Annotated in this window: 54 protein-coding genes and 1 pseudogene (1 of these 55 running past the window's edge); 22 read left to right on the top strand and 33 right to left on the bottom strand. The window is 71.3% G+C overall.

Annotated elements, in window-relative coordinates; genetic code table 11:
• Positions 1-96 precede the first annotated feature (96 nt).
• On the top strand, positions 97-450 hold the full coding sequence (locus Acy02nite_RS37435) for a BlaI/MecI/CopY family transcriptional regulator (protein ID WP_239175547.1): 354 nt from the start codon (positions 97-99) through the stop codon (positions 448-450).
• On the opposite strand, the gene Acy02nite_RS37440 is transcribed toward Acy02nite_RS37435, so the two are convergent.
• Complete coding sequence (locus Acy02nite_RS37440) at positions 440-1,000, bottom strand: DUF1707 SHOCT-like domain-containing protein (protein WP_239175548.1); 561 nt, start codon at positions 998-1,000, stop codon at positions 440-442. The genes Acy02nite_RS37435 and Acy02nite_RS37440 overlap by 11 nt on opposite strands.
• 192 nt (positions 1,001-1,192) lie before the next feature.
• Here Acy02nite_RS37440 and Acy02nite_RS37445 point away from each other — a divergent pair, with 192 nt between their 5' ends.
• Positions 1,193-3,679, top strand: coding sequence for a DEAD/DEAH box helicase (locus Acy02nite_RS37445; protein ID WP_203752392.1), 2,487 nt, complete (start codon positions 1,193-1,195; stop codon positions 3,677-3,679).
• A 55-nt stretch (positions 3,680-3,734) separates the two neighbouring features.
• Positions 3,735-4,955: a helix-turn-helix domain-containing protein gene (locus Acy02nite_RS37450; RefSeq protein ID WP_203752394.1), complete on the top strand. Its 1,221-nt coding sequence runs from the start codon at positions 3,735-3,737 to the stop codon at positions 4,953-4,955.
• A gap of 276 nt (positions 4,956-5,231) precedes the next feature.
• Here Acy02nite_RS37450 and Acy02nite_RS37455 read toward each other — a convergent pair whose 3' ends face one another.
• A complete protein-coding gene (locus tag Acy02nite_RS37455; protein ID WP_203752396.1) occupies positions 5,232-6,185 on the bottom strand; it encodes an S-4TM family putative pore-forming effector in 954 nt (317 codons plus the stop codon).
• Positions 6,186-6,381: 196 nt separating this feature from the next.
• On the bottom strand, positions 6,382-6,927 hold the full coding sequence (locus Acy02nite_RS37460; protein WP_203752399.1) for a hypothetical protein: 546 nt from the start codon (positions 6,925-6,927) through the stop codon (positions 6,382-6,384).
• A gap of 362 nt (positions 6,928-7,289) precedes the next feature.
• On the opposite strand from Acy02nite_RS37460, the gene Acy02nite_RS37465 reads away from it, so the two are divergent.
• The 3 genes from Acy02nite_RS37465 (at position 7,290) to Acy02nite_RS37475 (ending at position 11,051) form a co-directional block, all read left to right on the top strand.
• Positions 7,290-8,813: a DUF6461 domain-containing protein gene (locus Acy02nite_RS37465; RefSeq protein ID WP_203752402.1), complete on the top strand. Its 1,524-nt coding sequence runs from the start codon at positions 7,290-7,292 to the stop codon at positions 8,811-8,813.
• A gap of 302 nt (positions 8,814-9,115) precedes the next feature.
• On the top strand, positions 9,116-9,937 hold the full coding sequence (locus Acy02nite_RS37470) for an SAM-dependent methyltransferase (RefSeq protein WP_203752405.1): 822 nt from the start codon (positions 9,116-9,118) through the stop codon (positions 9,935-9,937).
• 73 nt (positions 9,938-10,010) lie between these two features.
• Positions 10,011-11,051, top strand: coding sequence for a TOBE domain-containing protein (locus Acy02nite_RS37475; RefSeq protein ID WP_203752408.1), 1,041 nt, complete (start codon positions 10,011-10,013; stop codon positions 11,049-11,051).
• 58 nt (positions 11,052-11,109) lie between these two features.
• Here the strand turns inward: Acy02nite_RS37475 and Acy02nite_RS37480 are convergent, their stop codons facing one another.
• On the bottom strand, positions 11,110-12,585 hold the full coding sequence (locus Acy02nite_RS37480; RefSeq protein WP_203752411.1) for a tetratricopeptide repeat protein: 1,476 nt from the start codon (positions 12,583-12,585) through the stop codon (positions 11,110-11,112).
• A 323-nt stretch (positions 12,586-12,908) separates the two neighbouring features.
• Here Acy02nite_RS37480 and Acy02nite_RS37485 point away from each other — a divergent pair, with 323 nt between their 5' ends.
• Positions 12,909-14,156 carry a prolyl oligopeptidase family serine peptidase gene (locus Acy02nite_RS37485; protein ID WP_203752414.1) on the top strand — a complete coding sequence of 416 codons (1,248 nt, stop codon included), beginning with the start codon at positions 12,909-12,911 and terminating at the stop codon, positions 14,154-14,156.
• Here the strand turns inward: Acy02nite_RS37485 and Acy02nite_RS37490 are convergent.
• The gene (locus tag Acy02nite_RS37490) at positions 14,151-14,534 is read right to left on the bottom strand and encodes a winged helix-turn-helix transcriptional regulator (RefSeq protein ID WP_203752417.1); all 384 of its coding nucleotides are present in this window, start codon (positions 14,532-14,534) and stop codon (positions 14,151-14,153) included. The two genes, Acy02nite_RS37485 and Acy02nite_RS37490, sit on opposite strands and share 6 nt — an antisense overlap.
• Positions 14,535-14,644: 110 nt before the next feature.
• Between Acy02nite_RS37490 and Acy02nite_RS37495 the strand changes: the two genes are divergently transcribed.
• Complete coding sequence (locus Acy02nite_RS37495; RefSeq protein ID WP_203752420.1) at positions 14,645-15,256, top strand: NAD(P)-dependent oxidoreductase; 612 nt, start codon at positions 14,645-14,647, stop codon at positions 15,254-15,256.
• A 1-nt stretch (position 15,257) separates the two neighbouring features.
• Here Acy02nite_RS37495 and Acy02nite_RS37500 read toward each other — a convergent pair whose 3' ends face one another.
• Together Acy02nite_RS37500 and Acy02nite_RS37505 are read right to left on the bottom strand one after the other, a co-directional pair.
• On the bottom strand, positions 15,258-15,752 hold the full coding sequence (locus Acy02nite_RS37500) for a hypothetical protein (RefSeq protein ID WP_203752423.1): 495 nt from the start codon (positions 15,750-15,752) through the stop codon (positions 15,258-15,260).
• 24 nt (positions 15,753-15,776) lie between these two features.
• Positions 15,777-16,778, bottom strand: a complete 1,002-nt coding sequence (locus Acy02nite_RS37505) for an alcohol dehydrogenase catalytic domain-containing protein (RefSeq protein WP_203752426.1) — start codon at positions 16,776-16,778, stop codon at positions 15,777-15,779.
• A 114-nt stretch (positions 16,779-16,892) separates the two neighbouring features.
• Between Acy02nite_RS37505 and Acy02nite_RS37510 the strand changes: the two genes are divergently transcribed.
• Positions 16,893-17,723 (top strand): alpha/beta fold hydrolase, encoded by an 831-nt coding sequence (locus Acy02nite_RS37510; protein WP_203752429.1) that lies wholly within the window; start codon positions 16,893-16,895, stop codon positions 17,721-17,723.
• A gap of 30 nt (positions 17,724-17,753) precedes the next feature.
• On the opposite strand, the gene Acy02nite_RS37515 is transcribed toward Acy02nite_RS37510, so the two are convergent.
• Positions 17,754-18,134, bottom strand: a complete 381-nt coding sequence (locus tag Acy02nite_RS37515; protein ID WP_203752432.1) for a hypothetical protein — start codon at positions 18,132-18,134, stop codon at positions 17,754-17,756.
• Between the two features lie 189 nt (positions 18,135-18,323).
• Positions 18,324-18,680: a VOC family protein gene (locus Acy02nite_RS37520; protein WP_203752435.1), complete on the bottom strand. Its 357-nt coding sequence runs from the start codon at positions 18,678-18,680 to the stop codon at positions 18,324-18,326.
• A 54-nt stretch (positions 18,681-18,734) separates the two neighbouring features.
• Between Acy02nite_RS37520 and Acy02nite_RS37525 the strand changes: the two genes are divergently transcribed.
• On the top strand, positions 18,735-19,646 hold the full coding sequence (locus Acy02nite_RS37525; protein WP_203752438.1) for a helix-turn-helix transcriptional regulator: 912 nt from the start codon (positions 18,735-18,737) through the stop codon (positions 19,644-19,646).
• 130 nt (positions 19,647-19,776) lie between these two features.
• On the top strand, positions 19,777-20,652 hold the full coding sequence (locus tag Acy02nite_RS37530; protein ID WP_203752441.1) for a hypothetical protein: 876 nt from the start codon (positions 19,777-19,779) through the stop codon (positions 20,650-20,652).
• Here Acy02nite_RS37530 and Acy02nite_RS37535 read toward each other — a convergent pair.
• A complete protein-coding gene (locus tag Acy02nite_RS37535; protein WP_203752444.1) occupies positions 20,627-21,514 on the bottom strand; it encodes a LysR family transcriptional regulator in 888 nt (295 codons plus the stop codon). The genes Acy02nite_RS37530 and Acy02nite_RS37535 overlap by 26 nt on opposite strands.
• A 72-nt stretch (positions 21,515-21,586) precedes the next feature.
• Here Acy02nite_RS37535 and Acy02nite_RS37540 point away from each other — a divergent pair, with 72 nt between their 5' ends.
• Entirely contained in the window at positions 21,587-22,501 is a 915-nt protein-coding gene (locus Acy02nite_RS37540) for a DMT family transporter (protein ID WP_239175550.1), read from the top strand.
• Positions 22,502-22,570: 69 nt separating this feature from the next.
• On the opposite strand, the gene Acy02nite_RS47340 is transcribed toward Acy02nite_RS37540, so the two are convergent.
• From Acy02nite_RS47340 to Acy02nite_RS37555, 3 genes and pseudogenes are all read right to left on the bottom strand, one after another.
• Positions 22,571-23,053 (bottom strand): poly-gamma-glutamate hydrolase family protein, encoded by a 483-nt coding sequence (locus Acy02nite_RS47340; RefSeq protein ID WP_264653413.1) that lies wholly within the window; start codon positions 23,051-23,053, stop codon positions 22,571-22,573.
• Positions 22,953-23,375, bottom strand: a pseudogene (locus Acy02nite_RS47650) (poly-gamma-glutamate hydrolase family protein); the annotation flags it as partial. The pseudogene Acy02nite_RS47650 and the gene Acy02nite_RS47340, both read right to left, overlap by 101 nt.
• 66 nt (positions 23,376-23,441) lie before the next feature.
• Positions 23,442-23,816, bottom strand: coding sequence for a MarR family winged helix-turn-helix transcriptional regulator (locus Acy02nite_RS37555; RefSeq protein WP_203752450.1), 375 nt, complete (start codon positions 23,814-23,816; stop codon positions 23,442-23,444).
• A gap of 122 nt (positions 23,817-23,938) precedes the next feature.
• Between Acy02nite_RS37555 and Acy02nite_RS37560 the strand changes: the two genes are divergently transcribed.
• Complete coding sequence (locus Acy02nite_RS37560) at positions 23,939-24,349, top strand: ester cyclase (protein ID WP_203752453.1); 411 nt, start codon at positions 23,939-23,941, stop codon at positions 24,347-24,349.
• 24 nt (positions 24,350-24,373) lie between these two features.
• On the opposite strand, the gene Acy02nite_RS37565 is transcribed toward Acy02nite_RS37560, so the two are convergent.
• Positions 24,374-24,913: an RNA ligase 1 family protein gene (locus Acy02nite_RS37565; protein ID WP_203752456.1), complete on the bottom strand. Its 540-nt coding sequence runs from the start codon at positions 24,911-24,913 to the stop codon at positions 24,374-24,376.
• A gap of 128 nt (positions 24,914-25,041) precedes the next feature.
• Positions 25,042-25,311: a flagellar biosynthesis protein FliQ gene (fliQ, locus tag Acy02nite_RS37570; RefSeq protein WP_203752459.1), complete on the bottom strand. Its 270-nt coding sequence runs from the start codon at positions 25,309-25,311 to the stop codon at positions 25,042-25,044.
• Between the two features lie 144 nt (positions 25,312-25,455).
• Here fliQ and Acy02nite_RS37575 point away from each other — a divergent pair, with 144 nt between their 5' ends.
• Positions 25,456-25,875 carry a nitroreductase family deazaflavin-dependent oxidoreductase gene (locus Acy02nite_RS37575; RefSeq protein WP_203752462.1) on the top strand — a complete coding sequence of 140 codons (420 nt, stop codon included), beginning with the start codon at positions 25,456-25,458 and terminating at the stop codon, positions 25,873-25,875.
• Between the two features lie 54 nt (positions 25,876-25,929).
• Positions 25,930-26,868, top strand: coding sequence for a TIGR03557 family F420-dependent LLM class oxidoreductase (locus Acy02nite_RS37580; RefSeq protein ID WP_203752465.1), 939 nt, complete (start codon positions 25,930-25,932; stop codon positions 26,866-26,868).
• On the opposite strand, the gene Acy02nite_RS37585 is transcribed toward Acy02nite_RS37580, so the two are convergent.
• The gene (locus Acy02nite_RS37585; RefSeq protein WP_203752468.1) at positions 26,869-28,065 is read right to left on the bottom strand and encodes a cytochrome P450; all 1,197 of its coding nucleotides are present in this window, start codon (positions 28,063-28,065) and stop codon (positions 26,869-26,871) included.
• A gap of 102 nt (positions 28,066-28,167) precedes the next feature.
• Here Acy02nite_RS37585 and Acy02nite_RS37590 point away from each other — a divergent pair, with 102 nt between their 5' ends.
• A complete protein-coding gene (locus Acy02nite_RS37590) occupies positions 28,168-29,334 on the top strand; it encodes an FIST signal transduction protein (protein WP_203752471.1) in 1,167 nt (388 codons plus the stop codon).
• 4 nt (positions 29,335-29,338) lie between these two features.
• Positions 29,339-30,757, top strand: coding sequence for a GGDEF domain-containing protein (locus tag Acy02nite_RS37595; RefSeq protein WP_203752474.1), 1,419 nt, complete (start codon positions 29,339-29,341; stop codon positions 30,755-30,757).
• Positions 30,758-30,763: 6 nt separating this feature from the next.
• Here Acy02nite_RS37595 and Acy02nite_RS37600 read toward each other — a convergent pair whose 3' ends face one another.
• Positions 30,764-31,153, bottom strand: coding sequence for a hypothetical protein (locus Acy02nite_RS37600; RefSeq protein ID WP_203752477.1), 390 nt, complete (start codon positions 31,151-31,153; stop codon positions 30,764-30,766).
• Positions 31,154-31,201: 48 nt separating this feature from the next.
• Positions 31,202-32,020, bottom strand: a complete 819-nt coding sequence (locus Acy02nite_RS37605) for an NADP-dependent oxidoreductase (RefSeq protein ID WP_203752667.1) — start codon at positions 32,018-32,020, stop codon at positions 31,202-31,204.
• An 84-nt stretch (positions 32,021-32,104) separates the two neighbouring features.
• On the opposite strand from Acy02nite_RS37605, the gene Acy02nite_RS37610 reads away from it, so the two are divergent.
• Positions 32,105-33,025: an AraC family transcriptional regulator gene (locus tag Acy02nite_RS37610; RefSeq protein ID WP_203752480.1), complete on the top strand. Its 921-nt coding sequence runs from the start codon at positions 32,105-32,107 to the stop codon at positions 33,023-33,025.
• Between the two features lie 55 nt (positions 33,026-33,080).
• Positions 33,081-33,611, top strand: coding sequence for an NADAR family protein (locus Acy02nite_RS37615; RefSeq protein ID WP_203752483.1), 531 nt, complete (start codon positions 33,081-33,083; stop codon positions 33,609-33,611).
• A gap of 46 nt (positions 33,612-33,657) precedes the next feature.
• Here Acy02nite_RS37615 and Acy02nite_RS37620 read toward each other — a convergent pair whose 3' ends face one another.
• From Acy02nite_RS37620 to Acy02nite_RS37640, 5 genes are all read right to left on the bottom strand, one after another.
• Positions 33,658-33,840: a DUF6966 domain-containing protein gene (locus tag Acy02nite_RS37620; RefSeq protein ID WP_203752486.1), complete on the bottom strand. Its 183-nt coding sequence runs from the start codon at positions 33,838-33,840 to the stop codon at positions 33,658-33,660.
• A gap of 499 nt (positions 33,841-34,339) precedes the next feature.
• The gene (locus Acy02nite_RS37625) at positions 34,340-34,888 is read right to left on the bottom strand and encodes an SMI1/KNR4 family protein (RefSeq protein WP_203752489.1); all 549 of its coding nucleotides are present in this window, start codon (positions 34,886-34,888) and stop codon (positions 34,340-34,342) included.
• 318 nt (positions 34,889-35,206) lie between these two features.
• Positions 35,207-35,809, bottom strand: a complete 603-nt coding sequence (locus Acy02nite_RS37630; RefSeq protein WP_203752491.1) for a hypothetical protein — start codon at positions 35,807-35,809, stop codon at positions 35,207-35,209.
• Positions 35,806-36,555, bottom strand: a complete 750-nt coding sequence (locus Acy02nite_RS37635) for a class I SAM-dependent methyltransferase (RefSeq protein ID WP_239175552.1) — start codon at positions 36,553-36,555, stop codon at positions 35,806-35,808. The genes Acy02nite_RS37630 and Acy02nite_RS37635 overlap by 4 nt, the downstream gene beginning before the upstream one ends.
• A gap of 37 nt (positions 36,556-36,592) precedes the next feature.
• The gene (locus Acy02nite_RS37640) at positions 36,593-37,858 is read right to left on the bottom strand and encodes a DUF1996 domain-containing protein (protein WP_239175554.1); all 1,266 of its coding nucleotides are present in this window, start codon (positions 37,856-37,858) and stop codon (positions 36,593-36,595) included.
• 233 nt (positions 37,859-38,091) lie between these two features.
• Here Acy02nite_RS37640 and Acy02nite_RS37645 point away from each other — a divergent pair, with 233 nt between their 5' ends.
• The gene (locus tag Acy02nite_RS37645) at positions 38,092-39,630 is read left to right on the top strand and encodes a sensor histidine kinase (RefSeq protein ID WP_203752496.1); all 1,539 of its coding nucleotides are present in this window, start codon (positions 38,092-38,094) and stop codon (positions 39,628-39,630) included.
• Between the two features lie 10 nt (positions 39,631-39,640).
• Here Acy02nite_RS37645 and Acy02nite_RS37650 read toward each other — a convergent pair whose 3' ends face one another.
• The 3 genes from Acy02nite_RS37650 to Acy02nite_RS37660 form a co-directional block, all read right to left on the bottom strand.
• Complete coding sequence (locus tag Acy02nite_RS37650; protein ID WP_203752498.1) at positions 39,641-40,849, bottom strand: hypothetical protein; 1,209 nt, start codon at positions 40,847-40,849, stop codon at positions 39,641-39,643.
• 99 nt (positions 40,850-40,948) lie between these two features.
• Positions 40,949-41,530, bottom strand: a complete 582-nt coding sequence (locus tag Acy02nite_RS37655) for a TetR/AcrR family transcriptional regulator (RefSeq protein WP_239175556.1) — start codon at positions 41,528-41,530, stop codon at positions 40,949-40,951.
• 263 nt (positions 41,531-41,793) lie between these two features.
• On the bottom strand, positions 41,794-42,717 hold the full coding sequence (locus Acy02nite_RS37660) for a LysR family transcriptional regulator (protein WP_203752500.1): 924 nt from the start codon (positions 42,715-42,717) through the stop codon (positions 41,794-41,796).
• A gap of 107 nt (positions 42,718-42,824) precedes the next feature.
• Here Acy02nite_RS37660 and Acy02nite_RS37665 point away from each other — a divergent pair, with 107 nt between their 5' ends.
• Complete coding sequence (locus Acy02nite_RS37665) at positions 42,825-43,985, top strand: outer membrane protein assembly factor BamB family protein (protein ID WP_203752502.1); 1,161 nt, start codon at positions 42,825-42,827, stop codon at positions 43,983-43,985.
• 54 nt (positions 43,986-44,039) lie between these two features.
• Here Acy02nite_RS37665 and Acy02nite_RS37670 read toward each other — a convergent pair whose 3' ends face one another.
• Together Acy02nite_RS37670 and Acy02nite_RS37675 are read right to left on the bottom strand one after the other, a co-directional pair.
• On the bottom strand, positions 44,040-45,227 hold the full coding sequence (locus tag Acy02nite_RS37670) for a fascin domain-containing protein (protein WP_203752504.1): 1,188 nt from the start codon (positions 45,225-45,227) through the stop codon (positions 44,040-44,042).
• Positions 45,228-45,369: 142 nt separating this feature from the next.
• A complete protein-coding gene (locus Acy02nite_RS37675) occupies positions 45,370-45,918 on the bottom strand; it encodes a GGDEF domain-containing protein (protein WP_203752506.1) in 549 nt (182 codons plus the stop codon).
• Between the two features lie 224 nt (positions 45,919-46,142).
• On the opposite strand from Acy02nite_RS37675, the gene Acy02nite_RS37680 reads away from it, so the two are divergent.
• The gene (locus Acy02nite_RS37680; RefSeq protein ID WP_203752508.1) at positions 46,143-46,877 is read left to right on the top strand and encodes a maleylpyruvate isomerase family mycothiol-dependent enzyme; all 735 of its coding nucleotides are present in this window, start codon (positions 46,143-46,145) and stop codon (positions 46,875-46,877) included.
• 13 nt (positions 46,878-46,890) lie between these two features.
• Here the strand turns inward: Acy02nite_RS37680 and Acy02nite_RS37685 are convergent, their stop codons facing one another.
• The 5 genes from Acy02nite_RS37685 to Acy02nite_RS37705 form a co-directional block, all read right to left on the bottom strand.
• Positions 46,891-48,291 (bottom strand): chitinase, encoded by a 1,401-nt coding sequence (locus tag Acy02nite_RS37685; protein WP_203752511.1) that lies wholly within the window; start codon positions 48,289-48,291, stop codon positions 46,891-46,893.
• Between the two features lie 80 nt (positions 48,292-48,371).
• On the bottom strand, positions 48,372-49,154 hold the full coding sequence (locus Acy02nite_RS37690) for a cyclase family protein (RefSeq protein ID WP_203752515.1): 783 nt from the start codon (positions 49,152-49,154) through the stop codon (positions 48,372-48,374).
• A gap of 584 nt (positions 49,155-49,738) precedes the next feature.
• Positions 49,739-51,373, bottom strand: a complete 1,635-nt coding sequence (atzF, locus tag Acy02nite_RS37695) for an allophanate hydrolase (protein WP_239175558.1) — start codon at positions 51,371-51,373, stop codon at positions 49,739-49,741.
• Entirely contained in the window at positions 51,370-54,867 is a 3,498-nt protein-coding gene (locus Acy02nite_RS37700; RefSeq protein WP_203752518.1) for a 5-oxoprolinase/urea amidolyase family protein, read from the bottom strand. The genes atzF and Acy02nite_RS37700 overlap by 4 nt, the downstream gene beginning before the upstream one ends.
• A 22-nt stretch (positions 54,868-54,889) precedes the next feature.
• Positions 54,890-55,376, bottom strand: partial view of an urea amidolyase associated protein UAAP2 gene (locus Acy02nite_RS37705; RefSeq protein ID WP_203752521.1) — the 3' portion only. 116 nt of this gene lie beyond the right edge of the window; 487 of the gene's 603 nt are visible here — the last part of the coding sequence; the start codon falls outside the window, past its right edge — the gene reads right to left on this strand; the stop codon is at positions 54,890-54,892.

Here is a 55,376-nt window from a genome sequence, read left to right on the forward strand (position 1 = left end):
CAGCGGAGCAGGACCACAGCGGACGTAGGACCTGAAGATCTTGGAATTGATCTTTCCGATTGCCGGTTTCACAGGGTCCATCGATAGAGTCACGGCGTGAGCAGACGGCGGCCCGGCCAGTTGGAGACGGAGATCATGACTGTGCTGGGCACGGCGGAGCGGCCGATGACGCCCGGTGAGGTCAGGGATCGGCTGGATCCGACCGGTGAGCTGTCCTACAGCACTGTCGTGACCACGCTGACCAGGCTTTACGAGAAGGGGTCGGCGTCGCGGCACCGGGACGGGCGCGCTTTTCGCTACGGTGCGCCGCACGGGCCGGCCGGGCTGGTGGCGGATCGGATGTCGCGGCTGCTCTCCGACGAGGCCGATCGGGCGTCGGTGCTGCGGCGGTTCGTGGGGAATCTGGACGCCAAGGACGAGCAGCTGCTGCGGGACCTGCTCAGCGAGTGATCTCGGGCGGGCGGGAGATCACTTCGACGGACGCGAACCAGGCTGTCACGTGGATCCGGACCTCGGGGGTGCCGGGGACGCGTGGCACCGGCGCGAGCTTCATCTCTCGTGAGCTGAAGGCGCTCAGCCCGGACAGGTCGACCTCCACGCCTTCCGGCACGATCACCTTCAGCTCGCCGAAGAACGTGCGACCGGTGATCTCGATGACGTCGGAGCTGGTCAGGACGGCCCGCAGGTCAAGCTCGGTGGCGCCGAAGACGGTGTTCGCCCGGACCGTCCGGTCCCGCACGCGCCAGCGACCCCGGCGCGTCGTCTGACTGAAAACGGTCAGGATCTTGTCGACCGTGTTCGACGAGCCGACGATCGGCTGCGCGGGCAGGCCGTCGGCGGCGTGGGCCAGCTCGGCGTCGGTCTCGGCGGCCCAGACGGCGCCGACGCGGACGCTGAACTCCTCCAGGGTCAGGCGGCCCTCGCCGCACGCGCGCTGCAGCAGCTCGGCCACTCGTTCCCGATCGCCGTCGTTGACGGGCGCCGGCACAGGAAGTCCCACGGCGCTGACCCTACAACCGTCCCGCACCCCGGCCTGCAACCGTCGCCGGGCACCATTCGCCCCATGCAAGATCACAAGAGAAGCCGAGTCGGGGCGATCGTCGCCGTCGTGGCGGCTGTGGTGAGCATCGCAGGGGGCCTTGCCGCTCCCCTTTACGCGGTGTTCGGTGGCAACTGACAAACTTGCAGGATCATGACGCTGACCGATCGCCTTCCCGGTAATGCCGAACCCGACGCCGTCTTCCTCGCTTTCCAGGCCTGGGTGGAGGAGCAGGGCATCACCCTGTACCCCCATCAGGAGGAGGCGCTGATCGAGATCGCGACCGGCGCCAACGTCATCCTGAACACCCCTACCGGCTCGGGCAAGAGCCTGGTCGCCGCCGGCGCGCACTTCGCCGCGCTCGCCGACGGCCGCACCACGTTCTACACCGCGCCGATCAAGGCGCTGGTCAGTGAGAAGTTCTTCGCCCTCTGCGCGATCTTCGGCGCGCACAACGTCGGCATGCTCACCGGCGACGCGAGCGTGAACGCGGACGCCCCGATCATCTGCTGCACCGCGGAGATCCTGGCGAACCTGGCGCTGCGCGAGGGCAAGAACGCCGACGTGGGCCAGGTCGTGATGGACGAGTTCCACTTCTACGCCGAGCCGGACCGTGGCTGGGCGTGGCAGGTGCCGCTGATCGAGCTGCCGCAGGCCCAGTTCATCCTGATGTCGGCGACGCTGGGTGACGTGACCCGGTTCGTCGACGACCTGAAGCGGCGCACCGGCCGGGAGACCGCGGTCGTCGCCAACGCGGAACGCCCGGTGCCGCTGCTGTTCGAGTATGCGATGACCCCACTGCACGAGACGATCGAGGAGCTGCTGAAGACCCGGCAGTCACCGGTCTACATCGTGCACTTCACGCAGGCCGCGGCGCTCGAGCGCGCCCAGTCGCTGATGAGCATCAACATGTGCACCCGCGAGGAGAAGGACGCGATCGCCGCCGCGATCGGCAGTTTCCGGTTCACCGCGGGCTTCGGGCGTACGTTGTCGCGCCTGGTCCGCCACGGCATCGGCGTCCACCACGCGGGCATGCTCCCGAAGTACCGGCGGCTCGTCGAGACCCTCGCGCAGGCCGGCCTGCTGAAGGTGATCTGCGGGACGGACACGCTCGGCGTCGGCATCAACGTCCCGATCCGCACGGTGCTGTTCACCGGCCTGTCGAAGTATGACGGGGTGAAGACCCGCCTGCTCAAGGCCCGCGAGTTCCACCAGATCGCGGGCCGGGCGGGCCGTGCCGGGTTCGACACGATCGGCACCGTGATCGTCCAGGCTCCCGAGCACGTGATCGACAACGAGCGGGCCCTGGCGAAGGCCGGCGACGACCCGAAGAAGCGGCGCAAGGTCGTCCGGAAGAAGCCGCCGGAGGGCCAGGTGGGGTATGGGCGGCCCACGTTCGACCGGCTGATCGAGGCCGATCCGGAACCGCTGACCTCGTCGTTCCAGGTCTCGCACGCCATGCTGCTGAACGTGCTGGCGCGCGGCCAGGACCCGTACGAGGCGATGCGGCACCTGCTCACCGACAATCACGAGGACTCGGCGGCGCAGCGCAGACACATCCGGCGGGCCATCGCGATCGCCCGGGCGCTGATCGCGGGCGGTGTCATCGAACGTACGCCGGAAGGGGTCTACAAGCTCGTCGACGACCTCCAGCTGGACTTCGCGCTGAACCAGGCGCTGTCCCCGTTCGCGCTGGCGTGCCTGGAACTGCTCGACAAGGAGGCCCCGGAGTATCCGCTGGACGTCGTCTCCGTCATCGAGGCGACCCTGGAGGACCCGCGGCAGGTGCTCTCCGCCCAGCGGCAGAAGGCGCGCGGCGAGGCGGTCAACGCCATGAAGGCCGACGGCATCGAGTACGAGCAGCGCATGGAGCTGCTCGAGGAGGTGACCTGGCCGCGTCCGCTGCTGGAGCTGCTCGAGGGCGCCTACGAGACGTACCGGCAGGGGCATCCGTACGTCGCCGACTACGAGATCAAGCCGAAGTCCGTGGTCCGCGACATGTACGAGCGGGCCATGACGTTCACCGAGTACGTGTCGTTCTACGGCCTGTCCCGTTCCGAGGGCCTGGTGCTGCGCTACCTCGCCGACGCGTACCGCGCTCTGCGGCAGACCGTCCCGGAGGACGCCCGTACGGAGGAATTGGGTGACCTGATCGAGTGGCTCGGCGAGCTGGTCCGCCAGGTCGACTCCAGCCTGCTCGACGAGTGGGAGCGGCTGCGCAACCCGGGCGCGGTCGTCGAGGAGGTGCGCATCGACGACAAGCCGCCGGCCGTGACGCGCAACGTCCGGGCGTTCAAGGTCCTGGTCCGCAACGCGATGTTCCGCCGGGTGGAGCTGGCCGCGATGAGCCGCTACCAGGAGCTGGGCGAGCTGGACGCGGAGTCCGGCTGGACCGCGGAACGCTGGCGCGAGGCGATCGACGGGTACTTCGACGAGTACGACACGATCGGCATCGGCGCCTCGGCCCGCGGCCCGCAGCTGCTGCAGCTGGACCAGGGCCCGAAGGTGTGGACGGTCCGGCAGGTCTTCGAGGACCCGGAGCGCGACCTGGACTGGGGCATCGACGCCACCGTCGACCTGGAGGAGTCCGACGAGATCGGCAGCGCGGCGATCACGATCGTGGCGGTCGGCCCGCACTGACGTGGTGGTGCGGGCATGTACCACCACCGGCACGTGCCCGCCCTAGCGTCGGGGTATGACGCCTCGACCCACCGCCGACCCGACCATCGGGGACCGCATCAAGGACCGGCGCCTGCGGCGCAATTGGAGCATCCGGTACGCCGCGAGCCGCGCCGGCGTCTCGCACGCCACCTGGAGCCGGATCGAGCGGGGGCTGCAGGCCGCCGACAACCGGTTCATGCTCGCCGACCTGGCCGGCGCCCTGGAATGCTCACCGGCCGAGCTGGCCGGGACGGCGGTGCCGGCCGGGGATCGGGAGGCGGTCGCGGCGCACGCCGCGGTCCACGCGATCCGGCAGGCCCTGGTCGAGCTGGACCTCTCGGATCCGGCGTCCGGCCTGGTCCCGCGGCCGGCGTCTCCCGCGGTCACAGCCATGGCCCGGACGCTGGCGCTGGTCGACTCGCTGCGGCAGGCGTGCGACTACGCGGGCGCGGGCCGGCTGCTCCCCGAGCTGCTGCGCGGCCTGCACCCCGCGCTAGGGACCGGCGACCGGGCGCGGGCGCTGCGCCTGCTGTGCGACGCCACCTTCATCGCCTCGTCGGTGCTGCGCAACCTGGGCCACCCCGCCGAGTCCTGGCTGGGCGCGGAGCGTTGCCGGGACGCCGCCGACGCGTCGCAGGATCCGGTCCTTCAGGGGTACGCCGCCTACGCCCGCGCCAGTGCGGCGAGCGCCTGCGGTTCGTACGACCGCGCGTACACCGTGGCGTCCCGGGCGGTCGACGCCCTCGGTCCGTACACCGGCCGCCCTGGTTGTCCGGAAATGATCGGCTCCCTGCAGTTGATCTGCGCCTACGTGAGCCGGGGCCGCAAACGCCCGGACGAGAGCCGCGCCTGGTCCGCCGAGGCCGCCGCGACGGCCGCGCGCACGGGTGAGACGACGACCCTGGGCCTGTTCTTCGGGCCGACGAACGTCAACATCTGGCGGATCGGCATCGAAGCCGACGGTGACGACGCCGCCCTTGCCGCCGCGATCGCCCGGGAGACCGATCCGGCGATCCTGCCGTACGGCTTCCGGCAGGTCTTCTTCTACACCGACACCGCCCGGGCGCTGGCCCGGCTGCGCAACCGCGACCGGGAGGCGATCCGTTTCCTGCTCACCGCGGAGCGGGTGGCGCCCCAGCACGTCCACACGTCGTCGCTGGTGCAGGAGACCGCGCGGGCCCTGCTGGACCGCTCCCGCCGGATGGCCGGCGGTGCCGAACTACGCGGCCTCTGCGACCGCCTGAACATCGGCTGACCGCCGCCCCCCGCATCGTGAAGCCAGCCGTCGACACCCGACCTGCGGCCTGCCCGGGAAGCAGGTCCGGCGCCGGCTTCCGGCTGGTCCTCACGGTCGTTACCCGCCGGCGACAACAACTATGAGCACCAGCCGACAAGAGCGAGCCGCCCCACGGCTCGGCAGGGAAGCAGCGCCGGCGCGGGCTTGTACCTGGTCACCACGGTGGCTATCGCGACGCATTACGACGGTGGGCACCAGCCGGCGTGCGGGCCGGCGGGGTGCCCGCAACGACCGCTACGGTGCCGGGCGCTGGCGCGGGGCTCGGGCGTGCAGGCCGCCGGCGATCAGTTCGGTGCGGACCTCGGCCAGGCCGGCGTCGAAGTCGCTGCGGTCCTGGGTGTAGTAGCGCCGGAAGAACCACGACGGGACCCGGGGCGCCCGCCGCCGGGAGAGGTAGAGCTGGTCCTGGACCTGCCGGGCCATCAGGCACAGTTGCCGGTCGGTCTCCGGGTTCCGGCCGGCCGCGGCCAGTTGCAGGCAACGTGTCCGGGAGAGCCCGCAGACCCGTTTGCGGTCGCTCGCGATGCCGCGCTGCTCGCGGAAGGTGTCCCAGCCGAGCATGAACATGCCCAGCGACGGCACGCACCACTGCACGACCAGCTCGGTGATGGTCGAGCCGCGGATCATCGCGGTGATCAGGCCGACCGCGGCCCACGTGCACAGGCCGAGCATGACCGCCTGCGCGTACCGCCGCCGGACCCGCCCGCCCCAGGAGAGGTTCAGCTGCTGGCGGGCCAGGACATCGAAGGGCCGGGGCAGATTCGGCATCCCGTACGTGTCCCGGACCTGCTCGCCGCGATACCGGCTGCTCAGGTGCCGCACGTCCTCCGGGGAGATCTCCTCGCCGGTGAGGACGCAGTTCCACGGCAGGCGGAAGAACCGCACCTCGAACGACTCCTGCAGCAGCGCGGCCCGGCGCAGTTCCCGGTCGGCCCAGGAGGCCAGTCCGAGCGAGTAGGCGAGCGCCCACAGCACGCCGGTCACGGCGACCGTGACGCTCAGCGCCCCGGCCGGCTGCGCGCCGGTGAAGACGGTCACCAGGCCCGCCGCGGCCAGCACAGCCGAGATGATCAGCCGGATGGCGGCGAGCCGGCGCACCCGGGTGTGTGAGACCGCGGTGGCGCGCAGAAGGTGACTCAGCGTGGGGTCGATCGGTCGTTGCCGCACGGGCGGTCTGCGATCGGACATGACGGTCACCGCCTTCGCACAGTGACATCGGGCAAGCGCCGCGAAGGGGTATTACCTGCCATTGTCGCCAAAAACACCAACGTGCGTCTATATGCTGAGATCACAGGTTGGACTCACGGTTACAGAAAGCGAGTAAACACGCGACACAAAGAGTCGCCTTACGACTACGCGCAGTGATGCTGTGGAGTGAGCCGGTCTAATCGGCGGGCGCGATCGACACCACGCTGACGCCGATGCCGGCCGCCGCGGCCCGCGCGACGAGTTCCTCCCCCAGCCGCTCGTCCAGGCCGGCCGGGCAGTGCCACCAGCCGGTCACCTCGTCATTGCCGGGGAACAGCAGGTCACAGTTGGTCCAGCCGCCCTCGAACGGGAACGAGGACAGCACCTTGGCGAGCCGGTCGACGAGCACCCCGGTGACCGGCACGGCCCTGAGCACGATCGCGATCCGGCGTTTCTCCGGCAGGTCGTCGTACGTGTCCGCGACGTCCATCGACTCCTGCTCGCTGAGCACGGCGGCGACGATCCGGTGCAGCCCGTTGAGCACGTCGCCCCCGGCCGGCTCCACCACGATCGGCTCGCGGAAGTCCCCGTGCGCGACCAGCTCGGCCCGGAGCAGATCGACGACACGGGCGTCGTCGGGGTCGGCCAGCAGATCGGGAATCGCCCTTTTCCACGTCTCGCCGCCGGCCGGGGGCCGGTACGTCGCGAGGATCTCCCTGAGCGGCATCCGGCGTACGGTCACGCGGAAAGGCTTGCACAGCCATGGGTGGACTGCCATTCACCGAAAGGGGAACAGAAATGGCACCGATAGGGGGACCGGCATACCGGCCACGGCGGTGAGGACGACGGTGTCCGGGCCCGGAAGCAGGCCTGAACCGGGCCGACGGCCATACCGGCGGACATTTCCACGCGGCGTCCGGACCGGCGAACGCGGCCACGGCATACAACGGGAATTCGCCCCGTCGCAAACTGATCGACGCCAAAAGTGGCGATCACCGACACGGTCGCGACGATTGTCGGGATCAGTTCGGGGTCCGCCACGCTATTGGGCTAGGGTCGGACGATTTCACTCCGGGGCACGATCACGGAACGTACGGTGACCGGGTGGGGGACGAGGCCGCCGAGTACTACGACCGGATGCTGGTGGACGCCGAGTGGGGCGAGGCGTTCTGCCTCACCTTCGTGCGGGGCCTCGACGAGTCCGCGCTGATCAGTGCGTTCGGTGGCGATCCCGCAGCGGTCAGGTCACCGGTGGATCTCGCTCAGGTCCTCGACACGTTCCGGTACGGCGAGGAGCCCGCCACCCTCCTGATCGCCACGGCCGGCGACTGGCGGATCGGCATCGAGGTCAACGGCGGCCAGGGGTGGCGCGCCGAGGTGCTGCGGAGGGCCGCCGCGGCCGGGGACGGCACGGCGCTGAGCGTGTTCCGTGACATCAGCGGACGGTCCGAGTTCACCTACGTGACCGGGGATCGGGTCCAGGCGGTGATCGACCACATCCGCCCGCAGCGACGGTCCGGCACGAACCCGGAGGTCCTCGACGCGCTGCTGGCCGGGCTCCCGTTCGGCCACCGGGACGACATCATCCCGGAGGCGGCGGGGCTCGCGCTGGCCGAGCGGATCACCGGCGTACGGCTGCCGCTGGATCTTCTGGAGCAGGACCTGCCGGGCGTGATCCTGACACCGGTGCCGGACGATCTGGTCCCGGAGGGCGGGCGTGGCCTGGCCGCGCTGGATCACCCGTTCATCCGGCGGATGCTGGCCGCGCCGACGCGGGAGAACCTGCCGGCGATGCTGGCGTTCCGCACGCGGCTGATCGCCGAGGATGCCGGTCTGCTCGGCGAACCGGCCGTCCAGGGGGTGCTGACCGCGCTCGACGCGGACCGGCCGGCCGCGCCGGAGTTGCGGGCCCGGCTGCGTGAGCTGCACCAGCGTCTCGCCGGAGACCTGCAGGCGATGAACGCGGTGCAGGACGTCGCGGCGGCCGCGTTCGACACCGGTGATCCGGTGGAGCGGTTCGCGACGACGTACGCGATCCACGACAGTGACCGCAGTCTGCAGGCGGTCGTGCTGCGCCGCTGTGCCCTGCACGCCGTGCCGTCCGCGGCTCCCGTGGCGCCGTCCGCTCCGGTGCCGGCTCCCGCGCCGGTCACCGCTCCGCCACGCACGGCGGCAACATCGTCCGCGTACGCCGTGGTGGCGAAGGAATTTGCCGTCTGGGACCCCGGGAAGCAACGCACGGTGACGCGCTGGCTCGCCCGGCGCGCGTTCGAGGTCGCCGGACTGGCCACCCTCGACTGGGCCCGCCCCGCGCTGGAGGCCCTGGACCGCGGCGAGCCGCTGCCGTTCCCGGACCGGCGCTCGGTGTTCCGGCTGATCTCCGCGGCCGCGCTGGTGACCGCGACCACCGGGCTGCCGCTCGATCAACTGGAGAACCGCCTGACCGAGAGTCAGCGCGCTGAGCTGCGAGAACGCATCGATCGGGCGCCGATGGCGGTGATCACGATCTTCAACACGGCGAATCCGGACCCGGCCCGGGCGCTGGAGGACACGTTCGTCACCGCGCTGGAGACGTTCGACGGCCGCCCCGAGGACCTGATCGCCGAACTGCGCGCCCAGTTCTGCTGAGAACCCCGACCCCACCTGCGCGTACGGCGTCAGCCCGGTCCCGTGGTCACGGCCCGCGCCCCGATCCAGGCACCCGCCCCAGCCGCGCCGCGGACTTCCGGCTGGTCCTCATGGTCGTTATTCGTCCCTCATAACGACCATGAGGACCAGCCGGGAGCCGCCTCGAACACCGGGTGAGGACGAAACGGGACCGATCCGGCCTAGGCGCGTGACAATCCCCGCAGAGGGATGCTGTCCATTGCGGACGCGCGGCCGAGTATTACGATGCGTGCGGATCTTCGGCTCGGCTTGAGGAGGCGTCGGTGGCTGACCGGCGAAACGCACTGGATCGGATCGACACCACCGTGGCGCACCCGGCCCGCCGTTACAACTACCTGCTCGGCGGGAAGGACAACTTCGCGGCCGACCGGGCCTCGGCCGACGCCATCGAGAAGGGCATGCCCACGATCCGGCTCGCCGCGATGGAGAACCGGTACTTCCTCCAGCGGGCCGTCAGGTTCCTCGCCGAGGAGCACGGCATCCGCCAGTTCCTGGACGTCGGCACCGGCATCCCGACGGCGGACAACACCCACGAGGTCGCGCAGCGGATCGACCCTGCCGCGCGGATCGTCTACGTCGACAACGACCCGATCGTGCTGACGCATGCCCGTGCGCTGCTGACCAGCACGCCGGAGGGCGTCACCGCCTACATCGACGCGGACCTGCGCGAGCCGCGGACCATCCTGGACGACGAGGAGGTCCGTTCGACGCTCGACTGGACCAAGCCGATCGCCCTGATGCTCGTCGCGGTGCTGCACTTCATCCGTGACGACGAGGACCCGCAGGGGGTCGTCGACACCCTGCTCGACGCACTGCCGCCGGGCAGTTTCGTCGTCGCCTCCCACTCCACCTGGGAATACCTTCCGGCCGCCGCGATCGAGCAGCTGGAGGCCGCGAACGCCGACGGCCGGTTCCGTGCCCGCACCGGCGAGCAGCTGGGCAAACTGTTCAGCCGGCTGGACCTGCTGGAGCCCGGCGTGCAGTCGGTCGCGCAGTGGTGGCCGGAGCAGGCGTCGCAGCCGCGTCCCTCCATCGAGGACGTGGCCTTCAACGCGATCGTGGGACGGGTCCGCGCCACGGAGTGATCCGTGTTGGCGGCACGTCAACGAAACGGTACCGTCCTCGGGGTTCACGTCGATGTGCCCCGAGGAGACGCGTGTGGAGCCGGTCGGCTCGGAGGAGGCCCGCCTGCGGATCGCCAGGTATCTGGAGAGTCCGCCGCAACCGGCGACGCCGCCTCGGCCGGGGATCCAGCTGCCTGACATCGCCGATTACTGGCCCGACGCGCCGCACCGGCAACGCGCCCCCGGCCGGCCCGGTCCCGTGCCGTCCGGTCCCATGCCGCATGGCTCGGGGCCGCACGGCTCGGAGCCGCTGCCGATGCGGGAGCAGCCGGCCCGCCGGTGGCGGCACCGCCCGGTCGTCGTCACCGGTGTTCTCGCGCTCGCCGTGATCGGCGGTTCTGTCGTGCTGGCCCGGCCGCTGACCGACGCCGACGTAAGGCGCGAGTCCCGGCCGCTGCCGGTCGTCCCGGCCGAGTCGGCGCAGGTCGTCATCCCCCTCGAGCCGAGCCCGGCGCCGTCCGGCTCACCGTCGCCGGTCTTTACGACCACGCCCGTCAAGGCCTCCCCCACCACCGCGCCGGCACCCGTCCAGGGCGGGTTCGAGCTGGTCACCGGTGTCACCGACCTGGTGGTGCGCACGGCCGACCTGGACGGCGACGAGTTCCGGGTCAGCGGGCCGGGCGCGGGCACGTTCAGCGGCGGCGTGCTGCGGCTCAGCGCGAAACCGGACGGCGGCACCGGCCCGGTCGAGGTCCGGCTCAGCGACGCCCGGGTCTGGCAGCTACGGATCGGCGCCGGGACGAGATCGGTCACGCTGGACCTGGGCGGCGGGACGGTCAGCCGGATCGACCTGGACGGCGGCGCCGAACGGATCGACATCACCCTGGGCAGGCTGACCAGGACCGTGCCGATCCGGATGGCGGGCGGGGTCAGCACGTGGCGGATCCGGACGGCCACCAAGATCCCGGCCCGTGTCCAGGTCGGCAACGGCGCGGGCGACGTCGTCCTCTACGGAAAGCACTCGGGCGGCACCGGCGCCGGGACGACGCTGCGCTCCGGCGATCTCGACGATGCGCCGGGGCTGGACGTCACCGCGGCGGGCGGCCTGGGAACCCTGGAGATCACGGCGAACTGAGCATCCGCTCCACCGACCGGCGTAACAGGATGTCCGCAGGCTGCGCCGCGTGGCTCGGTCAGCCGGCGTACCGCGGTGTCTGCAGGCTGCGGCGGAACTCGGCATGGGCGCTCTGGAACACCCCGTTGAGGCGTTCCAGCTCGGCCGGCGTCGGCTCCCGCCGCAGCTCCACGCTGAGCTTGAACTCGCCGTCCTCGATCGTCACGCCCAGCCGTTCCAGCAGGTCCCCGGGCAGCCGCGTGATCACGAAGTCGTGGAACGCGGCGGCGATCGTCTCCTCCATGTCCCCGCACCCGCACGTCCGGCCCTCGAGGACCGCACCGAGGTGACTGCGGCCGACCAGCGCGTCCGGGTGCGCCGGCCCGAGCAGCGGCAGCCCCTCCTCCAGCACTCTCCGCGCCTCCGGCAACCGGCCCTCGTGCTGCAGGAACAGGCCGAGCGCCACCGAGGCCCGCCCGACCGTCTCGTGATCGGCGCCCCGGCGCGCCTGCGCCACGGCCTCGGTCAGTCGCTGCTCGGCGGGCCCGGTGTGACCGGATTCGTTCAGCGCCAGCCCCCAGTTGCGCAGCACCTGGCTCAGCAACTCCGGCCGGCCGACCCGTTCGGCCCGCAGGTGCGCCGCCGCGTAGGTCCGCAGCGCTGCCTCGCCGTCGCCGGCCTCGCTCTGCGCCATCGCCAGTCCGAGCGACGCCATCACCGCCTCCTCCAGCCGCCCCTGCCGGTCGTAGGTGTCGAGGACCCGCTCGATCGCCTCCACGCGGCCGGACTGGTCGCCGAGGTCACTGCTCAGGTTCGCCAGCGCGGAAAGGGTGTTCAGCGTCGTCTGATGATCCGGGCCGAGCCGGGTCTGCACCGCGTCGATCAGGGCCCCGAGCAGCTCCTTCGACGCCGGGTCACCGTGGTCGAGCCGGGCCGCCACCGAGCCGGCGAGTTCCTCGACGACCGTGTCCGGCAGCTGGTCCAGCCCGACGAAGAGCGGCTCGCCCGTGCGCCCGGCGTGCACGACGGCGGCCCGCAACGCCAGCGCGGTCGCGACCCGGGCGTGCCCGTTGCGCCAGAAGTTCGCCACGGCCTCCTCGACGACCTGCCGCGCCTGCGCCACGTCGCCGCGCTCCAGCAGCAGGTCGGCGAGGGGCTCCAGGCCGAACGCGTAACCCGCGTGCTCCCGCCCGTAGAACGCCAGCCGCTCGCGCGCCCCCTCCCGGAGCGCCGCCTCGGCCTCGTCGAGCCGGCCCGCCATCCGCAGCGCCATGCCTAGATTCATCCGGTACGTGAGCTGGTCCTTCTGCGTCTCGTAGTCCCGCGTCGGCGCGCCGGCCGCCTGCCGGAAACACTCGATCGCCCGGTCCAGCTGGTCGGCGTTGAGCAGCACGTTGCCCAGATCGCACTGCGCGGAGGCCCACTCGGGGCTGCCCGCCCCGTGCTTATCGGTCACCGCCCGCAGCTCGCGGACCACCACGTTCTCGGCGTCGACCAGGCGGCCTTCCCGCAGAAGCGCGAACGCCACATCGACCGGCATGGGTGTCGTCGTCACGATCGCCGAGTCTAGGGTCCGAGGCCCCGGCTGGTGCTCAGGGGTGTTTCGGGCCCCCTTGACAGCCCGGAAAGCCAGCCGCGACGGCCGGGCTGGTGCTCAGGGCTGTACCGGAGCGCTTTTGCAGCCGTGAGCGCCAGCCGGCCAAGCGGCGACCGAGCGGCGGCCCGGCGGCGGCCCAGCGGCTGCCAAGCTCGCTGATGTTGCCAGGGTGTTTCCGGCGGGATACGTTGCAGCCATCGACAAATGTCGCTGCGATGTGCCGGGCCTGCCGACGGCGAGCCGGGACGGTCCGCTGCGACCGTCCGATGGAGGGCAGGCCCATGTCCATCAGCCGCCGCACCGTTCTCGCCGCCACCGCCGGCGCCGCCAGCAGTCTCGCACTGCCCGGCCTCGCCCCAGCCGGAGCCGCGACCACAACCGGAGCCGGAGCCGCGACCGGCGGGACCGGGACCACCGTCGGGTTCCGGCTCGACGCGAGAACGCTCGACGGCGGTGAGCAGGTCGTCTCGGTCACCCTGAACACCGCGAGGCTGGCCCCGCGCGAGATCACACCCGGCACGTTCACCGTGCACGCCAGGGCCACCAGTCCCATCCCGATCGCTCCCGGGGATCAGATCTTCTCCGAGTACGACCTCGACCGCCCGGTCACCGCCGCCCGCGTCGACCGCCGCGGCAACATCGTGCTCGAGCTCAGTCACGCGGAGGGTCAGCTCGGCGGCGGCACGCTCGGCTACCTCGCGAGCCGGGGCCGCAACGTCCGGCTCGACCTCGACTACACGATCACGCAGAATACCCCGCTGCCCACCCGGCACGGACGACCGGTGACGATCAGCCGCTTCGTCCAGGGGCGACTGGCGAACCCGGAGGTGGACGCGTTCGGCTACCACGTCTCCGGCTCGGGCCTGAAGTATCGCCTGTTCGAGCCGTCGTCGCACGGCCGGCGTCCGCTGGTCGTCTGGCTGCACGGCGGCGGGGAGGGCGCGTCCCTGCCGGACGGTTACTACGACAACGAGACGACGCTGCGGGCGAACCGTGGCGCTCTCGGCTTCGCGACCCGGGAGGCGCAGCGGATCTTCGGTGGCGCTTTCGTGGTGGCGCCGCAGAGCACGTCGTACTGGATCGAAGATGGTGATCGTTTCGCCCCGCTGATCCGGGAGATCGTCGACGAGGTGTCGCGCCGGCACCGGGTCGACCGGAACCGGATCTACGTCGCCGGCTGCAGCAACGGCGGCTACATGAGCCTGAAGATGACCACTGTCTACCCGCGGCTGTTCGCGGCGTCGGTCCCGATCTGCGGCGTCGTGCAGTCGCTGATCCCGGACGCCGAGCTGGCCCGGATCACCACGCCGACGTGGCTGGTCACGTCCCTCGACGACGACACGGTCGACCCGGTGGCCAACACGGTCCACGCCCACGAGGTGATCCCGCGCTCGCGGGCGACCCTCTACGACCACGTGGTGTGGGACGGCTACCAGTTCCCCGGTCACTGGTCCTGGATCTATGTGGCCCGCAACGCCCCGGTCATCGACGGCACCCACATCTGGCAGTGGATGGCCCGGCAGTCATGACCCCGTCGCGGCCGGGCGGGCGGTGAACGCGGCGCGGGCGGCGACCAGGTCGCCCATGTGCTCGGTGCACCACGAGCGGGCCGCGTCGAGGAGCTTCAGCAGGCTGTGGCCCAGCGGCGTGAGCGAGTACTCGACGCGGGGCGGATTCTCGTCGTACGCCGAGCGGGTTATCAAACCGTCCCGCTCCATGGACCGTAGCGTCTCGGCGAGCACCTTCGGCGTGACCCGCCGCAGCGGAACCCGCAGCTCGGTGAAGCGTCTCGGCCCGCCCTCCAGACACAGGAGGACCATCGCGGTCCACTTGTCACCGATCTGGAACGGCATGACCGTCGTCGGGCAGGCCGGGTCGAACATGTCGGGCTGGAGTCCGGCAGTCATGCCGCGAGCCTATCGCCGGCCCCGGGCCTGACGCTGCCCTCGGGACCGCACCCCAGGCCGGCGCCGGTTTCGTTGCGGTAACCGGGGGTGGACCGCCTACCGTCGCCGGCATGAGCAGCATCGTCATTTTCGGCGCGGGCGGCCGGGCCGGTCGCGCCATCAGCGAAGAGGCCCGCACCCGTGGCCATCAGGTCGTCGCCGTCCTGCGGGATCCGGCGCGGCATCCCGGCATCGTCCAGGCCGTGCGCGGCGACGTCACCGACCCCGGGCAGGTCGCCGAGCTCGTGAAGGGAAGCGACGCCGCGGTCAACGCGGTCAGTCCGGCGTCCGGGCCGGAGGAGCTCGCCGCACTGGACCTCGACCCGGAGTTCTTCGCCAAGGCCGCGGACGCCCTGACCGGCTCGGGGGTGCCCAGGGTCGTCGCGGTGGGCCTGGTCGCCAACCTGGACGGCGCGCCCGCGATGCCGGAGCCGTTCCAGCCGTTCACCCGGGCGCACGCGGCGGGCCTGGAACGCCTGCGCACGTCGGACGCCGACTGGGTGATGCTGACGCCGCCGATGACGCTGTCGGTGGACGCGCCACGGCTCGGCAGGTACCGGACGGGCGGGGAGACGTTCGTGGACGGGCACCTGTCGTACGCCGACCTCGCCGTTGCCGTCGTCGATCAGATCGAGCGACCGACCCTGCACGGCACCCGCGCGACCGTCTTCAACGTGGACTGACTCACCGTGGGCTGATCGTCGTGCGGCCACCCGGGGCGCCGTAGAGCCACAGGGTCCCGGGCGGCGGCGCCGGCAGCGTGCCCCGCAGCAGCGCGCTCAGGGCCTGGCCGAGCTCGGCGATCGGCCCCACGTCATACGCGTGATCGCCCCGGAACACCAGGTGCCAGTCGTCGGCCTGGCCGGGTGTCCGGGGCGGACGGTCACGCAACCGCGCCGCGGTGTCCTCGAACAGCTCGGCGAGCTCCTCGCGCTCCTCGGCGGCGAGCCCGAGCGCGACGTCGAAGAACAGGTCACTGACCATCGCCTGGGTGCGCAGCTCCTCCACCCGGCGGTTCCACCAGGCCGGACGATGCTCGGGCGGGATGCCCTCGACGTCGCGCAGGAGCTGGCCGAGCAGAATCGCCAGGGCGCCGTCGTACGCCCAGATCTCGCGCTCCGGATCCGGAAGGTCCGGCGGCGGTCCCCCATAGCAGCCGATCGACCTGGTTTTGCTCACCGATCCATGGTCGCGTATTCCCGCTCACGGCACGAGGATCAACCGGATCGGATTACCCTCCTTCTCGTCGAGCTGCCGGACCGCTTCGGCTGCCTGGGCGAGCGGCAGGATCCCGCTCACCGACCGGGAGAACTCCAGGCGGTTCAGCGCGACCAGCGACAACAGCTCGAGGACGCTCTCCGGGCCGGAGCCGTAGTGGCCGCGGACCTGCTGCTCCAGGTAGCTGAAACGGGTGCCGTCCGGAATGGTCAGCGGCTGGTTCGTGAGCCCGACCAGGATCAGCTTGCCCCAGCGGGCGAGGCTGCGGGCCGCCTGCACGCGCACCGGGGCGACACCGGCGAAGTCGAACGCGTAGGCCAGCCCGGTCCCGCCGGTGGCCTCGCCGACCAGGCTCGCGAACTCGCCGTCGGCCGGGTCGAGCGCCAGGTCGGCGCCGAACTGCAGGGCGCGCTCACGGGCGCCGGGCAGCGGGTCGACCGCGATGATCGGGGCGGCGCCGATCATTCGGAGCAGCTGGACGGCGTGCGCCCCGAGGCCGCCGACGCCCCACACGCCGACCGCGCGGGCGGCCTGCACGCCGGCGGTCGCGGTGATCGCGGCCCACGGGGTGGAGACCGCGTCCGGGATGAAGCAGGCCTGCTCGAACGAGAGCGTGTCCGGGATCGGGACGACCGTGGCAGCGCTGGAGACCGCGTACTGCGCCCAGCCGCCGTCGTAGTCGACGCCCCTGGTCAGCACGGCTCCGCCGGTGATCTCCCCGGCCTGCAGCAGCACCCGCTCGCCGACGGTCAGCCCGGTCACCCCCTCGCCGACCTCGTCGATCACGCCGGCCGTCTCGTGCCCGAGGGTGACACTGTCCCCTTTCAGGTAGAGCGGCTTGAGCATGCCCTGGATCAGGTGCACGTCGGAGAGGCACACCCCGGCGGCGCGCACCGCGATCCGGACCTGGCCGGGACCGGCGTGCGGCTCGTCCACCTCCTCGACGGCGAACTTCCCGGTGGAAACGTTCAGACGGCCAGCCAGCATTTCCCGATTCCTCCGACTTTCGACATCCTTTGATCAAATGCGTACCACGAATCCGGTCGGCCCGTGCCAGGGACCTGCCAGCCGGATACCAGCCGGGTCGGCCACGCTGCGCCCATGGAGACGATGAGCGGCACGGTGACCTCGGACGACGGAACGACCATCACCTTCCTGGAGTACGGCACGGGCCCCGGACTGGTGATCGTCCCCGGCAACAATCGACGGGCCCACCACTACGCCACGCTCGCCGGTCTGCTCGCCGGCAGCTACCGGGTGACCGTCATCGACCGGCGCGGGCGCGGGCGGAGCGGGCCGCAGGGGGCTGACTACAGCGTCGACCGGGAGGCCGAGGACGTGCAGGCGGTGCTGGCGGCCCGTGGGGCGACCTTCCTGTTCGGGCACAGCTACGGCGGGCTGATCGCCCTGCACGCGGCGCTGCTGAAGCCGCCGGCCGCGCTCGCCGTCTTCGACCCGGGCGTCAGCATCGACGGGTCGTTCCCGTCCGGCTGGCTGCCCCGCTTCACCGCACTGCTCGATCGGGGACGGCACCACGCCGCGATGGCCCTGTTCCTGCGGGAGAGTCGCCTGTCGCCGCTCGGCGACGCGCCCCGGCCGGTGTTCTGGGCGCTGGCGTTCCTGCTGTTGCACGGCTCCGACGGGCCGGACACCAAGGCGATGATGGCCACCACGCCCCGCGAGGTCGGTGAGGTGGTGCGGCTCGACTCGGACGGGTCCCGGTACGCCGCGGTCACGTGCCCGGCGCTGCTGCTGGGCGGGGGCCGGACGCCGTCGTACCTCCGCGACGTCCTTCCGAGGCTCGCACAGCTCATGCCCGGCTCGTGGTGCGAGATCATCGACGGTCTCGACCACAACGCGCCCGACCTGAACGCGCCGGAGGAGATCGCGGGGCGGCTCGCGGCGCTCATGAGGCGCACGTCATCGGTCTGAACCGCGGCCGGGACCGTCGATGCACCGGAATCAGCGATCCGCGGAAGGACCCTCCAGCGCGACCCGGGCCGGCCGCGCATCGTCCAGGGCGGTCTGCTGCTGCTGGAAGAAGCTGGCGAGCGTCTGACCGAAGACCCCCTGCACGATCCCGCAGTCCTGGCACCTGAGGTTGCTGTCGAGCCGGCCCGTCGCGCAGTGCGCGCAGGCCCCGTTGTCGCGCGGGTCGTGGTAGGTGGCCAGGGCCTCGGCCAGGGCGCGCGCGGCCGGCTGGCTCAAGGTCAGCCGCTCGGTCTCGCCGCGCCACCCGATCTCCAGGGTGCCCAGTTCGGGGGCGTCGCGGTCGAACTGGTCGATGCGGTGGACGAACTCCCGGATGACCTTCAGAACTTCGTCAGAACGCGTACGCGGCATGGAGGGAAAGCTATCGGTCACCGCCCCGGACCGATTCGGCAGGGCGGTGGCCCACGTTCCGCCGACGGGAGAGCCCGCGGCGCCGGCGAGCGCGCCGCGCGGGCTTGCCAGGAAGTGTGTGTGAAGCATGCGATTCAGGGGTTTCCGGAGCCCCGGTGGATCGCCATTCCACCGGGGCTCGCCACTGTTTCAGAGACCGAACTTGCGTTTCGCTTCCGGCGTGACCGGGGTGAAGAGGTTGACCAGGGTTCCGTCGGGGTCACGGACCAGCATCGACCGGTTGCCCCACGGCATCGTCGTCGGCGGCATGACCGGCTCGGCCTCGATCGCGTCGACGTCGTCGACCAGGAATTCGAGGATCTTCTCGTCCGGGCGGACGAAGCCGGGGACCGTTGACGCGCCGGCGATGGCCAGCGTCGCCTTCCCGGTGGTGATCTCGGCGAACTCGGGCGTGAAGCTCTGCGCCGGGATGCCGGTGATCTGCTCGTAGAACGCGATGAGGCGGGCGACGTCGCCGGTGACGACTCGGGTGGAGACGAAGTTCATGCCGGCGACGCTAGCCACGATACTGGACAGAATCCGCCCACTATTGTGGCGGACGTGACCCGGCCCACCGCTCGCGTGCTGACCCTGCTGGAGCTGCTGCAGTCCGGCGGGGTGCGCACGCTCGCCGACCTCGCCGAGCGGCTGGGCGTCGACGCCCGGACGGTCCGCCGTTACGTCCAGCACCTCGTCGACCTGGACATTCCCGTCGAGTCGGTGCGGGGGCGCTACGGCGGGTACCGGCTGGCGCGCGGTCACCGGCTGCCGCCGCTGATGTTCGGCGACGACGAGGCCGTGGCCGTTCTGCTCGGGCTGACCGGCCGGTCGGGCACTGCCGCCCAGACCGCGGCGGCCAAGCTGCGCCGCGTCCTGCCCGCCCGGCTCGACGCCCTCCACGACACCCTCGAATCCACCTCGCCGAGCACCGAGGCGCCCGACGGCGCGATCCTTCTGCCGCTGGCGGCCGCGGTCCGCGATCATCAACCGGTCCGCCTCGACGAGAGGACCTTCTTCCCGTACGGCGTCGTCGTGCACCGCGGCCGGTGGTACGTGACCGGTTTCGATCCTGCCGCCGGCGAGCGACGATCGTTCCGGCTGGACCGCATCACCGGAGTCCGTGCGCTGCCCGGCTCGTTCGACCCACCGCCGGCCGGCTACGACGCCGCGGAGAGCCTGCTCATCGGTTTCGCCACGGCCGGCTACCGGCACGAGGTCCGGCTGCGCGTCCGGGCCACCCCGGCCCAGCTCCGCACGCGTCTGCCGGCCAGCCTCGCGGTGATCCGCTCGACGGACGGCCCCTGGCTCCACATCGACATGCGGGTGGAGAGCCTGGACTGGGTGCCGGCGGTGCTCGCCTCCCTGGACCGCCCGTTCGTCATCGAGCACCCGCCCGAGCTGCGCACCCTGGTCGCCGGACTCGCCACGAGACTCGCCGGGTACGCCGCGGGCGACGACAGCGCCGCCGGTTGACCGGGCAGCAAAGCTCGGCTCGGGACGGCAACGGCCGTACCCGATGATCGGGGGTATGGGCACCGGACTGCGGGCGGGAGTCGGCGGGCGTGCGAGCATCGTTGTCTGACCTGCGGTGACGGGAGGGTACATGCGGACGGTGACTCGGCGGATCACGCTGCGGCGGGCCGAGCTCGAAGGATCGGTGTGCGCCGTTCCGGAGGAGCTCGCCGAGGCGCTCGGCGGGCAGGGGCCGGTGATGGTCGTGCTGGAGCACCGGATCAAGGGGGTCACCCCGATGCGGGAGGTCTTCGAGGCCACGCTGGAGCAGGACGTCGAGTGGCAGCTGACCGGGATCGCCTGGCCGACCGGCATTCAGAGCGGCATGTTCGTGACGATCTCGTGGCAGCAGGGCCGGGACGCGGTGGTGATGCGCACCAAGGTGCTGGAGGATCCGCTGCGCATCGACGGGGTCAACTACTACCACGAGTACGATCCGAAGGCCGTGACCAGGGATTTCGACCCGCGTCCGTCGAATCGCGGGCAGGTGCTGAAGGCGATCCGCAAGCTCGGCCGGGTGTTCGACGACGGCAGCGCGGTGTTCCCCGAGGAGTTCCTCGCCAAGCGGGCCGGGCTGGGCCGCGGGCAGAAGGGCGCGTTCCTGTTGAAGAACGCCGTCGACCAGCTGATCCGCGAGGGCTACATCACGCGGGTGGCCGGCAGCGTCGACGCCGCGGGGCATCCGTCATACCCCCTGGTCGACGGGGAGGAGCCGGTCGACCTGCTGTTCTACGCTCCGCTGGTGGACCCGGCGCCGCATCCGAGCGAGCCCGACGACGAGGACGGCGAGCACGCGGACCGGCGCGAGCACTGGGTGAAGGGGTTCGTCCGGAAACTGCCGCCCGGCGCCCAGCCGTCGGAGAAGCAGATGGCCGCCTACCTGCGCGCGGTGGAGAACGATCAGATCGACGAGGACGCGCTGGCGCCCGGCTACACGTTCGTCAAGAAGCACCACCGCCACGGCTGATCTCCCGCAGTGCGTCGAGGACGGCCCGGACGGCGGCCCGGTGCAGTGTCTCGGGGCGGGTGAGCACGTCGACGAAGCGGCCGGCGGGCAGACCGTCGATCGGCCGCAGGACCAGGCGCGGGTCCGGCACGCTGGTGTGGCCGGGCAGCAGCGCCAGCCCCGCGCCGGCCGCGACCATCGACGCGACGACGGTGAACTCGTTGATCCGGTGCACGATGTCGAGCGGACGCCCCGCGGCGGCCGCGATCGCGGTCATCGCCCCGCCGACCGGGAAGCCCTCGTGGGTGCTGATCCACGGCTGCCCGGCCACCTCCGCGGGGGTGAGCCGGGCCTGTGCGGCCAGGGGCGAGTCCGCGGCCATCGCCACGTAGATCGGCTCGTGGATCAACGGCACCACCGTCACCCGGTCGGCGGGCCACGGCGGGTGCTGGGCGAGCCGGTGCGCGACGACCAGGTCGTAGTCCCCGACCAGGCTCGGGAAGTCGGTCTGCGCGACGTCCTCGTCCGAGCACCGCACATTCGCCGCCCGCCGCACCAGCCGCGGGAACCAGGTGAGGGCGGCGCTGTGGAAGGCACAGACGGTGACCGGCGCCGACGGGTCGTCGAGGTAGGCGCCGACGGCCCGGTCCGCCCGGTCGAGAGCGGTCATCACCTCGACCGCGGCGGCCGCCAGGGCGCGACCGGCGGCGGTCAGCACGAGGCGGCGGCCGCTGCGCTCGGTCAGTGGCACCCGCGCCGAGCGCTGCAGCGTGTTCAACTGCTGGGACACCGCTGACGGCGTGATGTGCAGCGCGCGGGCGACGGCGGCCACGCTCCCCCGGTCCCCCAGCTCGCGTAACAGGCGCAGGTGGTGCGGATCCATCAGGCCTCACTACATCGTCGATTCAGCGGCTGGCCTCTTGTCTACCGGATCGGTGTCCCCGACGCTCGGCCTGTGTCGACAACCCGTATCGGTGACCTGCTCCTGCTGGCCGTCGCCATCGTCTGGGGCAGCAGCTACCTGACCGCGAAGACCCTCACGGTCGCCGGCGGCGTGCTCGTCCTGCTCGCCCTCCGGTACCTGATCTCGGCGATCGCGATGCTGCCGCTTCTCGCCCTGCGGCGGCCCACCCGGCCCGAGCTGGGCACCGGCGTGCTGCTGGGCGTCACCCAGGCGTCGGTCCTGCTGATGGAGACGTACGGCGTCGCGCACACCAGCGCCACGAACGCCGGCGTGCTGATCAGCCTGACGATCCTGCTCACGCCGATTCTGGAGGGTCTCGTCTCGCGACGCTGGCTGCCCCGCTCGTTCTTCCTGGCGGCGGCCACGGCGACGCTGGGCGTGATCCTGCTGGTGGCCGGGCCGGGCCTGCGGGCGCCGTCGATCGGGGACGCGTTGATGCTCGGTGCCGCCGTGATCCGGGCGATCCACGTGACGCTGTCGGCGCACCTGACGCGCGACCGCCCGTACAACTCGGGGATCCTGACCGCTCTGCAGACCCTGACCGGGGCGGTGCTGTTCGCGCCGGCGCTGATCGCCGTCCCGTTGTCCTACGGGCCGGGCCAGTGGGCTGCCGTCGCCTACCTGGCGCTGGGCTGCAGCGTCTTCGCGTTCGTGGTGCAACTGTGGGCGATCCGCCGCACGTCGGCCTCCCGCGCGAGCCTGCTGCTCGGCACCGAGCCGGTCTGGGCGGTGCTGTTCGGGGTGCTGCTGGCCGGCGACCACCTGACGCCGGTCGCGGTGGCCGGCATCGCGCTGGTGCTGGCCGGGACGTTCTACGGCCAGCACGTGGAGACCCGGACCCGGTCGTCGGGTTCGGCGGCCGGATCGCCACCGATTGTGGGTGGCGCGCAAGTGAGCCCGGGCTGACCCGGGAGCCGGCCAGGCAGGACGCGCGAGGACCAGCCGGGCCCGGGGTCAGGGCCAGCGGGCTCGTGGTCAGCCGGCGAGGGCCGCCCGGGTCGCGGTGACGAAGTCCGTGAAGGGCTGCAGGACGGTCGATCCGCGGTCCTTGCGGGTGTTGGTGAGGAACATCCGGTCGCGCAGCGGCGTGGTCAGCTCCAGTTGCAGCCCGGCCCCGCGCAGGTTGCGGTTGACGATGTTGCCGGGCTCGTCGCCGTTGAGGTCCGGCGTTCCGGCCGCGTCGCGCACCTGGACGTCGGTGTTCGCGAAAGCCACCCGGAGCGCCGCCACCGCCTTGGCCCTGAGCCCGCTGTCGAGGCCGCCGACCAGCACAGCCGCGGTGGTGGACGGCAGACCCGCCTCGGTGGGTGAGCAACCGTGCAGCGACACCGTCCGGCGGGCTGCCGGCGACCAGCGCCACCGCGACCGGGTCGTCGCAGTGCACCGACGTGACGTGCAACTTGGAGTTTCCGGACGCCTTGATGCCCTCGAACATCCAGTAGTCGTAGACCGGCGCACCGGTCACCGCCCGGCTCGCCGGGTGGTAACCCGCGATCGCGAGGCACAGCTCGGAGGTGCCGGGTTCGATGCCGCCGCCGTGCAGCGCGATGATCGCCGTGTCGGGGAACGCCCCGCTGTCCTCCGCGGCGGCCAGGCGCTGGAACCGGCGGGCGTAGTCCACGCCTTCGCTGAGGGCGGGATCCGCGTACAGCGCGGTGTTCGACGGGTAGACGTCCCCGGCCGCGAGGGCCGGCCGGGCGCCCGCGGTGACCACCGAGGGGATCGCGACCGCCCCGATCGCGGCGAGCACACTACGGCGGTTGAGCGAAGGCATCGACATGATCGAATGATGTCACAGCCGTGAGCGGCCGGGGGCCCACCGGGCCGTGGAGCGCCCGTCCGGGTCTCAGCTCGGCGGCTCGGCCCGGCCGATCCGGTCGGTGACCGAGGTCAGCACGCGCACCAGGGTAGCCAGATCAGCCGGCGGGAGGTCGCCGAAGAGGTCCCGGGCGAAGGCGTCCGCCTCGGTGTCCATCAGTTCCGCGGCGGCCTTGCCCTTGGCGGTCAGCAGCACCAGCACCGCGCGACGGTCGCCGGCGTGCGCGGTGCGGGTGACGAAGCCGTCCCGCTCGAGCGCGTCGACCAGCTTGGTGACGTTGCGCGGGGTGACACCCAGCAGGTCGGCCACCTCCCGCTGCGTGAGCGGGTCGTGGCGGGCCATCGTCCACAGGGCGGTCGCCCGGGTGCGGGTGAGCCCGCGCGCCTCGAGCCCGCGCGCCATGTCCTCCCCCACGGCCACCGACGCGGCGAAAAGACTGTTGAGGGCGTCTCGCGGAGATGATGTACCAGGTTCATCATGTACCATGGTCTCAGATTAGCCGACCGGAGAGGGGAACACCCGACATGACCCCCGAGAAGAACGCCGACCTGTTGCGCCGCGGCTTCGAGCTGGTGCAGGCCGGTGAGCTGGCAGCGAGCGCCGAGCTGCTCACCGAGGATTTCATCGCCAACCTGCCCGGCCTGCCCGAGCCGCTGCACGGCCGGGAGATCTGGACGCTGGGAGTGCAGGCGATGTGGCAGGGTTTTCCCGACCTGCGCATCGAGATCGCCGACATCTTCGGCGCCGGCGACCGGGTCGCGGTGCGGCTGCGCTTCAGCGGCACCCACGACGGCGAGTTCCAGGGCATCCCGGCGACGCACCGGCCGGTCAGCTTCACCAGCGTCGAGATCTACCGCTTCGAGGGCGACCGGATCGCCGAGGAATGGGTCTCCCCCGACATGCTCGGTCTCATGCAGCAGATCACCGCGGCATAGACCCGCCGAGCAGGGACCGCCGAATCAGGCGAAGTCGCGGTGCTTGAGTTTGGCGCGGCGGCCGTCCGGGTGGTGCCAGACGATGCCCTCGTACTGCGGGTGGGCCAGGATCCACTCCCGCAGTCCGTCCAGGTCACGCGGGACGTCGAAGCGCTCGGCCGCGGCGTGCGGCACGAGCTCGTGACCACCCGTACGCTCCGGATTGCCGTTGATCTTCGGGCCGATCAGCTCGTACGTCCCGGGCGTCCACGAGGTGGACCGGGCGACCGCCTCGACGTGGCAGGTCGCGTAGGACGACTGCGCGATCGGTTCCCAGCCGACGGTCTTGCCGGTGTTCTGGTCGGTCATGACCGGGCGGTAACCGGGTGGCCGGGTGCGCCCGGGGCGGACCTCGCGGCGGGCCCACCACACGCCGTCCTCGTCGAGGAGCACGCACGTCCCGTCGTACTTCCTGGTCGCGACGCCCTCGCCGGCCAGCACCCAGGCACACTCGGGGTTGGCGTCGGGCAGCACCCGCTTGCGGTCCTCGGGGTCACGGCGGAACAGCGTCGGTATCTTGCGCATGCCGCGATCCTCGCAGGCCCGTCCAGCCATTTAAAACGCAGCGGGTGCCGGAGACAGAACCAGGTGCGGGCAGAGCACGTCGCGTCGGCGCGAGCCGGCACGGAAGCGAGCTCGCGGGAGGCGGCGGGTCAGCGCAGCAGGTCGGGGACGCGCTCGAACAACTGGGTCGTGAACGTCATCATCTGGTGCAGCATCCAGTTGCCGCAGAACAGCAGGACCGCGCCGATCGCGATCGCCTTCGGCACGAACGAGAGCGTCGCCTCCTGGATCTGCGTCACCGACTGGAAGAGCGAGATCGCGAACCCGACCGCGAGCGCGGTCAGCAGGACGGGCGCGGACAGCTTCGCCGCGATCGTCATGGCCTGCAGTCCCAGCTCAACCACCATGGTGTCGGTCATGCCCTTCCGTTCGGACGATCGCCGGCCGGGACGAGTGCAGCTTGGTTGCCATCCGGTTCGGCCGGCCGGAAATGCTCAGGTCGCGACGGGGCGCGGAAGCGGCCATATCGGGCGAGAGGACCACGATCGTTGTAGGTTGGCGGCATGGTTTCTGCGATCGAACTGCATGGCCCGCCGCACGTCCAGCGATACCTGGAGACCGACGGCGAGGACGGCTTCCACTGGCAGAACGGGACGGAGATCCTGATCCTGTTCACGAAGGGGCGCAAGTCCGGCGAGGAGCGGTCCCACGCGCTGATCTTCCGCGAGCACAACGGGGCGTACCTGGTGGTCGCGTCCAAGGGTGGCGCCGAGGCCCCGCCCGCGTGGTTCGTGAACCTCAGCGCGGACCCGCACGTCGAGGTCCAGATCAAGGGTGACCGTTTCCCCGCCACGGCGCGCGTCGCGACCCCGGACGAGAAGCCGGAGATGTGGGCGAAGATGGTCGAGGTCTGGCCGGACTACGACGAGTACACCAAGAGGACCGACCGGGAGATCCCGGTCGTCGTCCTGGAACGCGACTGATGCCCGCGGCCCGCCGGGACGTTTGACCGGCGGGCCCCCGGGAAGCTCCTCGGCATGCGATTCGGATACAAACTCATGGCCGAGGGCTTCGGTCCCAAGGAACTGATCCGGCAGGCGGTCGCCGCCGAGCAGGCCGGGTTCGACTTCGTCGAGATCAGCGACCACTTCCACCCGTGGCTCGAGGAACAGGGCCATTCGCCGTACGCGTGGAACGTGCTCAGCGCCATCGCCGCGCGCACCGAGCGGCTCGGTCTGGCGACCGGCGTGACCTGCCCGACCGTGCGCTACCACCCGGCGATCATCGCGCAGGCCGCGGCGACGCTCGCGATCATCTCGGACGACCGGTTCACGCTCGGGATCGGTTCCGGCGAACGGTTGAACGAGCACGTCACCGGGCAGGGCTGGCCGAGCGTGTCGGTGCGGCACGAGATGCTGATCGAGGCGCTCGACATCATCAATCTGCTGTGGCAGGGCGGCTACCGGTCGTACCAGGGGAAGTATCTTCAGCTGGATGACGCGCGGGTGTTCGACCTGCCGGAGACGCTGCCGGTGATCGCGGTGGCGGCGGGCGGCAAGAAGGCGGCCGAGCTCGCGTCGACGCACGGCACCGGGCTGTTCGCGACCGAGCCGCGCAAGGATCTCGTCGAGGCGTACACCGGGGGCGGCCCGAAGTACGCGGAGGTCCCGATGGCCTGGGCGCCGACCGTGGAGGCCGCCGCGAAGGAGGCGCACCGGACGTCCCGCTGGTCGTTGAGCGGGTGGAAGGTGATGGCGGAGCTGCCCAACCCGGTCAACTTCGACGCCGCGTCGGAGACGGTGCGGCTCGAGGACGTACAGCAGCAGTTCGTCTGTGGCCCGGACCCGCAGCCCTACCTGGATGCGGTGAAAACCTATGCCGAGGCTGGTTTCGATCACCTGGTCCTGCAGAACGCGGGCCCGGACCCGGACGGCTTCCTGGAGTTCTTCTCCACCACCCTCAAGCCGAAGCTGTGATCAGGACGTGGTGATCGGCAGCGACGAGTAACCGCGCAGCGTCAGCCGATCGCGGCGGACCGGGTTCCCGGCCGGCGCGAGCCCCGGCAGCCGGTTCAGGAGCAGTGGGAACGCGACCTGCGCTTCGAGGCGGGCGAGCGGTGCGCCGAGGCAGTAGTGCGCGCCGCCGCCGAACGAGACCGGCTGGATGTTAGGGCGGTCCGGGTCGAACCGGTGCGGGTCCGGGTACCGCGCCGGGTCCCGGTTCGCCGCGCCGAGCAGCATCGTCATCATGGCCCCGGCGGCGACCTCCACCCCGTCGAGATCCAGCGGGGCGGTCGCGAAGCGTGACGTGAGCTGCACCGGCGAGTCGTACCGCAGGATCTCCTCGACGACGTTCGGCGCCAGTGACGGATCTGTCCGCAACCGATCAGCCTGCTCCGGGTGGTCCATCAGGATCTTCAGGCCGGTGCCGAGCAGGTTCGTGGTCGTCTCGAAGCCGGCGACGAGCAGCAGCACCAGGTTCGCCAGCAGTTCCTCCCCGGTGAGCACGGCGTCGTCGGCGTCGGAGGCCTCGACGAGCGCGCTCGTCAGGTCCTCGCGCGGGGTGTGCCGGCGGTCGGCGATCAGACCTGTGAAGTACGCCTCGAGCTCGCGCCCGGCCTTGTCGGCGCGCCCCATCTCCTCCTCGGTGCTGATCGGCTCCAGCACCACTGTCAGGTCCGCGGCCCGCTGGCGGAACCACCGGCGCTCGCCTTCCGGGATGCCGAGCAGCGCGCAGATCACGCCGATCGGCAGCGGGTACGCGAACGCGCTCATGAAGTCGGCCTCGGCCGGCATCTCGTCGATCAGCTCGCCGGCCTGCGCGGCGATGACCTCCCGCATCGCGGCGACCCGGCGGGCGGTGAACGTCGACGCGGCCGCCCGGCGCACCCGGGAGTGGTCCGGCGGGTTCGTCTGCAGCATGGACAGCACCACCGAGGCGACGCCGCGGTTCTCCCGCCAGGCGGGCCAGAACTGGTCGTAGTCCGACTTGTCCGCCACTCGCAGGCCCGGGTCCCGCAGCAGGCGGCTGACCAGGGCGTGGCTGCTGATGAACCACTGGTTCTCCATCGCCGGGGCGGCCGGCGCGTGCGCGCGGATCACGTCGTAGGCGGGATATGGATCCTCGCGTCCCTCGGGCTGGAAAAGGGAACCGACAGCGGTTTCGTAATCCATCCGGCCATCATGCCCCGTCACTTCAACACCGGAGGAAACCTCAGGACCCGGTAGGTCCGACCGATGCAATGTCCCGGAAGAGGCACGAACGAGGGGGCGATCATGGAGCGTTGGTTCGGGGTGGGGCGCAGCCTGCTGGCGGACCCGGCCGAAGCCGGAACGCAGGCGTGCCGGGAGGCCCTCGGCGGGCGCCGGGCCGGCCTGGTGATCGTCTTCGCGGCGCTGTCGCACTCGACGCCGGCGATGGCGGCCGCGGTGCACGCGGCGGCCGGCGGGGACGTGCTGATGATCGGCTGCTCGACGTCCGGCGAGTTCACCGTCGACGGTCGCGGGTCGGGCGTGGTGGTCAACGCGATCGGCGGGGACGGCTTCCAGGCGTCGGTGCGGGCCGTGCCGTACAACAGCATGGATCTCTACGCGGCCGGCGAGACCGTGGCGTCCGCGCTGGAGGACGTCGACTCCCCGCACCGGGTGCTGCTGATGCTCGGCGACGGGCGCAGCGACGACCAGCAGGAGGTCGTGCGCGGGGCCTACTCGGTGGCGGGAGCGCAGGTGCCGCTGGTCGGCGGGTGCGCGGGCGACGACGTGACGCAGACCGGGACGTACGCGTTCTTCAGCTCCGGCACCGAGGTGCGGGTCCTGAAGAACGCGGTGCTCGGCGCGGCGCTCGGCTCCGAGACGCCGTTCGGGGTCGGCACGGCGCACGGCTGGCACCGCACGGGCGAGCCGATGGTGGTGACCCGCAGCGAGGCCGGCAAGATCTTCGAGCTGGACGGGGAACCCGCGCTCGACGTCTACCTGCGGCGCACCGGTGCGGCGCCGGAACTCGCCACGGACCCGGCCGCGTTCCTGCTGCACGCGACCGTCCGGCCGCTCGGGCTGGCGCGGCGCACCGGTGAGGACATCCGCATCATCTTCGGGTGCGACACGGACCAGCGGTCGATCTCCGGTCTGGCCGAGACGCCCGAGGGCGCGATGGTCTGGTTCATGGAGCAGGACACCGAGGCCGTCGTCGACGCCGCGGCGGACGCCGCCCGCGCCGCCGCCGACGCCCTCGACGGCGTGGCGCCGCTCGGGGTTCTGGTCTTCGACTGCTGCGTACGCCCGATCGCGCTCGGCCAGGACAACACCGACCTGGCCGCCGAGCGGCTCCGGGACGCGCTCAAGCCGATCCCGTTCGGCGGTTTCTACTCCAGCGGCGAGATCGCGCTGAACAAGGGCGCGAAGGGCATGCATCACCTGACCGTCGCCGCGCTCGCGGTGAGCTGACCCCATGACTGCATGGTCGATGCTGCGGCTCGGCGAGTACTTCAGCGCCATCACCCGGGCCGGCGACGAGCCGAGCGCCGCCCGGATCGCCGTCCAGCGCGCCACCGAGGCGACCGACGCGGAGCTGGCCGCCGTGATCTGCGGCGACACCCTGGCCGCCTCCGTCGGGCTGGGCCGCTCCCCCGACCCGGCCCTGTTCGCCGCGGTCCGGCCGGGCACGGAGACGTCGTCGTTCCCCGGTCTCGGGGACACGTTCGTGACCGTGCACGCGCTCGACGGCGCCTACGACGAACGCCTGGTCGTGGCCCGCGCCGGCGAGCCGTTCACGCCCGAGGAGCGCCAGATGCTGCAGGGCATGGCGAAAGTGCTCGGCCTGGCCCTGCGCGGGCTGCGCACGATCGTCGCCGAACGGCAGCTCCGGCTCGAACGGGAACGCGAGGCCGAAGCCCGGCTCGTACTGCTGGAGGCACTCGAACGCCGCGAACGGCTGCTGGAGACGCTGCTGCGCGTGCAGCGGGCGGCGAGCCAGGGCACCCCGCTCGGCGAACTGCTCGACTCGATCACCCTCGAAGCGCGGATGCTGCTCGACGACGGGGTCGCGGCGCTCGTGCTGGACGACGGCGGCGACCCGGCGAAGCTGACCGTGGCCTCGGCCTCCGGCGGCACCACCTCCGGCCGCGACGCGGTGCTGCACGCCGCGCGGCGGGCGATGGACGCGGGCGAGCCGGTCTCCGACGGCATGCTGGCCGCCGCGCCGGTGTACATCGGCGACCGGCTCGCCGGCGGCTTCGTGATCGCCGGGCACGGCGGTGACGTGCGCGAATCCGAACGCCGGGACGTCCTCGCCGCGTTCAGCGAGCAGGCCAGCCTCGCGCTGACCGGCGCGCACACCCAGGCCGCGATGCACGAGGCGCACCACGACCCGCTGACCCGGCTGCCGAACCGCGCGCTGTTCCTGCGACGCGTCGAGCAGGTGCTCGCCGCGAACGGCGGGGCCGCCCTGCTCTACCTCGACCTGGACCTGTTCAAGCAGGTCAACGACACTCTCGGGCACACCGTGGGCGACGAGCTGCTGCGCGGGGTCGCCGATCGCATCCGGGCCTCGGTCCGGGACACCGACATGGCCGCCCGCTTCGGCGGCGACGAGTTCGCGGTGCTCCTGGAGCCGATCGGCGGCCGGGCGGAGGCGTGGGAGATCGCGCAGCGCGTCATCGGCGCGATCGGCGAGCCGTTCGAGATCGCCGGCCGGTCGGTGGTCACCCGGGCCAGCGTTGGCATCGCCTACAGCGAGCCCGGCCGGACCGCGGCGGGACTGCTCGAAGAGGCGGACCTGGCGATGTACCGCGCGAAGAGGACGATGCCGGGCACGTGCCGGGCGTTCGACCCGCGCATGCGCGCCGACCTGCTCCGCACCGCCTGCTGAGACGACTCAATCGTAGCCGACGGAGATCCGCAGCCGGCCCTGGAAGGTGTCCGTGGCGATGTAGATCGAGCCGGGGTCGAACAGCGTCGGCGCCCGGTGCTGCATCCCGGTCAGGCCCATCCGTCGTTCCAGCTCCTCCGGGGACTGCCCGGCGGGTGGCTCGACCAGCAGCTCCCACCAGCAGCCCCCGGAGCCGCAGCCCTTGTCCCGCGAGACGACGGTCGCGCCGGCCGGCACCTCGGGAATCCGCGACTCCGACGGCAGCGCGCCCTCGCCCAGCGCCTTCAGGTAGACGAAGACCGACCCCCACAGGCACGCCCCGACCCCGAAGCCCAGGATCAACCCCACAACCACCTTGCGCGTACGTCGTCCGGCCGTGCCGCGGGTTGCTGTCATCCCGTCACCGTAGGCGCCATGATCAACCGCCAAACACCGCCATCGATCTCACGTCGTGAGGATCGTCTTGCCGCGCAGCAGCCCCGCCTCGGCGTCACGATGGACGTCCGCGAGGCCGGTCAGCGAGCGGACGGCGGCGATGTCGACCTTCACCACACCGGCATCGATCAGTGCGACCAGCCCGGAGAGCTGCCGGACGTCGTTACGGGCCACGAAGTGGATGCCGATCGGGACGGTGACGGACACGAGCGTCCCGCCCAGGGCGACCAGTGCCTCGGCCCCGGACGGTTCGACATGGACCAGGTTGAGGACGGCCTCGAACGTGCCGGCGGGCAACGGAGCCGTCGTGTAGTCGACGATCTCGTCCGCGCCGTGGGCCCGCACCGCCGCGGCGCTGCGCGGTGAGGCGGTGGCCGTGACGTGCGCTCCGGCGTGCTTCGCCAGCTGGACGGCGAATCCACCCACGCCGCCGCCCGCACCGTTGATCAGCACGCGCATTCCGGCGGTGATCCTCGCATGATCGAAGACCGCCTGCCATGCCGTCAACCCGGCGATCGGGATGGCGGCCGCGTGAGCGAGCGGGATCGTTGCCGGGGCCGGAACCAGGTCTGACGCGGGGACTGTCACGAAGTCGGCACCGGCCGCCACGACGCGGCCGATGACGGGAGTGCCGCCGACGGTCCCGGCGACGTCGCCGCACAGTGTGAACGGCAGGTCGATGGGGAACAGCCCCCGACGTACGCCCAGGTCCGAGGGATTGAAAGACGTAGCCGCGACTTCGACCAGAACCTCGCCCACCGCCGGGACGGGCAGGGGGACATCGTCGTCCTGAATCACGTCGGGACCGCCGTACCGGTGAATTCGCATCGCTCGCACGCCACGACGCTATGCGGGGTGGGTGGGACGGACCATGCTTCAAGAGCCCCGTTTCCTGCGCTATCGTCCCGGTCGATGGACGTGCTCAGTGACGTGATCACGGTGATGCGGACCGGCGAGGCGCGCTCCGCCCGGGTCGAGTGGGCTGCGCCGTGGGCCCAGGAGTTCGCACCGGTCCCGGGGGCCGCCGGATTCCAGGTGATCCTGCGCGGCTCCTGCTGGCTGACCAGACCCGGCGCCATGCCGATCGAACTGGCCGCCGGCGACGTGGTGGTGCGGCCACACGGTCGCGGCCACACGCTCGCGGACGACCCGCTGACCGAGCCGGACGGCCCGCCGTGCGATCCACGCTCAGTGGCGCGCCTCGTGGACCGGCCGGTGACCGACCCGGTCACGGTCGTGCTGTGCGGAGCCTACGAGCTCGATGCCGACCGTGCCCATCCACTGCTCACCGGTCTGCCGGAGCTCATCCACCTCCCCGCGTACCTCAGCCGGCATCCCACCGTGCGAGCGACCGCCGACCTGCTGGCCGCGGAGCTGTCCGCCCCGGGCCTCGGCACGGAGGCGATCGTTCCCGCCCTTCTCGACACGCTGCTGTTGCATGTCCTGCGGGCGTACCTGGGCCAGGCGACGGACGGCGGGTGGCCGGCCGCGCTCACCGACCGGCCGATCGCCGCCGCGCTCCGGGCGATGCACCACTCCCCCGCTCACCCCTGGACCGTTGCCGCCCTGGCCGCCGAGGCCGGCCTGTCCCGGACACCGTTCGCCCGGCGTTTCAGCAGTCTGGTCGGCCAGCCACCGCTGACCTATCTGACCTGGTGGCGCCTGACAACCGCGGCGCGCCTGCTGAAGTCCTCGGACGCGCCGCTGGGGACGGTCGCGGCGTCGGTGGGCTACACCTCGGAATTCGCCTTTTCGAACGCCTTCAAACGCCGATTCGGTACGCCGCCGGGCCGTTACCGCCGTTCCCCCGCCGAGCGGAACGAGGCGGCCTGACGCGTGGGGACACGGTCCCGGCTTTGTGTCGTACCCCGGTCGTAGTCTGCCGGCCGTGACCACGTCCGAGGATCGCTTGTACTACTTCTCCGGCTCGGCGGACCGGCCGCCCGGGCAGGGAGCCCACGAGCACGTCGCGGACGCGGCCCACTACACCGAGTTGGCGGGGGTGCGGCACTGGCGACGGATGCTGTCGAACTTCTGGTCAGCGCAGTTCGTGCTGGGCGGGCGTACCTATCGCACCGTCGAGCACGCGTTCCAAGCAGCCAAGATCGCGCTGGTCGCCCCGGAGCCGGCGGAGAGGTTCGCGCTGGAGAGCGGCTCCGAGCTGGCGCACGGCGACGGCGCCACAGCACGCCGGCACCGCAAGCTCGCGCTGCTGGACGACGAGCAACTACGCCGGTGGGATCAGCTCAAGAACGCTGTGATGCGCGACGCCATGCGCGCCAAGTTCAGCCAGCACGAGCCGCTCCGTACAGTGCTGCTGGCGACCCGGGCGGCGCAGCTCTGGCACGGCACCGGACGCGGGCAGCCACCAGCACGCATCCACGACCTAGAAACCATCCGCAATGCGCTGCGCCGTTGAACCGCCCTCTTCGGCCGCGCCGAGAACCGGCTCGTTGCGGCCCGGCTCAGCCCTCACGCAAGTCGGCGAAGAGCTGAGCAGCCATCCTGTAGATCGCGCCCAACGCCTTGCCGGCGTCGCCGTCGTCGGACGGGTAAGAATCGTTGATGCTTCCCATGCCGCCGAACGCCTGCTTCAGGTGCTTGAGGCCATGGATGTCACCGCGCGCAATACGTGTGTGATCACACACCTCAGCCAGTCTGCCCAGTGATCGTCACCGAGCTGGCGGAGGCGCCGCTCCGTCGATTCCAGCGCGGTGAGCAGCGCCGCGAGCCATTGCTGGACAACCGGATTCTCGTACCGGACCACCGTTCCAGCGTACTGATGCAGGTCGATCTTGCTGTGAGGCGGCGCAGCCCACGCTTCCATGCCGGGCCGCGGCGCGACTCACGTGTGCCGGCTGGTGCTCACCGTGGTTTTCGTCCCGAACAACCACGGTGAGCACCAGCCGGCCTTCACTGTCCGGTCTCAGCGAAGGCGGCGGATTCTCAGGCCTCGCGTAGCCGTCGCAGCAGATTCTCATCCGGTGCGGCACGTACCGGGTCCACCGACGGCAGCCGCCGGTGAACCCGCTGACCACGGCTGGCGAAGTCGACCGGAGCGGCGGTCAGATCGCCAGCCGCGCTGGCCACCGGTGCACCCGGCGGTGACTGCCGACCATCGGCGGTCGGATCGCCCCGGCTGGCCACTCAGTCATAGTCGTAGTCACTTTCCGGCCGCAGCGCTTGGACGAAGCTGACGAAATCTGGCGCGAGCACGGTGATCCGATAGTCGACCTCCTGATCGACGTGGACGACACGCGGCTCACCTTCGGGACCGCATTCCCGGTAGTCGAACGCGATCATGTCGTGGCCTGCCGAAGGACAGTCGGCGAAATACACGCCGATCTCCGGATAGCCCCACTCCTCGATGAGAAACCGGCTGCCTGATCGCCCAGCCAGTGAGCACTCCTTCTCCCGGCCAATCCCCATGATCGCGGTGAGGGCGACGTGGTCTTCGGCCCAGGTCGTTCTGCTCGGAGCCGGACAACAGGTGTTGCGCGGCATGCCGCCGTTGCGCACCCGCATCAACGCCACATATGAGGCTGGCAGCCGAAACTCAAGCTCTGCCTCGACCGACACGACCACTTCGTCAGAGGGATACCCGCCACCATAGGTTGCCTCGGCATACTCGCTGTCTTCCCAGAAGCCGTCGAGGTCCAGATCGGGAAAGACGCGTCTGAGTTGCTCGTCGGCCATGCGTCGCCCTTCGTCAGCCACAAACGGCGCTGGAGAAGTCCCCGAGCGCCCACCTGTCAGCGGGGCATTGGCACCCCGCGACTCATTCATGATCCAGTAACGCCGTTCAGCAGATGCCGATCGCCAAGATCCATGACACCGGACATCCACGACCGCTGGGCCGCCGCCGGAGCACCGGTCCAGGACTGCGGCGGGCAGGCCGGTCACGCGCGGACGGCGCGGGTAACGAGTCGGCGTCGTCGCGCGCTGCGGAATCCGCGGTGCTCAGAACCTCGGCGGTGTAGCCGGCGAGCTATTGCCGCCACTGGTCCGCGTCCCTCACCCGAGCACCGTGCGGATCTCCGCGAGCAACTGTGGGTCATCGGTGTGCACGACGCTGTACAGGGCAATGCCGCCGCCGACCGCGATCAGGATCTTCGCGGGCCCGTCGAAGCGGTAGGTCGCGTCACAGCCCTGGTTGTCCGCCCAGGCGTATGTCGTCGGCAGCTCGGTGAACCGCTCCCGCAGCCAGTCCAGCACGTCGGGTTTCAGCAGGTGATCAAACTCGGCCGATGCATCGTCCCAGACCCCGGCGTCCCACTCCGACGTCAGCACGTAAGCCGAGAACGAGTCCGCGTACAGCGCCAGCTGCGCCTCGGGGTCGTCCATGTCGGCGATCCACACCGGCGGGTCCGCCCAGCCCGGCTCGTCCGGGCGCGCCGGAATGCCCGGCAATGGTTCCTGCTCGTAGCCGAGCGGCTCGGAAGGCACCCGGACCACCCACCGGCAACAACCCTGCGAGTCGGTCTCGACGACCTGCAGCCCGTGCTCGGCGAAGGTCACAGGCTCACCCAGGACGCCCAGGCTGTTGCCGTTGGACGCCACCGCCGCCGCGCCTCGGCCCGAGCACCACTCGACGACGGCTGGGGGCAGGCTGGTCACGCGCGGACTGCGCGGGTGCAGCGGGTCACGTACGGGAGCTTGATCTCGTCGTGGTCGGCCAGGTCCGGGTGCGAGTCCAGCAACTCGGCCACGTTCCGGAGCAGGTCGGCGCGTTCCGCGTCGGGCAGGACGATCACGTAGCTGCGCGAGGCGATCATGTCGAACAGCGACTGCCGGCCCATCGTGTGCACCCACCGGAACTCGGCCCGCTCGACGTGGGCGAACGGCGCGGCCAGGCTCGGCGCGGTGTCCAGGTCCTGGCGGCTGTGGTGGTGCAGGATCTCGTCGAGCTCGGCGACCCACGGCTCGTCGCTGTCGCGGATGTTCCAGATCAGGCCGAGGGTGCCACCGGGCCGGAGCACGCGCGCGATCTCCGGGATCCCGAGCGCCGGGTCGACCCAGTGCCACGCCTGCGCCATCACGATCGCGTCCACCGACGCGTCCGCGAGCGGGATGTTCTCGGCCGTGCCGTCGTGCACCGCCGCGGCCGGCACGACCTCGGTGAGTTGCTCGCGCATGGCCTCGGACGGCTCGACAGCGATCACATCGAAGCCGGCGGCGACCAGCAGTTCGGTGAACTTGCCGGTGCCCGCGCCGAGGTCGGCGACGGTCGTGGCGGATGCCGGCACGAGCCAGTCGACGGCCTGGCGCGGGTAGCTGGGCCGGCCCCGCCGATACTCCTGGGCGGCCGCCCCGAACGACGCCGCGTGCTGCCTGCGCTGCTGCTCACTTGCCGATGAGGTCACGGGGGCAACATATGTCATGTCGCCCCCGCCGGCACGATCAAGGCTTGCCGTCGGCCCCGCACTTGACGATGATCCGGATGCAGTCGTTGACCCGGCGCGCCATCTCGTCGACCGGCCACGCGTTGAAGAAGTCACCGTGCATCGTGTAGCCGCCACCGGACGCGAGCCGCAGCCGGCCCGGGTCGCCGTTCACCGGGTACCGCATCACCTGTCGCAGTTTCGGCACGACGACCGGGTGACTGGCGGGGCAGGCGTTGTTCACCGGGTACGCCATGTGGCTCTTGTGGTCGGTCGAGTCCAGGTTGCGCCCGTCCCAGCAGTGCGGGAAGTCGAGGTACGACTCCAGCATCGACCCGGCGGGACAGTTCACGAAGTCGCTGAGCGGGTTGACTTCGCCGTGGTGCAGGCAGGACCACCGCGCGATGGTGTTGTCGCCGGGTCCGGCCGCCTTCGCGTTGCCGGCCACGACCCGCAGCCCGAGCGGGAACGGCTGGGTCTGGGCGATCAGCGCGTCGGAGACGCCCTCACCGAGGTAGTAGAAGATGCCGGTCACCGGCTCGACGGGCACGTTGTCCTGGTAGAGGGTGGGAATCCAGTACGACGACTTGTCGATCGACGGGTTGCAGTTGCTGTTCGCGTTGAGCAGGTCGTTGACAGTGGTCGACGCGTTGGTCACCTCGCTGCCGAAGAAGCTGTGCATGTGTGAGGCGCCGGGCAGGTTCGGGAAGACGATCGGGTCGTCCGGCAGCCGGTGGGTGAACGGGCAGTCGGCGAGGAACTCGGCGACCCGCACCGCGCCCGGCGGGATGGTCGGCGTGGTCGTGCCGCCACCGGAGCCGAACACCTGGAACTCGGCGAGCGAGACACCCCATTGCGTGGCCCGGACCGTCGTGGTGAGCCGCACGTATCGACCGGTGCCGTTCACCGCGACCGTCTGGCGCCCACCGGTCCCGGTGGTGGTGCTGTAGCGGGTGGTCCAGGAGTTCCCGTCGGCCGAGGTCGCGATCGAGAAGCTTTTCGCGTACGCCGTTTCCCAGTCCAGCGCCACCGACGTGACCGTGGCACCGGCCCCGAGGTCGACCTGCAGCCATTGCGGATCGGTGAACGCGCTCGACCAGCGGGTTCCGGCGTTGCCGTCCACGGCGTTGCTCGCCGGGAACGCGGCCGATTCGACGGAGGACGCGGTGGCGACCTTGCCCTGGGAGAGCAGGACGTCAGCGGCGCTGGCCGCGGTGGCGGCGACCAGCACGGAGGCGGTGAGTGCCGCGGCCAGGGCAGCGGCGAGCAGGGGGCGTTTTCGCATGGGCGACGAGCCTTTCCAACCACAGGAGGACGGGGGTGTGTCAAGAAAGCGCTCTCTTGCCGCCACTGTGAACGGCGTGTTAACCGGTGTCAATGAGCCGAAACCGCTTCCGCCGACGAATCGGCAGGTCAGCGCGTTGCCCTGAGCGCAGTTCCGGTAAGTGGGGAGGTGGTCCCCGCTTACGGTTCCGGCCGGTCCGCGACGACTGATCATCGATCCTCTACGGTGCCGGTGTGACAAAGAACGGTCGCTGGACGACACAGCAGCACTTCGCCGCGATTCTGGTGGCCATGGTGGTGCTGATCCTGGGCGCCTCGGTCGTCGGTGCGGAGGCGCTGAACCGGACCTCGGCGGTCTCGAACCGGCTCAACGACCGGATCTCACCGGCCCGCACCGCCGTGGTGCAGCTCGACGACGCCCTGCGCAACCAGGACACCGCCCTGCGCGGCTACCTGCTCAGCGGCGCGCCGCAGTTCCTGGACCTGTACCGCGAGAGCGTGACCACGGAACAGACCGTCGCCGCGTCGCTGCGCGAGTTCCTGGCCGCCGAGCGGGAGCCGCTGACCGATCTGGAGGGCGTCGAGCAGGCGGCGGCGACGTGGCGGGCGTCGGTCGCCGAGCCCGCGATCAGGACCCGCGGCGGCGACGTGACGGCCTCCTTCGAGCCGGTTCGCGCTCGATTGACCGTACTGGATGATCGTCTTGTCCTGGCTCGTCAGCAGGGCCGCGCGGCGCTCGCCGACGCTCGGGAGCTGCGGGACATCGTCTTCCTCGGGCTGGTCGCCGCGCTGCTGCTGCTCATCGTCGGGATCGCGATCCTGCTGCGGGTGACAGTGGTCAGCCCGCTGACCCGGCTCGGCGCCGCGGTCCGCGAGGTGGCCGGCGGCGATTTCGCGCACGCGATCACCCCGGGCGGCCCGGCCGACGTCGCCGAGGTGGGTCGCGACGTCGAGGCGATGCGCCACCGGCTGGTCGATGCGCTGACCACCACCGGTCAGGCTCGCGACGTCCTGGAGCAGCGCGAGGCCGAGCTGCGCCGGTCACACGCGGAGCTGGAGCAACGCGAGGTGGAGCTGCGGCGGTCGAACGCCGATCTGGAGCAGTTCGCCTACGTCGCCTCGCACGACCTGCAGGAGCCGCTGCGCAAGGTCGCGTCGTTCTGCCAGATGCTGCAGCGCCGGTATGGCGATCAGCTCGACGATCGCGCGCAGCAGTACATCGGTTTCGCCGTCGACGGCGCCACCCGCATGCAACGCCTGATCAACGACCTGCTCACGTTCTCCCGGATCGGCCGCCTCTACGACGGCAGCGCGCCGGTCGACCTCGGTCAGGTGCTGGACCGGGTCGAGGAGACGCTCGCGGAGAGCATCGAGGAGACCGAGGCCCGCATCGTACGGCCGCGGCTGCCGGTCGTGGCCGGTGACGTCACACTGCTGACCATGCTGTGGCAGAACCTGCTCGGCAACGCGATCAAATTCCGCCGCCCGGATGAGGCGCCGCATGTCGAGATCACCGCCACCGCGACCGGCTCGGAGTGGACGTTCTCGGTCAGCGACCACGGCATCGGCATCGACCCGGAGTTCGCCGACAAGATCTTCGTGATCTTCCAGAGGCTTCATTCACGGGAGAGATACGAGGGTACGGGCATCGGCCTGGCCATCTGCAAGAAGGTCGTCGAGCACCACGGCGGGACGATCGAGCTCGACTCCTCGTACACGCAAGGCGCACGTCTGGTCTTCACCCTGCCGGCGGGCGAGGCGCCAGTCGCCTGATCCCTTCCGGTCAGAACGTAGTTTGGGACAGGACGTCGTTGACGACTTTCTGCGCCGTGGCCTTCCGCGCCGGATCGGTCCGAGCGTCCACCCCGACCTGGTACTTCACGCCGCTGGCCGGGTCCGTGAAGAAGTGGCTGAGCTCCAGCTGGTACTTCCCGGCCCCGTTCTTCGCGGTCTGCCGGAACCGGGTGCCGGCATCGGCGCGGCGCAGCCCGGAGGTGTTCACGAACCAGTCCTTGTCGAGCTGCTGCCGGTCCGCGGCGTCGCAGGCCGACGGGCAGACCCGAAGAATGATGCCGGCCCGCTCGTTCTTCTCGGTCTTCTTGTCGAAACAGACCACGGCGTCGGCCTTCGGAAGATCGACCTTTCCCGGTACGCACCGCCAGGCGCCCGGGATCCGGAAGGCGAACGGCCAGCCCCGCGAACCCGCCGTCGCCGTGGCGTCGCCCCGCTGGAACGTGGCCCCCGCGACCTTGCGTCCCGGCGCGTCGTCACGGAACGCAGGTCCGGCTCCACCGGCGCCCTGGGACGACTCGGGGAACTTCGGCACCGCGGGACCGGTCGGCGCGACCGGGAACGGCGGCGCCTCGGGCTCCGGCGCGGCCGACGGCGTGCTCGCGGCCGGCAGGGCGAACCCGGGCCGGGCGCCCACGTTCGTGAACCCGAGCAGACCGCCCGCGAGCAGGGCGGTAACCGCTACCGCGTTGACGGCGACGGCAGCCGCCACCCCCGGGTAGCGCTGCGGCGCCGCGCCGAGTGCGCCGCGCATGAAGGTGACCAGTGGAGCGCGGTACTCCAGCGAGGCGGACTGGCCGGGCGCGAGCTCGACCGGCAGGTCCGCCTCACCGGCCCGGGGCGGGATCAGGAACGGCACGTGGACGTGCACCAGATGTGAACCAGGATCGACCGGCACGACGACCCGGCGCTTCCACCCGGCGCGGACGCGCTGCCCGTCGATGGTGAGGACCGGCTTGACGAGCCCGAACAGGAACGCGATCGGCGCGTACCGCATCGTCACCGCGACGGTCGCCGTGCCGTGACCGCTCTCCGCCGTGGACCAGGTGGCGGGGAAGTCGGGCGCCGGCGGCAAGAGCTGGGTGACCGGCGGCGCGTAGTCGGCCGCGGGCGGCGGGGAGTAGGTCACCGCGGGCGGCGGCGCATATCCCTCCGGCTGCACCGGATCCCATGACGGAAACGACGGGTAACCCTGGCTCATCGCGATCTCCCCCTGGCAGCCTCTGCTTACGCCAGGGAACACACCGGAACGCACCCATCCGGTTCACGCCGGACCCCGAAGTGTCGAAGTTGGCACCCGTCAGTGACCGGCGCCGTACCGCAGACCGTCGATCAGCAGCGACACCATCCGCCGCGTATGAGCCGCGTCCTCCTCGGCCGGCAGGCACAGGTTCGCCACGGCGACGAGCAGATCCTTGGCGTCCACGTCCCGACGCACCTGCCCGCTCGCGACCGCGGCGCCGAGCAGCGTCTCCAGCGCCGGCCGCAGATGCGCGTCGAAGTACCCGGGCAGCGGCGCGAACGCCGGATCCCCGGAGTGCAGCGCCGCCACGAGCCCCCGCTTGGTCGCCATGAACTCGATGTACCGATCCAGCCAGAGCCGCAACGCCTCGATCGGCGGATGCGCCGCGGCCAGCTCGGGCGCCGCCGCCGCGCACTGGTCGATCTCGTACCGGAAGACCGCGGTCACCAGATCCGAACGCTGCGGGAAGTGCCGGTAGACGGTGCCGAGCCCGACCCCGGCACGCTCCGCGATCTCGCGCACGGGCGCGTCCACCCCCGAGACCGCGAAGATCTCCTTCGCCGCCTCGCGCAACGCGTCCCGGCTGCGCTGCGCGTCCGCCCGCACCCGCCGCACCGGCTCCGCCGTGCTCTCGCCCACCCTGCTCCCCCCGCCCGCCAACCGGAACAAGGTTCCGATCCTACCGCCGGCTTGACTCTCGACCTGGTCGAGGCTTCAGGGTCGTCTCGTCGACCCTGCTGGTGATCAGGGGAGTGATGATGGATCTCGGGAATCCGGTGCTGAAGCCGTGCCAGAACGGGATGCGCGCGGAGGCAGAGGGACGGCTCCCGGAGGCGCGGGCTCTGTTCGAGCGGGCGGCCGAGCACGACGCCGCGTTGCCGGCAGGAGAATACGGCGAGCAGTTACGAGCGGCCGTCACCGACGGTCTGCGCAGGTCGAGCTGACGACCGCTCGCCGCGCAGCAGCGCCAGCGCCGTCCGTCCCACCTCCGACGAGGCCACCGACTCGCGGACGACGACGTGGATCCGTCGCACCGGTGTCGGCCGTACCACCGGGATCGAAACCACCCCGGGCGGCGGCTGTTCAGCCCCGAGAGCGGGCAGAACGGTGATCCCGATGCCGGCCGCGACGAACGCGAGCGCCGCGCGGTAGTCGTGCGCCTCGACGTGGAACGCCGGCCGGAACCCGACGGCCGCGCACGCGTCGAGCGTCACCTGCCGGCACCGCCCGTGCACGAAGTCGTTGTCGATCCACCGCTCCTTCGCCAGCTCGGCGAGCTCGACCTCGTCCCGCCCGGCGAGGCGATGACCTTCGGGAAGAATGACGACGTACGGATCGTCGCGCAGCCGCACGGTCCGGAAGCCGGCCCGCCGCGGCAGCTCGTCGCCGGCCACGACGAGCTGGAGGTCCGGCGGCTCGTCGAGGCGTTCCGGCAGCTCGTCGCAGAGGCGCAGGTCGAGCCGCACCCCCGGGAACGCCCGTGTCAGCCCGTCGACCAGGGCCGGGATCCAGACGACCCCGGCCGACGGGAAGTACGCGATCGACAGCGACCCGGTCCGCCCGGAGCGCAGGTCCGCGACGAGCGCCTCGGCCTGCCCGACCCGCGCCAGCAGCTCGTCGGCCTCCGCGGCGAGCGCCAGACCGGCCGAGGTGGGCCGCAGCCCCCGGCCGGCGCGTTCGAGCAGCACCAGGCCGGTCTCGCGTTGCAGCGCGGCCAGGTGCTGACTGATCGCGGACGGCGTGTACCCGAGGTTCGTGGCCGCCGCGTGCACCGAGCCGCTCGCGACCACCGACCGGAAGACGCGCAGCCGATGCAGGTCCAGCATGCCCGCCACCCTACAGCCGCACTGCACAGACCGGCGCCACCGTGAAACGACGCTGAACTCTCGCGAACCCGGCATCCCGGCGTCCGATTCCGCCTAACCTCCCCGTTATGCGACGAACATCCCGACGATTTGGTACGGCCATGGCCGCGCTCGCCGCGACCCTCGTCGCCGCGGTCCCCGCAGTCGCGGCCACCCCGCGGCCCGCGGCGTCGGACTGGGCGCAGGAGGGGCACGACGCCACCCACGACGGCTTCAACCCGGACGAGTACCGGATCACGGCCGGCACCCTGAGCCGTCTCGTGCAGCGCTGGTCGATCTCCACCACGGGCGGCGCGGTCGAGCAGCAGGCCCCGATCGTCGCGGGCTCGCAGTTGTTCCTGGCCGACAGCGCCGGCATCCGGGCGTACCTTGCTGCCACGGGCGCCGCGGACTGGCAGTTCGCGCTGCCCGCGAGCGACAACCCGCAGGCGCCCGCCGTCGCGACGGACGGGCAGAGCGTGGTGGCGTACCTCCGCACCGGAGAGCTGATCTCACTGGACACCGCGACGGGGTCGGTGCGCTGGCGCAGCCCTGTCCCGTCGAACGCCCCGGCCGGCAGAGTGCTGCTGGACCGGGGTGTCGTGGTCGCCGGCGGCAACGACGGCGAGAACCTCGGCGTGTGGGCGTTCGAGGCGGCGACCGGCAAACCGCTGTGGCACCGGCTCGGCCTCGACCCGCAGTGGCCGGTCGCCGACGGCAAGATGCTGCTGTCCCGGCCGTACCGGGGCGGGCTGCAGGCCGTCGACCTCGCCACCGGCCGGGTCGCGTGGGAGACCGAGAACGACTGGTTCGGCTACGCGGCCGACCCGACCGGCCGGTTCTTCCTGGTCGGGCAGGACACCGTCCTGCTGAAGGTCCGCGCCGACTCCGGCCGGGTCGTGTGGCAGGCCGGCGGCCTGTCGGGTTCCCCGGCGGTCGACCATGATCGGGTCTACATCGCCGCCGAGGACAACCCGGAGATGATCGTCGCCGTCGACCTGCACACCGGCGAACAGCGCTGGCGGCTCGCCGCGGGGCTGATGCCGTCGGTCGCCGGCGGGCTGCTCTGGGCCAGCCACTCCAGCCCGGAGCAGGGCTGGCAGCTGGAGGCGCTCGACCCGGCCACCGGTGTCCCGTTCGACCTGCCGGCCGCCGTCCACAGCGCCGGCGGGGTCGAGCGCGCAGTCGTCACGCACGGCTGGCTCTACACCACCGACGGGGCGACGCTGCGCGCCTTCACCGTGGGCTGAGGGGAGCCGGCACCGACCTCGTCGGCGCCGGCACCCGGACCGCACTGACGGTGCCTACGTCCTCCTGCCGACGATGTAGACGGCGAACTGCTCCCACGTGCCCAGTGCGGCCGTCGTCCGGGCGCGGAGCGTGAACTGGTCCGACCCGGTCCAATCCTCCTCGGAGGCCACATACGGGCCCTCCCATTGCCGGAATGTCGTCCATCCGTCGTGAGACCCGATGTGGAACAGCTCCCACGTGTTGATCGGCATGCTCGGGTCGGTCCGGGCCCGCAGAACGCCCTGCTCGCTACCGGATGACCCCATCTCCGCTGCAACGTTCAACAAGGTGTCGTGGTAGTTCCGCTGCGCCGCGAGATAGTACGTGCCGGTCCCGGCATTCCAGCACAGCCACATCATCTCCCACGGTCCGTCGATGCTTCCCGAGCGAGCCCGCAGCCTGCCCTCGAGTGCCCCGCCGCCACCGACCTCGTCGGCCAGCCACCGGCCCGACCGCGCCCTGATGGACACATAGGCGCAGCTGTCCCGGGAGTCCGCGAGGCGCGGATAGTTCGGGGCGGGCGCCCCAGCCGGCACAGTGGTGGAATTGTGCTCGACCGCCTGCTCGGCACACCGCTGGCGCACCTGCGGAAGGAACTGCACTGGCACAGCAGGCACCACCGGCTGACCACGTGGTCGAAGTCGCTGGGGGACGCCGACCCACGGCCATGCCGCGAGCTCGCCGATGCCCTCGCCGCTCTGCACGACGCGGCGGTCCGGCCCTATTGGGCACGGATCGAAGCCCGGATTCACGCTGACCGTGCGGCGCGGGCCCGCACGATCGTCGAGGCCGGGCTGGAGCATCTCCTGGCGACAGTGTGCCCGTCGCACATCAGGTGGCAGCCACCGATTCTGCAGGTCGACACGCCGCTCGCCAGTGACGCCGATGTGCATCTCGGCGGGCGCGGGCTGATCCTGACACCGTCGGTCTTCGCGGGCGAGTTTCCGTTCCTCGCCTTCGACCTGGCCGATGCGGCCGCCCCGGCAAGACTGGCATACCCCGTGCTCAACGATCTCGTGGCCGCTCGCCAGGTGTGGACCGGCGATCGCCCGGCCGGCCACCTCGCCGCCCTGCTGGGCCGTACCCGAAGTGTGATCTTGGAAAGCATCGCCGACGGATGCGGCACCGTCGAACTCGCCCGCCGTGTTGCGCAACAGCGGCCTGATCGACACCCGCCGGGACGACGCGAGCGTGAACCACACCGTGACGAATCTCGGCGCGGCACTCCTCGACCCGGGCCAGGCCTGCTGACGACGTCGTCCGGGGCGTCGTGGTCGTCGGCGGCGACAACGGCGAGAACCTCGGCGTGCGGGAGTTCGAGGCGGCCACCGTCGACCAGACGTTCTAGTCCCGGCCGGGCGCCTTCGACGGCTGGTACAGCCCCTCGTCCACGGCGTCCGGGAGTTCGGCGGCCGGAGCCCCGTCAGGGTGTCCGGCGTTCTTCAGCTCGGCCGAGTACAACACCCAGGCGTTCTTGGTGCCTCGCTTCGCCGTGTACATCGCCAGCTCCGCCTGGTGCAGCAGCTGGTGCGGGTCGCCGTCACCGGACGGGTCTCCCGGCCGGGACACCGCCACACCGATGCTGGCGCGCAGATGCACGATGTGTCCCGACAGGTTCAGCGGACGCCGGCACTCGTCCAGGATCCGTTGCGCGAGCGTGGTGGCGTCCGCGGCGGAGCCGACGGCCGGCAGCAGGACGGCGAATTCGTCGCCGCCGAGCCGTGCGGGCACATCCGGGGGCTGCACGGTGCGGCGCAGCACATCCGCGAAGCCGATCAGCATCTGGTCGCCGATCTCGTGACCGTACGTGTCGTTGACCTGTTTGAAGCCGTCCAGGTCGATCAGCAGGACCGCAGCGCCAGCACAGACCCCGTCAGCACCGACCGGCGCCACAGACCGCCGAGGGCACAGACCGACGAGGGCACAGACCCCGCCCACCTCAGGGGGCTGACCGCCACCGCCCACCATGCCGCAATCGCCAAGATCCTTTCTCCCGGCCTGTGGACAACCCTCCGCTGTGGACAACCCAGCGGCACCCGTCGGAGACAGGCACAATGGGCGGCGAACCGGGCGAGCTCCCAGCACCGCCCGGCGCAGAATCAGGGGGCAACAGATCCATGGACGTCATCGACGATCTCGAGCGTGAGCAGGACGCGCTGGCCGCGGTGCTGGCCGGCCTTAGCGCGGATGACTGGAAGCGGCCATCGTCGGCAGCGGGATGGACCGTCGCCGATGTCGTGCTGCACCTCGCGCAGACCGAGGAGGCGGTCGTCGCGTCGGCCGCGCACGATCCGACCCGCATCGACTGGCGCCGGTTCGGGGCCACTGTCGACGAGGGCATGGATGCCATGGTTCGCGACGATCCGGCTGCGCCGGAGGCGATTCACGTACGGTGGCAGGCCGCGCGCCGCGCCTCGGTGAGCGCCCTGCGCGCCGCCGATCCGACCCGTCCGCTGCGCTGGGTGACCACGTCGCTGAAGCCGCGCACTCTCGCCACGACCCGGCTCGCCGAGCACTGGGCGCACGCTCTGGACATCACGGTCCCGCTCGGCCTGGACTATCCGGACACCGAGCGCTTGCGGCACGTGGCGTGGCTCGGCCACAGCACGTTGCCGTATGCGTGGCATCTGGCCGGGCGACCCGCCGTGCCGGTGCATGTCGATCTGACCGCGCCCGACGGCTCACGGTGGGAGTTCGGCGATCCGGCGGCCGAGTCGTCCATCAGCGGCGCCGCGGGCGCGTTCTGCCGGGTCGGCGCCCAGCGCCTGGCGCCCGCCGCGTCCGGCCTGCGGACCCGGGGGCCACACGGCGGCGAAGCCCTCAACCTGCTGAGGAACTATGCCGTCACGTGACCCCCGGCGACGATCACGGCAGGGCGTTGAGGAACGGCTCGTGGCTGTTCCGGAACTCCCAGCTGTAGAACTTGTCCCAGTTGATGCTCCACGTCATCAGGCCGCGGAAGTTCGGGTTGAGACCACTGCGCGGGGTGTACGAACCGCAGCTCGTCCCCTTGACCAGGCACGTCACCGCCTGCTGGACGGCCGTCGGCGCGACGTATCCGTTGCCCGCGCTGACCGAGCTGGGCGCGCCGAACGCGATCTGGTCCTCGCGCAGCGCGGGGAACATGTTCGCGGTGTTACCGGTCACCGGGAAGCCGGCGAGCAGCATGTCGGTCATCGCGATGTGGAAGTCCGCGCCGCCCATCGAGTGGTACTGGTTGTCCAGCCCCATGATCGAGCCGGAGTTGTAATCCTGCACGTGCAGCACCGTGAGGATGTCGCGCAGGGCGTAGATCACCGGCAGGTAGGAGCCGGCGCGCGGGTCCTGGCCGCCCCACGGGCCGGAGCCGTAGTACTGGTAACCGAGCTGCACGAAGAACGTCTCGGGCGCCATGGTCAGGACGAAACCGGCGCCGTAACGGGCCTTGAGCGACTTCACCGCGCTGATCAGGTTCACGATCACCGGCGTGGTCGGGTTCTTGAAGTCGGTGTCACCGGTGTTCAGCGACAGCGAGTGCCCCTCGAAGTCGATGTCGACGCCGTCCAGGCCGTACCTGTCGATGATCGCGCTGACCGAGCTGACGAACCTGTCGCGGGCCGCGGTCGTGGTGAGCTGGACCTGGCCGTTCGCGCCGCCGATGGAGAGCAGCACCTTCTTGCCGGCCGCGCGCTTGGCCTTGATCGCCGCGATGAAGTCCGCCTCGGACTCGACGCCGGGGCATTCGGTGGCCGGGCACAGCTTGAACTGGATGTCACCGGAGGTCGCGCTGGTCGGCTCGCCGAACGCCAGGTTGATGATGTCCCAGTCAGCGGGGACGTCGGCCATCCGCAGGTATCCGGAGCCGTTGGCGAAGCTGGCGTGCAGGTAACCGATGAGCGCGTGCTTCGGCAGCCCGCCCACGGGGATCGGCGTGCTCGGCGAGGTGCTCGGTGACGCGCTCGGCGAGGTGCTCGGGGAGGAGGAAGGCGACGCGGACGGGCTCGCGCTAGTGACGGACGGGGACGGGTTCGTCGTGCCGCCGCAAGCACCGTTGCCAACCCAGACGTCCCACTGGCCGCTCTTCACGACCGGGTCCTCCCCCTGGGTCCACCACTTCGCGGTGTAGTTGTTGCCGCCCTTGGAGACGACGTTGTCCTTGACGTAGGTGGCGGTCGCGCTCCAGGCCGGAGCGCACGCCACGGCGGCGTTCGCGGTGGCCGCGACATAGACGGTTGAGCATGCAGCGGCCAGGGCGACCGCGGCCGCAAGGATCACGGATCGACGCATGCGCAATTATTAGGACTGTTAACTGAAGATGTAAAGAGCCCTTGCACGTTCTGTCTCGTGCCGCGAGCCGGCAACGCGGGTTACCAAGTCGCGAGGACCCTGGCCTGCCCGCCCGAGCCGCCCTCGTAGGGAATCAGCCCGACGAAGATCTTCGCGCCGGTCCGCGGGAGGTGAGCGAGGTTCGCCAGGTTCTCGATGCCGTAACGGTCGGCACCGGTCAGCGCGACGTGCGTGTCGAACGTCGTCGACGGCGCCGGATCGAGGCTGAGCGTGTCGACGCCCAGCGCGCGGATCGTGCGGCGCCGCAGCAGCCACTCGCACGCGTCCACGCCGAACCCGGGAAAGTGCGCCCGGTACTCCTCGGGACGGCCCACCTTCGCACCCCACCCGGAGTACATCAGCACGGCCGCGCCGGCGGGGATCTCGCCGTACCGGCGCTCGAAGGCCCGCAGATCGTCGACGGTCACGACGGTGTCCGGATGCCGCGCCGCCCGACCCGCGATGTCGATCACCACGGCCGGGATGACCAGCTCGGACGGTCGCAACTCGGTGGACGTCCGCCCGCCCGCGGTGAAGTGCGCCGGCGCGTCGACGTGCGTCCCGATGTGCTCCAGGACGCGCCACTCCTGCATGAAGTAGCCGTCTTTCTCGATCGTCGTGACGGTCCGCCGCGCCGCCTCCTCCCCCGGCTCGAAACCCGGAAAGCCCGGCCCCAGTGCGTACGTGAGATCGAACAGCCCACCTCGCCCCACCGCGTGCGCCGGGGTGGGGGCGGTCAGGGCGAGGGACGCGGCGAGCCCCGCACCGCCGAGAAGGGCTGCGCGGCGACTCGTTCCGGCATTGCTCCCGTGAGTGGTGCACATCGAGGGTCAGCTCCGTCCGCTCGGCTTCGCTACGCCCCCATCCTGCCGAAGAAGCCCCGCCCGCCGAGCGAAGTGTCGCCATCCGTCACCCGGCACGGTGCTCACCCGGGCCAGCCAGCCACCTCCGCGCCGCCCACCGCTCTGCCGCCACTCCCGGCTCCGCGACCGGCGCGGTCCGTCCGCGATGTGGACATCGGTCCCGGCATCCGGGCGCGACCCGGCCCGGCTGGCGCTCAGGGTTGCATCCAGACCGTTTAACAACCGTGAGCACCAGCCCAACCCACGCGGCTGGCGCTCACGGTTGCATCCAGACCGTTTAACAACCGTGAGCACCAGCCGACGACCTCGCGCCGTCCGGGGGACCAGCCCCGGCCGGCGAGCGGGACCGATCGACCACCGCAACCGGCGCCAGCTACCGCAACCGCAGTCCAGGTGGCTGGCAAGCCCCGAGCAACCACTTGCCACCGTGCCCGGCGGGCCTCAGCGACGGCGAGCGAGACGCCACAGCGCCGTCACCGCGCCCAGGACCCGGCGCAGCAGGAGATCGCCGAGGACGTAGCGGGAAGCGTGCACGGCAAGGTTCTTCATCGGGACTCCAGGTAGGCGAGCCAGCCACCATGGCCGGTGATGTCGGGCGCGCCGTCCACCCCGGCCTGTTCGCAGAGGAAGCCGGTAACGGACGTCCCGTCGTCGAGGCGCACCTTGCCGAGCGCCATCGGCGAGGGCAGCGCGGCCAGGAACGGCCCGAGCGTCGCCGGCGGCAACTCCCACACCTCCCCGAGGATCGAGGCGCCCCCGGAGGGCACACGGACCAGACCGGGTTTGCCGGACGGCAGCGCGTACATCCGATACTCCGGGGCGGTGCGAACGGCCCCGCGCAGGCGTGCCCCGGCCGACGTGAGCTGATGGTTGAGCGGCTGGCCGGACAGATGCGCCCCCACCACCAGCAGCGGGAGGCCGGAGGAGACCGGGGCGGGGGTCTCCCCGACGATCAGCGCGGCGATGTCGGCGGCCACCGCGTCCGCGAATCCACGGGCCACGACCTGGACCCCGATCCCGGGCGCCGGCACCGCGACGGCCGAGAGCCCGAACAGGTTGCAGAAGTTCGTGTACGTCCCGAGCCGCGCGTTCACCCCGATCGGGTCCGCGGTCACGGCGGCGATCGTCGGCTGGAACGGCGCGGTGGGCAGCAGCAGCGCGTCCGCGTCCCCCCACCCCGCCATGGCCTCGCGGCGCAACTCCGCGAGGCACTCAGAATCGGACACGAGCACGTGCGCCGGAACGTCGCGAGCCTTCCGGATGATCGCCCCGACGGTCGGGTCGATCCCGTCGGGCCCACCGTCGACGAAGGGGCCCACGGCCGCATACCGTTCGGCGACGAACCCGCCCTCGTAGAGCAGTTTCGCCGCGGCCAGGAACGGCTCGAGCCGGATGGCCCGCACCACCACCCCGGCCGCTTCCAGGGATTTCACGGCCTGCTCGAATGCCTCGGCATAGGAGTCGGACAGCCCGGTGAGCGTGGCGGGAACCGCGACGACGGGCCGGGGCGGCGCGGCGAGCGGGGCGTCGGCGGGGAGGACCGGGTCACTCATGATCCTGATCGCCCGGCGACCCTCCGACAGCGTACGAGCGAAGATCGTCACGCAGTCGAAACTCCGGCAGGCCGGGACCACGCCGGCCGTCGGCACCAGCCCGTACGTCGGTTTCACGCCCACGATCTGCTGGAACGCGGCCGGCACCCGCCCCGACCCGGCGGTGTCGGTCCCGATCGCGAGGTCGGCGATCCCGAGGGCCACCACCACCGCCGACCCGGAGCTCGACCCGCCCGACACGAGCGAAGGGTCACGGACGTCGCGGACCGCCCCGTACGGGCTGCGGGTCCCGACGAGACCGGTCGCGAACTGATCCAGATTGGTCTTGCCGAGCACGATCGCCCCCGCGTCCACGAGCCGCTGCACGGCCGGCGCGCTGGCCTCGGGGTGGTACGCGTACGTGGGGCACCCGGCCGTCGTCGGAAGCCCGGCCACGTCGACGTTGTCCTTGACGGCCAGCAGCTTCCCGGCGAGCGGCAGCAGTTCACCGGCCGCCAGCCGTGCCTCCAGAGCGACCGCCTCGGCGAGGACGGACGGCAGGTCTCGCAGCGTGATCCACGCCTCCGGCCGTTCCGAGAGCGCAAGCTGCGCAAAGGCGGCCCGGACCCGTTCCTGCGGCGTCATCATGAGTCCTTTCCTGCGGCGAGGACGACGAGCGGATTCCCGGGCGCGACCTGCGCTCCGGGCGTGACCAGAATGTCCACGACCACCCCGTCGCAGGGCGCGAGGACCACCGTCTCCAGCTTCATGGCCTCCAGCGCGAGCAGAGGCTGACCTGCGACAACGGAGTCCCCGGGCCGCGCGTCGACCCGCCAGACACTCGACACGAACGGCGCCTGGACCAGCATGCCCCCGTCCGGCACCGCCACCTCGCCGACAGAGGGTGCCGCCACCGGCTCGGGACGCGGGTCGAACTCGCCCGCCTCGGCCCAGGCTGCGCGTTCCTTCCCGAACGCCGCCGCCTGCTTGGCCCGGAACTCAGCGATCGAATCCTGATGAGAGTTCAGGAAGGCCTGGTGGTCGGCGAGCCGGAACGTTCCCTCCTCGATGCGGAAGCGGTGCCGCCCGGCCGCGACGTCGGCGCGCAGGTCGAGCAGTTCCTCGGCGCCGACCGGATACCACCGGATCTGGTCGAAGTGCCGCAGCAGCCAGGGCGTCTCCCCGCGCGCCCACCGGTTCCAGACCTGGACGGTGCGCCCGACGAACTGGTAGCCGCCGGGCCCCTCCATCCCGTAGATGCACAGGTAGGCCCCGCCGATCCCGACCGCGTTCTCCGGCGTCCAGGTGCGCGCCGGGTTGTACTTGGTGGTGACGAGGCGGTGCCGCGGGTCGAGCGGTGTCGCCACGGGCGCGCCGAGGTAGACATCGCCGAGCCCGAGGACGAGGTAACTGGCGTCGAACACGGTCCGGAACACGTCGTGCACGCTGTCCAGCCCGTTGACCCGCCGGATGAACTCGATGTTCCACGGGCACCACGGGGCGTCGTCGCGGACCCCGGCCATGTAGCGCGCGATCGCCTCCCGGGTCGCCGGGTCGTCCCAGGAGAGCGGCAGGTGCACCACCCGGCTCGGCACGGCGAGGTCCTCGGCGGCCGGCAGGTCCAGCGACCGCACCACGTCCAGGAGCTTGCGCACTGGCAGCTTCGCGGGGTCGACGTGGATCTGCAGCGACCGGATCCCCGGCGTCAGGTCGACGACGCCGTCCAGCCCCTCGGCGCGGAGCCGGTCCATCAGCGCGTGCCCGCGCATCCGCAGCCCGAGATCGAGGGTCATCGGCCCGAACTCGACCAGCAGGTTGTCATCGCCGGACCGCCGATAGGTGACGTCCTCGTCGCGCGCCAGGATCCCGTCGTCCACAGTCCTGATCAAAGGCACGAAGTCACGATCATCAGTGGATACGAACGTGACGGAGTCCCCCGGGCTGAGCTGCCCGAGTTTCCACCGCTCGGCCGTGATCACCGTGGCCGGGCACACGAAGCCGCCCAGGCTGGGCCCGTCCGGCCCGAGCAGGATCGGCACGTCCCCGGTGAAGTCGATCGCCCCGACCGAGTACGGCGTGTCGTGGATGTTCGACGGGTGCAGCCCGGCCTCCCCGCCGTCGGTCCGCGCCCACCGCGGCTTCGGCCCGACCAGGCGCACCCCGGTCCGCGCCGAGTTGAAGTGCACCTCGAACGTCGCGGCGTAGAACTCGTCGATGTCCTCGCGGGTGAAGAACTCCGGGGCGGCGTGCGGCCCCTCGGTGACCCGGATCCGCCACTCGCGCCGGATCGCCGGACGGTCCGCGACCGGCACCGGGCCCGCGACCGTCACCGGATCGGTGCCGGCCCGCAGCACGTCGCCGATCCGCAGCGCGCGCCCGCCGTGCCCGCCGAACTGCCCGAGCGTGAACGTCGACGCGCTCCCGAGATACTCCGGGACGTCCAGCCCGCCCGCGAAGAGCACGTAGATCCGCAGCCCGGACTCGCTCACCCTGCCTACGTCCAGCACGGACCCGGCGGGCACGACGACGGGCTCCCAGCGCGGGACCCGCACCCCGTCCACCGTCACGGGCGCCGCTGCCCCGGTCACACAGATGGTGGTCTCGGCACTGAACCGCAGCGCCGGGCCGTCGACCGTGCACTCCAGACCCGGTGCACCCTCGTCGTTGCCGAGCGCCTTGTTGCCGAGCCGGAACGACAGGTCGTCCATCGGCCCGGACGGCGGCACCCCGACCTCCCACAGCCCGGTGCGCCCCGGCCAGTCCTGCACGGTGGTCATCGTCCCGGGCCGCTCGACGACGATGCGCGGCTCCTCGTCGTGCACGTCCGCGAGGGTCGCCGTCGAGTGCAGCGCGGCCAGGACCTGCGGGTTCGCGGCGGCGGCGCGCAGCAGACCGAGGTTCGTCTCGATCCCGTCGATCCGGGTGCCTTTCAGGACCAGACCCAATCGGGCGTACGCCTGCTCGCGCGTCTCCGCGGTGACGATCACCTTGGCGAGCATCGGGTCGTACGCCGTGGACACCTCGGTGCCCGCGGATACCCAGCCGTCGACGCGTACGCCCTCGGGGAAGACCGTGTTGGTGATCAGCCCGGCGCTGGGCCGGTGCCCCTGGGTCGGGTCCTCCGCGTAGACGCGCGCCTCCACGGCCGCGCCCGCCGCGCGCCGCGGCTCGTCCAGGAACTCGGCCTCACCCCGCGCCAGTCGCAGCATCCACTCGACGAGGTCGATCCCGAAGATCTCCTCGGTGACCGGATGCTCCACCTGCAGACGCGCGTTGACCTCGAGGAACGACGCCTCTTCGCGCTCGGCGTCGTAGACGAACTCGACGGTCCCCGCCGAGCGGTAGTCCACCGAGGCGCACAGCGCGGCCGCCGACTCGTGCAGGCGGGCGCGCACGTGGCCGGGCAGCCCCGGCGCGGGCGCCTCCTCGATCACCTTCTGGTTGCGTCGTTGCAGGCTGCAGTCCCGGTCGCCGAGCGCCACCACCCGTCCGTGACCGTCCCCGAACACCTGCACCTCGACGTGCCGCGCCCGCTGCACGAAGCGCTCCAGGAACACGCCGCCGCTGCCGAAGCTGGCGACGGCGAGACGCTCGACCCGGTCGTACGCCTCGATCAGCTCTTCGGGGTTCCGGCAGGCCTGCATGCCGATGCCGCCGCCGCCACCGGTCGCCTTGAGCATGACCGGGTAACCGATGCGCGCGGCCTCGTCGAGGGCCTGATCGATCCCGGACAGCAGCCCGGTCCCCTCGATCATCGGGACTCCGGCCCGGCGGGCCAGGTCCCGGGCGGTGTGCTTGGCGCCGAACGCGGTCAGCTGTGCCGGGGTGGGCCCGACGAACGCGAGCCCGGCGTCCTGGACGGCCGTCGCGAACCCGGCGTCCTCGGAGAGGAACCCGTAGCCGGGGTGAACGGCCCCGGCGCCGGTGGACAGCGCCGCGTCGAGCACCCGGTCGACGACCAGGTAACTCTCCCGGGCCGGCGGCGGGCCGAGCCGGACGGCGAGGTCGGCCATGCGGACGTGCGGCGCGGCCCGGTCGGCGTCGGAGAACACGGCGACGGTCTTGAGGCCCATCCGCGAGGCGGTGCGGATGATCCGGCAGGCGATCTCGCCACGGTTGGCGACGAGCAGGGTGTCGAACATGGGAGCGGGCCTCCGGCTCGAGTCAGGCGGTGACGACCATGCGGACGGGCGTGGGGTCGAAACCGTTGCAGGGGTTGTTGATCTGCGGGCAGTTGGAGACCAGGACCAGGACGTCCATCTCGGCCCGCAGGGACAGCGACAGCCCGGGGGCGGAGATGCCGTCGACGATGCCGAGGCTGCCGTCGGGGTCGACGGGGACGTTCATGTACCAGTTGATGTTGGAGACCAGGTCACGTTTGCCCAGGCCCCAGCGGCTGCCCTCGATGAGGAAGTTCTCGACGCAGGCGTGCTGGTGCTTGGTGTGGTGCCCGTAGCGCAGCGTGTTCGACTCGCGGCTGCACGCGCCGCCGACCGTGTCGTGCCGCCCCACCTCGTCCGCGACGACGGTCATCAGCGGCCGGCCCTCACTGGAGCGCAGCACGCTGCCCGTGGTCAGGAAGACGTTGCCCTGCGCGGCGATGGTGTCCGGCGCGGAGTAACGCTCGGCGGTGTCGTCCGCGTTGTAGATG

Origin of the sequence: Actinoplanes cyaneus (genome assembly GCF_016862095.1) — a bacterium.
In the GTDB taxonomy this organism is placed as follows: domain Bacteria; phylum Actinomycetota; class Actinomycetes; order Mycobacteriales; family Micromonosporaceae; genus Actinoplanes; species Actinoplanes cyaneus.

Excerpts from the sequence above, each read along its gene's own strand:
- Acy02nite_RS37515 (WP_203752432.1), bottom strand. The coding sequence starts at position 18,134 with ATGCCGCGTACGCGTTCTGACGAAGTTCTGAAGGTCATCCGGGAGTTC.
- Acy02nite_RS37660 (WP_203752500.1), bottom strand. The coding sequence starts at position 42,717 with ATGCTGGACCTGCATCGGCTGCGCGTCTTCCGGTCGGTGGTCGCGAGC.
- Acy02nite_RS37505 (WP_203752426.1), bottom strand. The coding sequence starts at position 16,778 with ATGCTGGCTGGCCGTCTGAACGTTTCCACCGGGAAGTTCGCCGTCGAG.
- Acy02nite_RS37450 (WP_203752394.1), top strand. The coding sequence starts at position 3,735 with ATGACGCCTCGACCCACCGCCGACCCGACCATCGGGGACCGCATCAAG.
- Acy02nite_RS37595 (WP_203752474.1), top strand. The coding sequence starts at position 29,339 with ATGACTGCATGGTCGATGCTGCGGCTCGGCGAGTACTTCAGCGCCATC.
- Acy02nite_RS37560 (WP_203752453.1), top strand. The coding sequence starts at position 23,939 with ATGACCCCCGAGAAGAACGCCGACCTGTTGCGCCGCGGCTTCGAGCTG.
- Acy02nite_RS37690 (WP_203752515.1), bottom strand. The coding sequence starts at position 49,154 with ATGTGCACCACTCACGGGAGCAATGCCGGAACGAGTCGCCGCGCAGCC.
- Acy02nite_RS37555 (WP_203752450.1), bottom strand. The coding sequence starts at position 23,816 with ATGGCGCGCGGGCTCGAGGCGCGCGGGCTCACCCGCACCCGGGCGACC.
- Acy02nite_RS37610 (WP_203752480.1), top strand. The coding sequence starts at position 32,105 with ATGGACGTGCTCAGTGACGTGATCACGGTGATGCGGACCGGCGAGGCG.
- Acy02nite_RS37650 (WP_203752498.1), bottom strand. The coding sequence starts at position 40,849 with ATGAGCCAGGGTTACCCGTCGTTTCCGTCATGGGATCCGGTGCAGCCG.
- Acy02nite_RS37575 (WP_203752462.1), top strand. The coding sequence starts at position 25,456 with ATGGTTTCTGCGATCGAACTGCATGGCCCGCCGCACGTCCAGCGATAC.
- atzF (WP_239175558.1), bottom strand. The coding sequence starts at position 51,373 with ATGATGACGCCGCAGGAACGGGTCCGGGCCGCCTTTGCGCAGCTTGCG.
- Acy02nite_RS37455 (WP_203752396.1), bottom strand. The coding sequence starts at position 6,185 with ATGTCCGATCGCAGACCGCCCGTGCGGCAACGACCGATCGACCCCACG.
- Acy02nite_RS37580 (WP_203752465.1), top strand. The coding sequence starts at position 25,930 with ATGCGATTCGGATACAAACTCATGGCCGAGGGCTTCGGTCCCAAGGAA.
- Acy02nite_RS37530 (WP_203752441.1), top strand. The coding sequence starts at position 19,777 with ATGCGGACGGTGACTCGGCGGATCACGCTGCGGCGGGCCGAGCTCGAA.
- Acy02nite_RS37445 (WP_203752392.1), top strand. The coding sequence starts at position 1,193 with ATGACGCTGACCGATCGCCTTCCCGGTAATGCCGAACCCGACGCCGTC.
- Acy02nite_RS37600 (WP_203752477.1), bottom strand. The coding sequence starts at position 31,153 with ATGACAGCAACCCGCGGCACGGCCGGACGACGTACGCGCAAGGTGGTT.
- Acy02nite_RS37535 (WP_203752444.1), bottom strand. The coding sequence starts at position 21,514 with ATGGATCCGCACCACCTGCGCCTGTTACGCGAGCTGGGGGACCGGGGG.
- Acy02nite_RS37520 (WP_203752435.1), bottom strand. The coding sequence starts at position 18,680 with ATGAACTTCGTCTCCACCCGAGTCGTCACCGGCGACGTCGCCCGCCTC.
- Acy02nite_RS37485 (WP_203752414.1), top strand. The coding sequence starts at position 12,909 with ATGTCCATCAGCCGCCGCACCGTTCTCGCCGCCACCGCCGGCGCCGCC.
- Acy02nite_RS37640 (WP_239175554.1), bottom strand. The coding sequence starts at position 37,858 with ATGCGAAAACGCCCCCTGCTCGCCGCTGCCCTGGCCGCGGCACTCACC.
- Acy02nite_RS37685 (WP_203752511.1), bottom strand. The coding sequence starts at position 48,291 with ATGCGTCGATCCGTGATCCTTGCGGCCGCGGTCGCCCTGGCCGCTGCA.
- Acy02nite_RS37605 (WP_203752667.1), bottom strand. The coding sequence starts at position 32,020 with ATGCGAATTCACCGGTACGGCGGTCCCGACGTGATTCAGGACGACGAT.
- Acy02nite_RS37700 (WP_203752518.1), bottom strand. The coding sequence starts at position 54,867 with ATGTTCGACACCCTGCTCGTCGCCAACCGTGGCGAGATCGCCTGCCGG.
- Acy02nite_RS37495 (WP_203752420.1), top strand. The coding sequence starts at position 14,645 with ATGAGCAGCATCGTCATTTTCGGCGCGGGCGGCCGGGCCGGTCGCGCC.
- Acy02nite_RS37565 (WP_203752456.1), bottom strand. The coding sequence starts at position 24,913 with ATGCGCAAGATACCGACGCTGTTCCGCCGTGACCCCGAGGACCGCAAG.
- Acy02nite_RS37625 (WP_203752489.1), bottom strand. The coding sequence starts at position 34,888 with ATGGCCGACGAGCAACTCAGACGCGTCTTTCCCGATCTGGACCTCGAC.
- fliQ (WP_203752459.1), bottom strand. The coding sequence starts at position 25,311 with ATGACCGACACCATGGTGGTTGAGCTGGGACTGCAGGCCATGACGATC.
- Acy02nite_RS37680 (WP_203752508.1), top strand. The coding sequence starts at position 46,143 with ATGGACGTCATCGACGATCTCGAGCGTGAGCAGGACGCGCTGGCCGCG.
- Acy02nite_RS37490 (WP_203752417.1), bottom strand. The coding sequence starts at position 14,534 with ATGACTGCCGGACTCCAGCCCGACATGTTCGACCCGGCCTGCCCGACG.
- Acy02nite_RS37585 (WP_203752468.1), bottom strand. The coding sequence starts at position 28,065 with ATGGATTACGAAACCGCTGTCGGTTCCCTTTTCCAGCCCGAGGGACGC.
- Acy02nite_RS37510 (WP_203752429.1), top strand. The coding sequence starts at position 16,893 with ATGGAGACGATGAGCGGCACGGTGACCTCGGACGACGGAACGACCATC.
- Acy02nite_RS37590 (WP_203752471.1), top strand. The coding sequence starts at position 28,168 with ATGGAGCGTTGGTTCGGGGTGGGGCGCAGCCTGCTGGCGGACCCGGCC.
- Acy02nite_RS37665 (WP_203752502.1), top strand. The coding sequence starts at position 42,825 with ATGCGACGAACATCCCGACGATTTGGTACGGCCATGGCCGCGCTCGCC.